49 protein-coding genes, 2 tRNA genes and 1 pseudogene (1 of these 52 cut by a window edge) are annotated in these 57,671 nt (G+C 69.4%); 22 read left to right on the plus strand and 30 right to left on the minus strand.

Annotation, left to right across the window (positions count from 1 at the left end; translation table 11 throughout):
* On the minus strand, positions 1 to 1,156 hold a 1,156-nt coding region (locus SSOG_RS22140), incomplete at its 3' end, for a response regulator (RefSeq protein ID WP_063631586.1).
* 312 nt (positions 1,157 to 1,468) lie between these two features.
* A tRNA-Ala gene (locus tag SSOG_RS22145) sits at positions 1,469 to 1,541 on the minus strand.
* Positions 1,542 to 1,659: 118 nt separating this feature from the next.
* On the opposite strand from SSOG_RS22145, the gene SSOG_RS22150 reads away from it, so the two are divergent.
* Both SSOG_RS22150 and SSOG_RS22155 read left to right on the plus strand, forming a co-directional pair.
* The gene (locus SSOG_RS22150) at positions 1,660 to 2,205 is read left to right on the plus strand and encodes a helix-turn-helix domain-containing protein (protein ID WP_009716470.1); all 546 of its coding nucleotides are present in this window, start codon (positions 1,660 to 1,662) and stop codon (positions 2,203 to 2,205) included.
* A gap of 48 nt (positions 2,206 to 2,253) precedes the next feature.
* Positions 2,254 to 3,858, plus strand: a complete 1,605-nt coding sequence (locus tag SSOG_RS22155) for a serine/threonine-protein kinase (protein WP_009716471.1) — start codon at positions 2,254 to 2,256, stop codon at positions 3,856 to 3,858.
* A gap of 86 nt (positions 3,859 to 3,944) precedes the next feature.
* Here the strand turns inward: SSOG_RS22155 and SSOG_RS22160 are convergent, their stop codons facing one another.
* The 12 genes from SSOG_RS22160 to dnaA all read right to left on the minus strand — a co-directional run bounded on the left by SSOG_RS22160 (position 3,945) and on the right by dnaA (position 18,590).
* Positions 3,945 to 5,363 (minus strand): hypothetical protein, encoded by a 1,419-nt coding sequence (locus SSOG_RS22160; protein WP_039938337.1) that lies wholly within the window; start codon positions 5,361 to 5,363, stop codon positions 3,945 to 3,947.
* Between the two features lie 142 nt (positions 5,364 to 5,505).
* Positions 5,506 to 5,640, minus strand: a complete 135-nt coding sequence (locus SSOG_RS54875; RefSeq protein WP_003958712.1) for a DLW-39 family protein — start codon at positions 5,638 to 5,640, stop codon at positions 5,506 to 5,508.
* 179 nt (positions 5,641 to 5,819) lie between these two features.
* A tRNA-Ile gene (locus tag SSOG_RS22165) sits at positions 5,820 to 5,893 on the minus strand.
* Positions 5,894 to 5,964: 71 nt separating this feature from the next.
* The gene (locus tag SSOG_RS22170) at positions 5,965 to 6,786 is read right to left on the minus strand and encodes a DUF3566 domain-containing protein (RefSeq protein WP_078510365.1); all 822 of its coding nucleotides are present in this window, start codon (positions 6,784 to 6,786) and stop codon (positions 5,965 to 5,967) included.
* Positions 6,787 to 6,789: 3 nt separating this feature from the next.
* On the minus strand, positions 6,790 to 9,402 hold the full coding sequence (gene gyrA, locus SSOG_RS22175; RefSeq protein ID WP_009716475.1) for a DNA gyrase subunit A: 2,613 nt from the start codon (positions 9,400 to 9,402) through the stop codon (positions 6,790 to 6,792).
* Positions 9,403 to 9,446: 44 nt separating this feature from the next.
* Positions 9,447 to 11,477, minus strand: a complete 2,031-nt coding sequence (gene gyrB / locus SSOG_RS22180) for a DNA topoisomerase (ATP-hydrolyzing) subunit B (RefSeq protein ID WP_009716476.1) — start codon at positions 11,475 to 11,477, stop codon at positions 9,447 to 9,449.
* Positions 11,478 to 11,845: 368 nt separating this feature from the next.
* A complete protein-coding gene (locus SSOG_RS22185; RefSeq protein WP_009716477.1) occupies positions 11,846 to 12,370 on the minus strand; it encodes a DciA family protein in 525 nt (174 codons plus the stop codon).
* Positions 12,367 to 13,518, minus strand: a complete 1,152-nt coding sequence (gene recF, locus SSOG_RS22190; RefSeq protein ID WP_009716478.1) for a DNA replication/repair protein RecF — start codon at positions 13,516 to 13,518, stop codon at positions 12,367 to 12,369. Before recF ends, SSOG_RS22185 begins: the two co-directional genes overlap by 4 nt.
* 50 nt (positions 13,519 to 13,568) lie before the next feature.
* Positions 13,569 to 14,447: a phosphogluconate dehydrogenase (NAD(+)-dependent, decarboxylating) gene (gene gnd / locus SSOG_RS22195; protein WP_009716479.1), complete on the minus strand. Its 879-nt coding sequence runs from the start codon at positions 14,445 to 14,447 to the stop codon at positions 13,569 to 13,571.
* Between the two features lie 112 nt (positions 14,448 to 14,559).
* Positions 14,560 to 15,690, minus strand: coding sequence for a DNA polymerase III subunit beta (gene dnaN, locus SSOG_RS22200; RefSeq protein ID WP_009716480.1), 1,131 nt, complete (start codon positions 15,688 to 15,690; stop codon positions 14,560 to 14,562).
* A gap of 932 nt (positions 15,691 to 16,622) precedes the next feature.
* Entirely contained in the window at positions 16,623 to 16,910 is a 288-nt protein-coding gene (locus tag SSOG_RS57515) for a helix-turn-helix domain-containing protein (protein ID WP_281048202.1), read from the minus strand.
* Between the two features lie 84 nt (positions 16,911 to 16,994).
* Positions 16,995 to 18,590 carry a chromosomal replication initiator protein DnaA gene (gene dnaA / locus SSOG_RS22205; protein ID WP_009716482.1) on the minus strand — a complete coding sequence of 532 codons (1,596 nt, stop codon included), beginning with the start codon at positions 18,588 to 18,590 and terminating at the stop codon, positions 16,995 to 16,997.
* Between the two features lie 434 nt (positions 18,591 to 19,024).
* On the opposite strand from dnaA, the gene rpmH reads away from it, so the two are divergent.
* From rpmH to SSOG_RS22245, 9 genes are all read left to right on the plus strand, one after another.
* Complete coding sequence (rpmH, locus tag SSOG_RS22210) at positions 19,025 to 19,162, plus strand: 50S ribosomal protein L34 (RefSeq protein WP_009716483.1); 138 nt, start codon at positions 19,025 to 19,027, stop codon at positions 19,160 to 19,162.
* A 24-nt stretch (positions 19,163 to 19,186) separates the two neighbouring features.
* Positions 19,187 to 19,570, plus strand: coding sequence for a ribonuclease P protein component (gene rnpA / locus SSOG_RS48735; RefSeq protein WP_009716484.1), 384 nt, complete (start codon positions 19,187 to 19,189; stop codon positions 19,568 to 19,570).
* On the plus strand, positions 19,567 to 19,884 hold the full coding sequence (yidD, locus tag SSOG_RS22215; protein WP_009716485.1) for a membrane protein insertion efficiency factor YidD: 318 nt from the start codon (positions 19,567 to 19,569) through the stop codon (positions 19,882 to 19,884). The genes rnpA and yidD overlap by 4 nt, the downstream gene beginning before the upstream one ends.
* 3 nt (positions 19,885 to 19,887) lie before the next feature.
* Positions 19,888 to 21,024, plus strand: a complete 1,137-nt coding sequence (gene yidC, locus SSOG_RS22220; RefSeq protein WP_009716486.1) for a membrane protein insertase YidC — start codon at positions 19,888 to 19,890, stop codon at positions 21,022 to 21,024.
* Positions 21,025 to 21,039: 15 nt separating this feature from the next.
* Positions 21,040 to 21,549 (plus strand): Jag family protein, encoded by a 510-nt coding sequence (locus SSOG_RS22225; protein WP_009716487.1) that lies wholly within the window; start codon positions 21,040 to 21,042, stop codon positions 21,547 to 21,549.
* A 117-nt stretch (positions 21,550 to 21,666) separates the two neighbouring features.
* The gene (gene rsmG, locus SSOG_RS22230) at positions 21,667 to 22,380 is read left to right on the plus strand and encodes a 16S rRNA (guanine(527)-N(7))-methyltransferase RsmG (protein ID WP_009716488.1); all 714 of its coding nucleotides are present in this window, start codon (positions 21,667 to 21,669) and stop codon (positions 22,378 to 22,380) included.
* Between the two features lie 248 nt (positions 22,381 to 22,628).
* Positions 22,629 to 23,720, plus strand: a complete 1,092-nt coding sequence (locus tag SSOG_RS22235) for a ParA family protein (protein ID WP_009716489.1) — start codon at positions 22,629 to 22,631, stop codon at positions 23,718 to 23,720.
* Positions 23,717 to 24,859 (plus strand): ParB/RepB/Spo0J family partition protein, encoded by a 1,143-nt coding sequence (locus SSOG_RS22240; RefSeq protein ID WP_078510366.1) that lies wholly within the window; start codon positions 23,717 to 23,719, stop codon positions 24,857 to 24,859. The genes SSOG_RS22235 and SSOG_RS22240 overlap by 4 nt, the downstream gene beginning before the upstream one ends.
* Positions 24,860 to 25,196: 337 nt before the next feature.
* Positions 25,197 to 25,814, plus strand: a complete 618-nt coding sequence (locus SSOG_RS22245; protein ID WP_009716491.1) for a GNAT family N-acetyltransferase — start codon at positions 25,197 to 25,199, stop codon at positions 25,812 to 25,814.
* Positions 25,815 to 25,877: 63 nt separating this feature from the next.
* Here SSOG_RS22245 and trxA read toward each other — a convergent pair whose 3' ends face one another.
* The 7 genes from trxA to SSOG_RS22280 all read right to left on the minus strand — a co-directional run bounded on the left by trxA (position 25,878) and on the right by SSOG_RS22280 (position 35,648).
* A complete protein-coding gene (gene trxA, locus SSOG_RS22250; protein WP_009716492.1) occupies positions 25,878 to 26,207 on the minus strand; it encodes a thioredoxin in 330 nt (109 codons plus the stop codon).
* Positions 26,208 to 26,248: 41 nt separating this feature from the next.
* Positions 26,249 to 27,202, minus strand: coding sequence for a thioredoxin-disulfide reductase (trxB, locus tag SSOG_RS22255; RefSeq protein WP_009716493.1), 954 nt, complete (start codon positions 27,200 to 27,202; stop codon positions 26,249 to 26,251).
* Between the two features lie 155 nt (positions 27,203 to 27,357).
* Positions 27,358 to 28,326, minus strand: a complete 969-nt coding sequence (locus tag SSOG_RS22260; protein ID WP_009716494.1) for a hypothetical protein — start codon at positions 28,324 to 28,326, stop codon at positions 27,358 to 27,360.
* Positions 28,323 to 29,012 carry an RNA polymerase sigma factor SigM gene (gene sigM, locus SSOG_RS22265; RefSeq protein WP_009716495.1) on the minus strand — a complete coding sequence of 230 codons (690 nt, stop codon included), beginning with the start codon at positions 29,010 to 29,012 and terminating at the stop codon, positions 28,323 to 28,325. The genes SSOG_RS22260 and sigM overlap by 4 nt, the downstream gene beginning before the upstream one ends.
* A gap of 37 nt (positions 29,013 to 29,049) precedes the next feature.
* Complete coding sequence (locus tag SSOG_RS22270) at positions 29,050 to 30,786, minus strand: protein kinase family protein (RefSeq protein WP_009716496.1); 1,737 nt, start codon at positions 30,784 to 30,786, stop codon at positions 29,050 to 29,052.
* A gap of 110 nt (positions 30,787 to 30,896) precedes the next feature.
* Positions 30,897 to 33,263 carry a murein biosynthesis integral membrane protein MurJ gene (gene murJ, locus SSOG_RS22275; RefSeq protein ID WP_009716497.1) on the minus strand — a complete coding sequence of 789 codons (2,367 nt, stop codon included), beginning with the start codon at positions 33,261 to 33,263 and terminating at the stop codon, positions 30,897 to 30,899.
* A 48-nt stretch (positions 33,264 to 33,311) separates the two neighbouring features.
* Positions 33,312 to 35,648: a DUF6049 family protein gene (locus SSOG_RS22280; RefSeq protein WP_009716498.1), complete on the minus strand. Its 2,337-nt coding sequence runs from the start codon at positions 35,646 to 35,648 to the stop codon at positions 33,312 to 33,314.
* 179 nt (positions 35,649 to 35,827) lie between these two features.
* Between SSOG_RS22280 and SSOG_RS22285 the strand changes: the two genes are divergently transcribed.
* On the plus strand, positions 35,828 to 37,318 hold the full coding sequence (locus SSOG_RS22285) for a CCA tRNA nucleotidyltransferase (RefSeq protein ID WP_039938345.1): 1,491 nt from the start codon (positions 35,828 to 35,830) through the stop codon (positions 37,316 to 37,318).
* A gap of 18 nt (positions 37,319 to 37,336) precedes the next feature.
* On the opposite strand, the gene SSOG_RS22290 is transcribed toward SSOG_RS22285, so the two are convergent.
* From SSOG_RS22290 to SSOG_RS22300, 3 genes are all read right to left on the minus strand, one after another.
* Positions 37,337 to 38,674: an MFS transporter gene (locus SSOG_RS22290; protein ID WP_009716500.1), complete on the minus strand. Its 1,338-nt coding sequence runs from the start codon at positions 38,672 to 38,674 to the stop codon at positions 37,337 to 37,339.
* 123 nt (positions 38,675 to 38,797) lie between these two features.
* On the minus strand, positions 38,798 to 39,880 hold the full coding sequence (locus tag SSOG_RS22295; protein ID WP_009716501.1) for an inositol-3-phosphate synthase: 1,083 nt from the start codon (positions 39,878 to 39,880) through the stop codon (positions 38,798 to 38,800).
* Between the two features lie 50 nt (positions 39,881 to 39,930).
* Positions 39,931 to 40,641, minus strand: coding sequence for a PadR family transcriptional regulator (locus SSOG_RS22300; RefSeq protein WP_009716502.1), 711 nt, complete (start codon positions 40,639 to 40,641; stop codon positions 39,931 to 39,933).
* 356 nt (positions 40,642 to 40,997) lie between these two features.
* On the opposite strand from SSOG_RS22300, the gene SSOG_RS22305 reads away from it, so the two are divergent.
* Entirely contained in the window at positions 40,998 to 43,673 is a 2,676-nt protein-coding gene (locus SSOG_RS22305) for a transglycosylase domain-containing protein (RefSeq protein WP_009716503.1), read from the plus strand.
* 205 nt (positions 43,674 to 43,878) lie between these two features.
* On the plus strand, positions 43,879 to 45,366 hold the full coding sequence (locus SSOG_RS22310; RefSeq protein ID WP_009716504.1) for a glycosyltransferase family 87 protein: 1,488 nt from the start codon (positions 43,879 to 43,881) through the stop codon (positions 45,364 to 45,366).
* Between the two features lie 34 nt (positions 45,367 to 45,400).
* On the opposite strand, the gene SSOG_RS22315 is transcribed toward SSOG_RS22310, so the two are convergent.
* The 3 genes and pseudogenes from SSOG_RS22315 to SSOG_RS22325 all read right to left on the minus strand — a co-directional run bounded on the left by SSOG_RS22315 (position 45,401) and on the right by SSOG_RS22325 (position 48,078).
* On the minus strand, positions 45,401 to 46,432 hold the full coding sequence (locus SSOG_RS22315) for an alanine racemase (protein WP_009716505.1): 1,032 nt from the start codon (positions 46,430 to 46,432) through the stop codon (positions 45,401 to 45,403).
* 78 nt (positions 46,433 to 46,510) lie between these two features.
* Positions 46,511 to 47,643 (minus strand): annotated as a pseudogene (locus SSOG_RS22320) (lipid II:glycine glycyltransferase FemX).
* A 117-nt stretch (positions 47,644 to 47,760) separates the two neighbouring features.
* Positions 47,761 to 48,078 (minus strand): hypothetical protein, encoded by a 318-nt coding sequence (locus SSOG_RS22325; protein WP_009716507.1) that lies wholly within the window; start codon positions 48,076 to 48,078, stop codon positions 47,761 to 47,763.
* Positions 48,079 to 48,307: 229 nt separating this feature from the next.
* On the opposite strand from SSOG_RS22325, the gene rpsF reads away from it, so the two are divergent.
* From rpsF to rplI, 4 genes are all read left to right on the plus strand, one after another.
* Positions 48,308 to 48,598 (plus strand): 30S ribosomal protein S6, encoded by a 291-nt coding sequence (gene rpsF / locus SSOG_RS22330; RefSeq protein ID WP_009716508.1) that lies wholly within the window; start codon positions 48,308 to 48,310, stop codon positions 48,596 to 48,598.
* An 81-nt stretch (positions 48,599 to 48,679) separates the two neighbouring features.
* Positions 48,680 to 49,270 (plus strand): single-stranded DNA-binding protein, encoded by a 591-nt coding sequence (locus SSOG_RS22335; RefSeq protein ID WP_009716509.1) that lies wholly within the window; start codon positions 48,680 to 48,682, stop codon positions 49,268 to 49,270.
* A 96-nt stretch (positions 49,271 to 49,366) separates the two neighbouring features.
* Entirely contained in the window at positions 49,367 to 49,603 is a 237-nt protein-coding gene (rpsR, locus tag SSOG_RS22340) for a 30S ribosomal protein S18 (protein ID WP_003978893.1), read from the plus strand.
* 18 nt (positions 49,604 to 49,621) lie between these two features.
* The gene (gene rplI / locus SSOG_RS22345) at positions 49,622 to 50,068 is read left to right on the plus strand and encodes a 50S ribosomal protein L9 (protein ID WP_009716510.1); all 447 of its coding nucleotides are present in this window, start codon (positions 49,622 to 49,624) and stop codon (positions 50,066 to 50,068) included.
* Positions 50,069 to 50,220: 152 nt separating this feature from the next.
* On the opposite strand, the gene SSOG_RS22350 is transcribed toward rplI, so the two are convergent.
* Positions 50,221 to 51,561, minus strand: coding sequence for an MATE family efflux transporter (locus tag SSOG_RS22350; protein ID WP_009716511.1), 1,341 nt, complete (start codon positions 51,559 to 51,561; stop codon positions 50,221 to 50,223).
* 475 nt (positions 51,562 to 52,036) lie between these two features.
* Here SSOG_RS22350 and dnaB point away from each other — a divergent pair, with 475 nt between their 5' ends.
* A complete protein-coding gene (dnaB, locus tag SSOG_RS22355; protein WP_039938350.1) occupies positions 52,037 to 53,530 on the plus strand; it encodes a replicative DNA helicase in 1,494 nt (497 codons plus the stop codon).
* Positions 53,531 to 53,746: 216 nt separating this feature from the next.
* Here dnaB and SSOG_RS22360 read toward each other — a convergent pair whose 3' ends face one another.
* On the minus strand, positions 53,747 to 54,805 hold the full coding sequence (locus tag SSOG_RS22360) for an MDR family NADP-dependent oxidoreductase (protein ID WP_050799924.1): 1,059 nt from the start codon (positions 54,803 to 54,805) through the stop codon (positions 53,747 to 53,749).
* Positions 54,806 to 54,920: 115 nt separating this feature from the next.
* On the opposite strand from SSOG_RS22360, the gene SSOG_RS22365 reads away from it, so the two are divergent.
* The gene (locus SSOG_RS22365; protein WP_039938353.1) at positions 54,921 to 55,811 is read left to right on the plus strand and encodes a LysR family transcriptional regulator; all 891 of its coding nucleotides are present in this window, start codon (positions 54,921 to 54,923) and stop codon (positions 55,809 to 55,811) included.
* 52 nt (positions 55,812 to 55,863) lie between these two features.
* Here SSOG_RS22365 and def read toward each other — a convergent pair whose 3' ends face one another.
* Positions 55,864 to 56,448, minus strand: coding sequence for a peptide deformylase (def, locus tag SSOG_RS22370; protein ID WP_078510367.1), 585 nt, complete (start codon positions 56,446 to 56,448; stop codon positions 55,864 to 55,866).
* Between the two features lie 62 nt (positions 56,449 to 56,510).
* On the opposite strand from def, the gene SSOG_RS22375 reads away from it, so the two are divergent.
* Positions 56,511 to 57,056 carry a winged helix-turn-helix domain-containing protein gene (locus SSOG_RS22375; protein ID WP_039938356.1) on the plus strand — a complete coding sequence of 182 codons (546 nt, stop codon included), beginning with the start codon at positions 56,511 to 56,513 and terminating at the stop codon, positions 57,054 to 57,056.
* A gap of 129 nt (positions 57,057 to 57,185) precedes the next feature.
* Positions 57,186 to 57,671 carry the 5' portion of a class I SAM-dependent methyltransferase gene (locus tag SSOG_RS22380; RefSeq protein ID WP_039938359.1) on the plus strand. Its footprint extends 117 nt past the window's final position, so only the first 486 of its 603 coding nucleotides appear in the window; the start codon lies at positions 57,186 to 57,188; its stop codon lies off the right edge, out of view.

Genomic DNA, 57,671 nt, shown 5'->3' on the forward strand with positions numbered 1-57,671 from the left:
CTCCTCGGCTTCGCTCCTTGGCTTCCCGCTCGCTGTAGCGGCGCCGCTCCAGGAAGTATTCGGTGAAGACGGAGACCTTGGCCCGCAGCGCCCAGGGGTCGATCGGCTTGGCCATGTAGTCCACCGCCCCCGCCGCGTAGCCGCGCGAGGTGTGCTCAGGATCGGCGCCCATCGCGGTGAGGAAGATGATCGGCACATCCCGGTTGCGCGGGCGCCGCTTGATGTGGGCGGCCGTCTCGTAGCCGTCCATCTCGGGCATCTGCACGTCCAGCAGGATCACCGCGAAGTCGTCGTGGTCCAGCAGCGCCTTCAGCGCCTCCTGCCCGGAGGTCGCGGTCACCAGCTCCTGGTCGAGGGTGGCCAGCACCGCCTCCATGGCCAGCAGGTTGTTCTGCTGGTCGTCGACCACCAGGATCTTGGGCCGCGGCCCGGCGCACGGCTCGGGCACGGCCGGGCCCGCGGCCACGACGGGCTCCTCGTCCTGCCGCGGGACCGCAGCCATCCGCTGGGACTCCACCATGGCCAGCTGCCGCTCCAGCATCTGGCAGCGGTCCTCCGCCAGCCGCCCCAGCTGCCGCACCTCCTCCAGCTCCTCGGTGAGCCGGTGCACCTCCTGCCGCAGCCGGTCCCGCTCCTTGACCAGCTCCTGGTGATCCGGGAAGTTCCGCTCCAGTGCGTCCGCACGGGCCCGCTCCGCCGCCCACGCCGCTTCGGTCTGGCTCAGCCGCACCTCGAGGTCGGCGATCCGGTGCCGGCGGTCGAGCAGCGCCTCGCCCAGCGCGTCCTCGTGCACGCTGGAACGCCGCGCCTCCCGGTCCGCGTCGGCCAGCTGGATCTGAAGGATCTCCAGGGCGTGCCCCGGGGATCCGCTGGTGCGCACCGCGGCCCGGTGCAGCTCGCGCACCACCTCGATGGCGGCCGGGGTGGCCGCGGAGCCCCGGCACTCCGCGAGATCCGCCAGCAGATCGACCACGAACTCCCATGGCGGGACTCTCGTACCGCTCAGATAGCGCGAGATCGTGCTGGGGTCCCGGAACCTGCGTGCGGCGTACCGGCGCACCGAGACCCCCAGCCCGTCGAAGAGCTTCCGCAGCTCCACGGCGAACGCCCGGCACTCCTCGGGCAGGTTCTCCCCCAGTGGATGCAGTTCACCCATTACGTCCCCTTGTACGGCGACTCGCGCCGATCAGACGATTCCCGGGCGGCTTGCCCGAGTTGTGAGACAGGGTGAGGCATCGGGGAGGTGTTGCGCGGGCCAATGCCAGGAGCGGCAACACCACTTCTTTTGCAGATCGCTCCTTCTCTTACAGAACGCTCGATCCGCTGTTCGCCGGCGCACGCGAGACGCCCGCCGCCCCGCTCCGGGCCGCCGGGGGTTCCAGCCGTTCCCTCACCCCGGCGCTGACGGCGCCCATGCAAAAAGGTCTCCTGACCTGCATTTTTGCAGGTCAGGAGACCTCTCATAGAGTGGAGCCTAGGAGAGTCGAACTCCTGACATCCGCCATGCAAAGACGGCGCTCTACCAACTGAGCTAAGGCCCCTTCGCCGATCAGGATACCCGCTACCGGCGGCCTTTCCCGACCGGGTATCGCTCGCGGGTACCGCTCTCCGTAGGATGCCACGCAAGATTCGCGGCAGCGAAGCGAAGGGGAGAGCGAGATGGACGCAACACAGCAGGATGCCACCGCGCGCGCACGAGAGCTTCAGCGCAGTTGGTACGGGGAACCGCTGGGGGCGCTCTTTCGCCGTCTCATCGACGATCTCGGCCTCAACCAGGCGCGCCTGGCCGCCGTCCTCGGGCTCTCCGCGCCCATGCTGTCCCAGCTCATGAGCGGCCAGCGCGCAAAGATCGGCAATCCTGCGGTGGTCCAGCGAGTGCAGGCGCTCCAGGAACTCTCCAGTCAGGCGGCGGACGGCCGGGTGAGCGCCGCCGAGGCCGCGGAGCGCATGGAGGAAATCAAGAAGACCGCCGGCGGATCGGTCCTCAACTCCACCCAGACCGCCGCCAGCACAGGGGCCCCGACCGTGCGGCGCGTGGTCCGCGAAATCCAGTCGCTGCTGCGGTCCGTGGCCGCCGCCGGTGACATCATCGATGCGGCCGATTCCCTCGCCCCCACCCATCCCGAGCTGGCAGAGTTCCTCCGTGTGTACGGCGCGGGGCGGACCGCCGAGGCGGTCGCGCATTACGAGGCGCACCAGAGCTGACGGGCTGATGGACTGCTGACGAGTCGATGACGGGGCGGGCACGGCGCGATGGGTGAGATCTTCGCGGGCCGGTACGAACTTGTGGACCCGATCGGGCGCGGAGGCGTGGGCGCCGTGTGGCGGGTCTGGGACCATCGCCGCCGCCGCTATGTCGCGGCGAAGGTGCTCCAGCAACGCGACGCGCATACGCTCCTGCGCTTCGTACGGGAGCAGGCCCTGCGGATCGACCACCCCCATGTGCTGGCACCGGCGAGCTGGGCGGCGGACGACGACAAGGTGCTGTTCACCATGGACCTGGTGGCCGGCGGCTCGTTCGCACACCTCATCGGCGACTACGGTCCCCTGCCACCCCGCTATGTGTGCACCCTGCTGGACCAGTTGCTCTCCGGGCTGGCCGCGGTCCACGAGGAGCGCGTGGTCCACCGGGACATCAAGCCCGCGAACATCCTGCTGGAGGCCACCGGAACGGGTCGGCCCCATGTCCGGCTGGGTGACTTCGGCATCGCGCTCACCAAAGGCGAGCCCCGCCTCACCGAGGCCAACTACGTGATGGGCACGCCCGGTTACTTCGCACCCGAACAGATGATGGGCGAGGAGCCGGACTTCCCCGCCGACCTGTTCGCGGTCGGCCTGGTGACGCTCTATCTCCTCCGCGGGCACAAGCCCGACGGGGAAGCGATCGTGAAGCTGTTCGGCGAGCACGGCGTGCCGCACGCTCCCGAAGGCGTGCCCGAGCCGCTGTGGCAGGTGATAGCCGGGCTGCTTCAGCCGGACCCGGATGACCGGTTCCGCTCCGCCACGGGGGCGCGCAAGGCGCTCGTGGCGGCGGTCGAGATGCTGCCCGAGGGCGACCTCGACGACGAGGTGATCGAGGTATTCGACCATCTCGGACCGCTGCCGACCGGTTTCGGCCCGCACGGTCCGGCCCGGCCGGGCCGCCGTCATGCGAAGGCCGACCCTCCCGGGGACAACGGAACGGTGCCGCGCCCCTCGCCGCCCGCCACCAAGCCGACGGAACCCGCCGGGCCCACCGCCGGACCCGCTGCCGATCCCGGCTCCGGGCCGGCCGCCGAACCCGACTCCCGGCCGCCCGCAGCCGAGCAGCCCGCCCAGCCCTCGATGTCGGACACCGGCAGCTTCACCCTCCCGCCGCCGCAACCGCGGACGCCACACCCGCAGACAGCGCACCCCCGGACGCCGCAGCCGCGAACGCCCCCCGCGCAGATATCGCCTCCCCCGGCGCCTCCCGGGACGCCGCCTCCGCACACACCGCCGCCCCAGCATCCGCCGACACCGCTCCCGCAGCCCCCGCTGCATCCGCCGACCCCGTCGACCGGGGCGCCGCTCCCGCAGTCGCCCCAGCCGCCCGTACACCAGCCACAGGGCCAACAGCAGCCCGGGCAGCCGGGCCCACCGCCCCAGCCCGCGCACCTTCATACGCCCGCCCCCACTCCCACGCCCGCGGCGGCCGCCGCGCCCCTGCCGGCGCCGCGTGACTACCCCCTCACCCGTGCATACACCGCTCAGCGGCCCCGGGTTCCCACTCCCGCCGCGCGGAGGCGGGGTCCGTCCCGGAAGACGACGGTCTTGATCCTGATCGTCGCGGTGCTGTGCTTCGCCGTGGGGGCGTGGGCACTGGTCGCCGCAGGCTGAACCAGCAGGCCGACCAGCGGACTCGATCAAGCCGGCCAGCGGACTCAGTCAACAGGCCGGCCAGCGCGCCGAACCAGCGAGCCGAACTACCAGGCGGGCGGCGGCCCGTACCGGTGCTGTCCGGTCGTCGGATCCGCCGATTCCGCCCCGTCCGCCATCCCGTCCCCCGGACCGTCCGCCGCGGCGCGGCGCCGGGCGGTCAGAATCCATACGCCCAGCCCGATCAGCAGCAGCGAGCCCGTCCCGAAGCTCGTGTAGGCCACCGTCTGGAGCGTGGCGCGGTGCTCGCCCACCGGGCGGCCCATGGGGTCGGTCTGGATCGGCGAGGAGGCCGCCTTGCGGGCCTCCTGCTTCTCGGCGTCCGTGAGACCGAAGCCCGCCTTGACCGCGTTCCCGGCGTAGGAAGGTCCGTCATGCGTCGTGCCCGCGATCCGCAGCCGCAGCGTCACCGGAACCGTGCCGTCCAAGTGGGGTTCCACATTCGGGGGATTGAGCGTGACTGCCAGGTAGTACCCGCCGGTGAGGCTCATGGCGCGCACCGAGTAGTCGGCCTTCGCGTACCGGTTCCCGTACGCCGCCGGAGCGGTGCTGACCTCGGTCTGCGGCCGCTCGCCCTCCTGGGCCAGGGCGGTGCCCCGCTTCGCCAGCCCCCGCGCCGGGTTGTAGGCGCGCATGGCGATCGCCTGGTGGAGCAGAGAGGTGCTCTTGTCCGCCCCGTCGGCGGGCAGTTCGGCGATGGCGGATATCTGCTGTCCCCAGGCGACCGGCACCCGGTAGAAGTGCGTCTCCCCCGGCTCGAAGTCGTCCTTCCACACCCCGGTGGACACCAGCGGCGCGTCGGTGAAGCCCCGGCCGCCCTCCCGCGGCCTGGCGCTGCCGGACGGAGGCTGGGGCGGCTCGGCGTGCCAACTGCCCTCCGGAGCCTGTTCCGTGGAACCGCCCTTCACCGGCGGCTCCACCATCAGTCGCAGCTCCAGCGGCCAGCTCTCGGGGTCCGCGGAGCCGGCCTGACGCTCCACGGTGACCAGATACCGGCCCGCCGCGCGGCAGGACGCCACCGAGCCCGAGCCGGTCTGGCGGGTGACGTAGTCGGCGAGGGGATAGGCGACCCCCTTCGTCTCGATCCGCCGGGGGACGGTGTCGCAGACCCCGCCCGCGGAGTTCTTCAGCGTCACCGTGACACCGTCGCGGTACGAGACGACGCCCGCGCCCGGCCGGGGCGCGGCGACCGCCGAGACGTAGGCGGCGGACTTCGCGTCGAGGTCGACGCCGTAGAACCGCTTCTCGCCGGGTCCCAGCCGGTCCGCGTACGTCCGGCCGGGTCTCAGGGACGGGGCGTCCGCGCCGCTCCCGGCGCCCTGCACCGGGGTGCCCCGGACCTTGTACTCCCGGGCTCCCGTGGGGCTGTCGGCGGCCGCGACCGGGATCTGCACCGCCATCGTCGCCACGGCGCACAGCGCCGCCACCGCGGGGAGACCGGCCCTGTCCCTGCTGCGGTGTTTCATCGCGTCCCCCCTCGTCGTCCCGGTCGGCATACCGGTCGACCAGCACGTCACATTTGCCTATGCAAGCGATTCATTTGCGAGAGTAAAGACGAGGGCCCCGACCGCTGCAGCGATCGGGGCCCTCGTAACGGGACTGTGGGGGTCACACACCCGAACCTGCGGGCACGGAGTCGGTCGCCTCCGTCCACAGATCCTGCTCGGCGCGATCCGCCTGGATCTGGCGGTACACGAGGAGCCCGCCGATGGCGGCCAGTGCGACCAGGAGAAGCTTCTTCACCGCGCTACCTCGTCTCTTTCTTGACGTAGGGGACCTCTGGCGCCCGATGATACACACCGACCGATACCGTTCGGTGACCTATGCTCGGCATCGCTCGGGCGGTATCCGGTCATCAACTCGCCGGGCACCCAAATGAATCAGCCTGGACGGAGATCCTCCGTCCAGGCTGATCGCGCCGGTGGGGCTAACAGGACTTGAACCTGTGGCCTCTTCCTTATCAGGGAAGCGCTCTAACCGTCTGAGCTATAGCCCCGCGCTGCACCGAAAGATTAGCGCACCACCTGCCCAGTCCCAAAATCGGTAACGGCGGCCGTCCCCGCTCGGCTATTCGTCCTCGGCGAGCGTCAGCTCCACGCCGCCCACGAAGCCCGCCGACAGGTTGTAGATGAACGCGCCGAGCGTGGCGAGCGCGGTCGCCAGCACCACGTTGATCACGGCGATCACCGAGGTGAACGTCATGACATGGGGAAGCGACAGGAACGACTCCAGATCGAAGCCGCCGCCCTGCTGCCCCTCCGTGGCCTCGCTGATGGTCCCGCCCACCGCGCTGAAGACGCCCATGGCGTCCATGACCATCCACAGCACCGAAGCCGCGACCACCGTGCAGATCCCGAGCGCGATCGCGAGCAGGAAGCTGACCTTCATGACCGACCACGGGTCGACCTTGGCGACCCGCAGCCGCGCCTTGCGCGTACGCGGCGCCGGACGCGCGGCCGGCGCACCGCCGCCCGTGCCGGGGCCCGGACGGCGCGCCGCCGCCCCGGGGGGCTGCTGCCCGGGCACGGCGGGCTGCGCGGAGGTGCTGCGGCCGGACGCGGCCGCGCCGCCGCCGGGCGGCGGCGCGTAGGCCTGCGGCGGGTGGTACGGCCGCTCGGGCTGCGGCTGGGCGGCTCGCTCACTGGGCAGCGGGCTCGACGCGTGCCGCTCGGACTGCTGCTCGGGCTGAGGGTCCGAGGCGGGCACGGGACGCAGCTTCCGGGTGTCCGTCACCGTGCCCCCATGGGGGTCGGCTCCGCCCTGGGAGTCGGCGGCGGGGCCACGGGCGTCTTTCGCGGCGGACGCACCGCCCGCGGAGGGCGGGGTCTTCGATCCCGGACGCCCTTCGGCTCCCGCGCCGCCACCCGCTCCGCCCGTGGCTCCACTCACGACTTACTCCTCGGTGGTCTCGTCGGCCGGGGGCTGCGTGCCACCGGCCGCCTCGGACGCGGCCTCCTCGGCTGCCTCGATCGCGGTCTCGATGACGTCCTCGACCTCTTCAGCCTCACGACCGGCCTCGGCGTTCCGGGCGATGCCGACGACGGCATCGCGCTTGCCCAGGTTGATCAGTTGGACGCCCATGGTGTCACGGCCCGTCTCCCTGACCTCGCTGACCCGTGTACGAATCACACCGCCTCCGAGCGTGATGGCGAGGATCTCGTCGCTCTCCTCGACCACCAGCGCTCCGACCAGCGAACCCCGGTCCTCCACGATCTTGGCGGCCTTGATTCCGAGGCCGCCGCGACCCTGGACGCGGTACTCGTCGACGTTCGAACGCTTCGCGTACCCACCGTCGGTGGCGGTGAACACGAACGTACCGGGCCGGACGACATTCATCGAGAGCAGCTCGTCGTCCTCGCGGAAGCTCATGCCCTTCACGCCCGAGGTCGCGCGCCCCATCGGCCGCAGCGACTCGTCGGTCGCCGTGAACCGGATCGACTGCGCCTTCTTGCTGATCAGCAGCAGATCGTCGTCGGCGGAGACCAGCTCGGCGCCGATCAGTTCGTCCTCGCGGCCGTCTTCCATCTCCCGGAGGTTGATGGCGATCACACCGCCGGAGCGCGGCGAGTCGTAGTCCTTCAGCGGCGTCTTCTTCACCAGGCCCGACTTGGTGGCCAGCACCAGATACGGCACCGCGTCGTAGTCCCGGATCGCCAGGATCCGGGCGATCTGCTCGTCCGGCTGGAACGCCAGCAGATTCGCGACGTGCTGGCCGCGCGCCTCCCGGCCCGCGTCCGGGAGTTCGTACGCCTTGGCCCGGTAGACGCGGCCCTTGTTGGTGAAGAACAGCAGCCAGTGGTGGGTGGTCGAGACGAAGAAGTGGTCGACGATGTCGTCCTGCTTCAGCTTCGTCCCGCGCACGCCCTTGCCGCCGCGCTTCTGCGAGCGGTAGTCCTCGGTCTTGGTGCGCTTCAGATAGCCGCCGCGGGTGATCGTGACGACGATGTCCTCCTCGGCGATCAGGTCCTCGATGGACATGTCGCCGTCGAAGGGGACCAGCTTGGAGCGCCGGTCGTCGCCGAACTTCTCGACGAGCGCGGTCAGCTCCTCGCTGATGATCTGCCGCTGCCGCTCGGGCGAGGCGAGGATCGCGTTGTACTCGTTGATCTTCGCCTGAAGCTCGTCGTGCTCCTGGGTGATCTTCTGACGCTCCAGGGCGGCCAGCCGCCGCAGCTGCATCTCCAGGATCGCGTTGGCCTGGATCTCGTCGATCTCCAGCAGCTCCATCAGGCCGCCGCGCGCGGTGTCGACCGTGTCGCTGCGCCGGATCAGCGCGATGACCTCGTCGATCGCGTCCAGCGCCTTGAGCAGGCCGCGCAGGATGTGCGCCCGCTCCTCGGCCTTGCGCAGCCGGAAGCGCGTCCGGCGGACGATGACCTCGATCTGGTGGGTGACCCAGTTGCGGATGAACGCGTCCAGCGACAAGGTCCGCGGCACGCCGTCGACCAGCGCCAGCATGTTGGCGCCGAAGTTCGTCTGGAGATCGGTGTGCTTGTACAGGTTGTTGAGGACGACCTTGGCGACCGCGTCCCGTTTGAGCACGATGACCAGGCGCTGGCCGGTGCGCGACGAGGTCTCGTCGCGGACGTCCGCGATGCCGCCGATCCTGGCGTCCTTCACCAGGTCGGCGATCTTCTGCGCCAGGTTGTCCGGATTGACCTGGTACGGCAACTCGGTGACCACCAGGCACTGCCGGCCCTGGATCTCCTCGACCTCGACGACCGCACGCATCGTGATCGAGCCACGGCCGGTGCGGTACGCCTCCTCGATGCCCTTGCGGCCCACGACCAGCGCGCCGGTCGGGAAGTCCGGGCCCTTGATCCGGTCGACCAGGGCGTCGAGCAGCTCTTCCTGGGTCGCCTCCGGGTTCGCCAGGAACCACTGGGCGCCCTCGGCGACCTCGCGCAGATTGTGCGGCGGGATGTTGGTGGCCATGCCCACCGCGATCCCCGCAGAGCCGTTGACCAGCAGGTTGGGGAAGCGGGCCGGCAGGACCGTCGGCTCCTGGTTACGGCCGTCGTAGTTGTCCTGGAAGTCGACGGTCTCCTCGTCGATGTCCCGGAGCATCTCCATGGCCAGCGGGGCCATCTTGCACTCGGTGTACCGCATGGCCGCCGCGGGGTCGTTGCCCGGGGAGCCGAAGTTGCCGTTGGAGTCGACCAGCGGCATGCGCATGGACCACGACTGGGCCAGCCGCACGAGGGCGTCGTAGATGGACGAGTCACCGTGCGGGTGGTACGTGCCCATCACGTCGCCGACGACGCGGGCGCACTTGTAGAAGCCCTTCTCGGGGCGGTATCCGCCGTCGTACATCGCGTACAGCACGCGCCGGTGCACCGGCTTGAGGCCGTCCCGGACGTCGGGCAGCGCACGGCTCACGATGACGCTCATCGCGTAGTCGAGGTACGAGCGCTGCATCTCGGTCTCGAGGCCGACCGCCTCGATGCGCATCGCGGCGCCCTCGGCGAGTTCGTCGGGCGTGGTGGGGTTGTTCTCGTCGGCCATTGCTGGTCAAGTCCTTCTGTCGTCTGCGGCTGCGGGTGGCCGACTCAGATGTCGAGGAAGCGGACATCCTTGGCATTGCGCTGGATGAACGAGCGCCGTGCCTCGACGTCCTCGCCCATCAGGACTGAGAACAGGTCATCGGCCTGCGCCGCGTCGTCCAGCGTGACCTGGCCGAGGACCCGGCTGTCGAGGTCCATGGTGGTCACGCGCAGCTCCTCGGCGTTCATCTCGCCCAGACCCTTGAAGCGCTGCACCGAGTCGTCCTTGATGCGCTTGCCCTGCTCACGGCCGGCCTGGATCAGGGCGTCCCGCTCCCGGTCCGAGTACGCGTACTCGAAGTCGTCCCGGCCCCACTTGATCTTGTAGAGCGGCGGGCGGGAGAGGAAGACGTGCCCGGCCTCGACGAGCGGACGCATGAAGCGGAAGAGGAACGTCAGCAGCAGGGTGTTGATGTGCTGACCGTCGACATCGGCGTCCGCCATCAGGATGATCTTGTGATAGCGGAGCTTGGCGATGTCGAAGTCCTCGTGCACACCGGTGCCGAAGGCCGAGATCAGCGCCTGGACCTCGTTGTTCTGGAGGATCTTGTCGACCCGGGCCTTCTCGACGTTGAGGATCTTGCCTCGGATCGGAAGGATCGCCTGGTACTGCGGATCACGGCCGGACTTGGCCGAGCCGCCGGCGGAGTCACCCTCGACGATGAAGATCTCGCACTTCGACGGGTCGTTGGACTGGCAGTCGCTCAGCTTGCCCGGCAGCGACGCGGTCTCCAGCAGCCCCTTGCGGCGGGTCAGGTCGCGGGCCTTGCGGGCCGCCACCCGGGCCGTCGCCGCCTGGATCCCCTTGCGGATGATGTCCGCCGCCTCGTTGGGGTTCCGGTCCAGCCAGTCGGCCAGGTGCTCGTTGACGATCTTCTGGACGAAGGTCTTCGCCTCGGTGTTGCCCAGCTTCGTCTTCGTCTGGCCCTCGAACTGCGGCTCGCCCAGCTTGACCGAGATGATCGCGGTCAGGCCCTCGCGGATGTCCTCACCGGTGAGGTTGTCGTCCTTCTCGCGGAGCAGCTTCCTGTCGCGCGCGTACTTGTTGATCAGGTACGTCAACGCGGCCCGGAAGCCCTCCTCGTGCGTACCGCCCTCATGGGTGTGGATGGTGTTCGCGAAGCTGTAGACACCCTCGGAGTACTGGGTGTTCCACTGCATCGCGATCTCGAGGGAGAGCAGCCGCTCCTTGTCCTCGGCCTCGAAGCCGATCACCGTGGGGTGAACCAGCTCGCCCTTGCGGGAGTTGAGGTACGTGACGAAGTCGACGATGCCGCCCTCGTAGTGGTACTTCACGGAGAGCGGTTTGCCCTCCTCGTCCACATGGGCCTCGCGCTCGTCCGTCAGCGAGATCGACAGTCCCTTGTTGAGGAACGCCATCTCCTGGAAGCGCCGGGACAGCGTCTCGAACGAGTACTCGGTGGTCTCGAAGATGTCCCCGTCGGCCCAGAAGGTGACCGTCGTACCGGTCTCCTCCGTGGCCTCGTTCTTGGCCAGGGGCGCGGTCGGCACGCCGGTCTTGTAGTCCTGGGTCCAGCGGTATCCGTCCGTCTTGACCTCGACCGAGACCTTCGACGACAGGGCGTTGACGACGGAGACGCCGACGCCGTGCAGACCACCGGAGACGGCGTAACCGCCGCCGCCGAACTTGCCGCCCGCGTGCAGGACGGTCAGCACGACCTCCACGGCCGGCTTCCCCTCCGAGGGGACGATACCCACCGGGATCCCGCGGCCGTTGTCGACGACGCGGACGCCGCCGTCGGGCAGGATCGTGACGTCGATGGTGTCCGCGTGGCCGGCCATGGCCTCGTCGACGGAGTTGTCGACGACTTCCTGGACGAGGTGGTGCAGGCCGCGCTCACCGGTGGAACCGATGTACATACCGGGTCGCTTGCGGACCGCGTCCAGCCCCTCCAGGACGGTGATCGCACTGGCGTCGTACGACGGCGGAGCCAGGGCCTCGCCGTCGGGGATGGACGTGATGTTTTCGATGGGGTTGCCGGAATCGGCCACGAAGCGCCCTTTCTGGCACAGCACATGCCGTCTCCGGGCAGGCAGGAGCGGCTGCGTCGTTCAACATGTGTCCGCAAGCGCTCGGTGCGCCGGCGGCGACGGTGTACTCGCCCAGTCTACCGGTAGCGCCGACAAGAATGGGGGCTTGCTGGCGCCTGAGTCCGCATGTGCCGCCCTGAACCGGTCGGCGGCGACTCCCCATATGCGGGGACGGGCTCCAAGAGGCTCACACCGCCACTCAGCGCTTCGAGCTGTCAACCACCGGCTACCGTGACCGGGGTCTCAACCGTCACCCTGTGCTCAGGCGTCCATACGGGCCCAACGGCGGGCCCGGAGCGACCCCCGCAGCGATTCCCGGGGCGGGTCCGTACGGGCCCTGCGAGCGCGCACCGTCAGCCGTAGGTGTCACCGGGGCCGGTGCTGCCGGGGGAGCGCAGCGGACCGTAGCGCCGGGGCGGTCCGCCCGGGCCCAGCACCTTGATCAGCCGCACCGTGCCCTGCCCTAGATCGGCGTTGAGCCGGGCCACCAGCTGCGGGGCGAGCAGCCGCAGCTGGGTCGCCCACGCCGTGGAGTCACAGCGCACGGTCAGCACCCGGGCATCCTCGTCGTACCGCTGCGGCTCACAGTGCTGGGCGACCTCCGGGCCCACCATCTGGGGCCAGCGGCCCATCACCCCGCCGACCGCCGCCGGTGCCTCCCAGCCGCGCTCGGTGATCAGCCGGTTGATCGCCGCCCCGAGCGGGAGCGGATCGCGCCCATCGGCGCGCGCGCCGGAGCGCAAGCCCCCTCGACGCGCCTGCTTCTTCTGCTGGGCGGCCGCGCCGCGGGCCCGCGCCTGCTCCTTGGCGGCGCGCAGCGCGACGCGCGCCAGGTCGACGCCCGAGGGCTCGGGGTTCTTCGGGGGCTGATCCGTCATACCCGGCGCACCTCGCCCTCGGCCACCGCGTACCGCACGCCCTCCAGCACCTCCGGGACGTCCTCCTCCACCGCCGCCGTGACCAGCACCTGCTCACCGGGGGCGACCAGCTCGGCCAGCCGCTCCCGGCGCCGGGAGTCCAGCTCGGCGAAGACGTCGTCCAGCACCAGCACGGGTTCGGCGCCCTCCGCGCGCAGCAGGTCGTACGAGGCCAGACGCAGCGCGAGGGCGTACGACCAGGATTCGCCGTGGCTCGCGTAGCCCTTGGCCGGAAGCCGCCCGAGCTTGAGGACGAGGTCGTCCCGGTGCGGTCCCACCAGCGTGACGCCGCGCTCGATCTCCTGTTTCCGCGCGTCCGCCAGGGCCGCCATCAGCCGCTCGTACAGCTCCTCGCGGCTGCCCGCCGCGGCCAGGTCCTCACCGGCCGAGCCGCGGTACTCCAGCAGGACCGGGCCGCCGCCCGGGGCCAATTGCTCGTACGCCTTGTCGGCGAGCGGCTGGAGCACGGAGATCAGGTCGAAGCGCTGGGCAAGCAACTCGGCGCCGGTGCGGGCCAGATGCTGGTCCCAGACGTCGAGGGTGGCCAGCGCCGCGTCGCCACTGCCGCCGCTTCCGCTCCGTGAGCCGTGCCGCCGGGCCATCGCCGCGGTCTTCAGCAGGCTGTTGCGCTGCTTGAGCACCCGGTCGTAGTCCGAGCGGATCCCGGCCATGCGCGGCGCACGGGCGGTGATCAGATCGTCGAGGAAGCGACGGCGCTCACCGGGGTCGCCCTTGACCAGGGCCAGATCCTCGGGCGCGAACAGCACCGTGCGCAGGATGCCGAGCGCATCCCTCGGCCTGACCTGCGAGGACCGGTTGATGCGGGCGCGGTTGGCCTTACCGGGGTTCAGCTCCAGCTCGACCAGCTGCTGCCGGTCCCCCTGGACCACCGCGGCCCGGACGACCGCCCGCTCGGCGCCCATCCGCACCAGCGGGGCGTCCGAGGAGACGCGGTGGCTGCCGAGCGTGGCGAGATAGCCGACGGCCTCGACCAGATTGGTCTTGCCCTGGCCATTGGGCCCGACGAAGGCGGTGACGCCCGGGCCCAGGGCGACCTCGGCCCGGGCGTACGAGCGGAAGTCGGCGAGCGACAGATGCGTGACGTGCATGGTGGGCTGCGCCGACCTCCCCCGGCAGTACTACACCCTTGAGGTGCTGCTTACTTGGTGTTCTCGACCGCGTGACCGCCGAACTGATTGCGCAGCGCGGCGATCATCTTCATCTGCGGGGAGTCGTCCTGACGCGAGGCGAAGCGGGCGAACAGGGACGCCGTGATCGCGGGCAGCGGCACCGCGTTGTCGATCGCGGCTTCCACGGTCCAGCGGCCCTCGCCCGAGTCCTCGGCGTATCCGCGCAAGCGGGACAGGTGCTCGTCGTCGTCCAAGGCGCGGACGGCCAGGTCCAGCAGCCAGGAACGGATGACGGTGCCCTCCTGCCAGGAGCGGAATACCTCGCGCACGTCGGTGACCGAGTGCACGGCTTCCAGCAGCTCCCAGCCCTCGGCGTACGCCTGCATCATCGCGTACTCGATGCCGTTGTGGACCATCTTGGCGAAGTGGCCCGCGCCGACCTTGCCCGCGTGGACCGCGCCGGCGCCGCCCTCGGGCTTGAGCGCGTCGAAGATCGGCTGGACCTGGGCGACGTGCTCGGCGGTACCGCCGTACATCAGCGCATAGCCGTTCTCCAGGCCCCAGACGCCGCCGGAGACACCGCAGTCGACGAAGCCGATGCCCTTGGCACCCAGCTCCTCGGCGTGCTTCTCGTCGTCCGTCCAGCGGGAGTTGCCGCCGTCCACGACGACGTCGCCGGGCGACAGCAGCTCGGCCAGCTCGTCGATGGTGCTCTGGGTCGCGACACCGGCCGGAACCATGATCCACACCACACGCGGACCCTTGAGGCTGCCCACCAGCTCACCGAGGCTGTGAACATCGGCGACGTCCGGGTTGCGGTCGTATCCGATGACGGTGTGGCCTGCGCGGCGAATGCGCTCGCGCATGTTGCCGCCCATCTTGCCGAGGCCGACGAGACCGAGGTCCATCAATGATCCTTATGCCGTAGTCAGTGCGGTTCGTACCCGAGACCGAGCCTACGCCCGCGAGTGTCCGCACAGATGTTGGCTACACCCGCTCATTCGCTCGATCCTCGGCCACTCAGCCGCTCAGTCGCACCGGCATGATCAGGTACTTGTACGCCTCGTCCGCCTCGGCGTCCACGGCGGGCTTGCCGCTGAGCAGCGCGGGCTTCGTCGATGTGGTGAACGACAGCTGGGCCACCGGCGAGTCGATCGCGCTGAGCCCGTCGAGCAGGAACGTCGGGTTGAAGGCGATGGAGATGTCGTCGCCGTCGAGCTGGGCGTCGACGCGCTCCACAGCCTGTGCATCGTCGCTGGAACCGGCCTCCAGGATCAGCACGCCCTGCTCGAAGCTGAGCCGCACCGGCGTGTTCCGCTCGGCCACCAGCGCCACACGCTTGACGGCCTCGACGAAGGGCGCGGTCTCGATCACCGCGACGGAGTTGAACTCGGTCGGAAAGAGCGTGCGGTACTTCGGCAGGTCGCCTTCGAGCAGCCGGGTGGTCGTACGGCGCCCGGCGCCCTCGAAGCCGATCAGCCCCTCGCCCGCACCCGAACCGGACAGCGCCAGGGCGACCGTGTCACCGCTGGTCAGCGACTTGGCGGTGTCCAGCAGCGTCTTGGCGGGGACCAGCGCGACGGCGGAGATGTCCGGCGTCTCCGGCTTCCACAGGAACTCGCGGACCGCGAACCGGTAGCGGTCGGTGGAGGCCAGCGTGACGGTGTCGCCCTCGATCTCGATCCGCACACCGGTGAGCACCGGCAGGGTGTCGTCCCGGCCGGCCGCGATGGCGACCTGGGCGGCAGCGGCGGCGAAGACCTCACCGGGGACGGTGCCGGTCGCGGTCGGCATCTGCGGCAGCGCCGGGTACTCCTCCACAGGCAGTGTGTGGAGGGTGAAGCGCGACGAACCGCAGACGACGGTCACGCGCACGCCGTCGCTGGAGATCTCCACAGGGCGATTGGGGAGAGCGCGGCAGATGTCGGCGAGGAGGCGGCCGGAGACCAGGACCGTGCCGTCGTCCTCCACGTCGGCTTCGACGGAGACGCGGGCCGAGACCTCGTAGTCGAAGCCGGAGAGGCTGAGAGCGCCTTCCTCCGCCTTCAGCAGGATGCCCGCGAGGACGGGCACCGGCGGACGGGCCGGGAGGCTGCGGGCTGTCCAGGCCACTGCCTCCGCGAGTACATCGCGCTCCACCCGGATCTTCACCGGAAACCGCCTCCTGCTGTTGCTGGCTCGCCCTGCTGGCCTTCGTCGTCGGCTGATGTGCCGGAGACCAGTCTGACGCACGCCGCTGACAGTCGGCGCTGCTCGGGGTCAAGTCGGTGCGAGACGTGTCGGGCGGCCCGGCCCGAAGTTGTGCACAGGCCCCACTTCGAAGCGATTTTCCGGCTCTAACTCTGTGGTCGTAGTAGTAGGGCCTGTGGAAACCGTGGAAAACTGACTTTGCGCAGGTCAGGGCCGCTTTTTTGTCCACCGGTCCTGTGGGCGGCGCCCGTGGACAACTCAGTGGTTCTGTGGACGCCGGAAAGTTCTGCACACCCGATGCACAGGAGACGCCCGGTTCTCCCCAGCGGCGTCCCCAGTTTTACCCACCTTCCCCACAGCCCAACCCGGCTCCTTGGTGTGACGCCTTTCACTCGGTCCGGTGAGAGTGACCGTTTCGTTGCCGAACAGTGGACAGGCGTGTGGAGAAGCTGTGGGCAACCCGCCTGTGGCTGTGGGCGGGCGGTGGACAACTCGAAGCACGTCCTGTGGGCAATCCGTTCGTCCACAGTCTGTGGACTCTCGTTGACCACAATTCCACACCCGGCTGACCTCGACTGATCCCATCCTGCACCCCAAGCCTGTGGACGGATTCGGGACAACGCAGAAGTCCCCAAGGTGTGGACGGTCCATTCGCTGTGGATCTGTGGAGAACTGGCCTGTCGGAGCATGGAATCGAACAGCCGGGGAGACCGAACGACGAAGGGCGCCCCGGGAGTTGTCCGTCCCGGAGCGCCCTCGTCCGTGTCTGCGGTGCCTCTGCGCGCGTCTCTGCGGTGGTTTTAGCGCGCGTCTGCGGTGGTCCAGCGCGCGCCTCAGCGCGTGTCTGCGCGCGTGTCTGTACGGGGCGCCGTTGTGGCGCCTCCGCGGCCCGCTCAGCCGTTCTTGATGCGGTTGGTCAGCTCGGTGACCTGGTTGTAGATGGAGCGCCGCTCGGCCATCAGCGCCCGGATCTTGCGGTCCGCGTGCATCACCGTCGTATGGTCCCGGCCGCCGAACTGCGCGCCGATCTTGGGCAGGGAGAGGTCGGTCAGCTCACGGCACAGATACATCGCGATCTGCCGCGCCGTGACCAGGACCCGGCTGCGGGAGGCGCCGCACAGGTCGTCCACCGTGTGGCCGAAGTAGCGGCGGTCCCCCCCATGATCGCGGGGGGCGGGGATCTCCGGGGGCGCGTCCTCGCCGCCCGGGGATCAGATCCTTGGAGGACCGATCTCAGTGAGGCCGAGGGTCCACCGGCTGCCGGTTCAGGCTCGCGAAGGCCGTGGACCCGGATCAGCGCGGCCCTCCAGCTCCCGGATGTTGCGGGTGGATTCCGGGAGGCGATGAACTCGAGCACCTCCCGGCGGCGCGTTCAGCTGTTCCTGCACCGCCTTCTTGCGGAGGATCGCGATGCGCGTCTCCAGCTCCGGCGGCTGCACATCGGTGATCAGGCCCCACTCGAACCGGTTGCGGAGCCGGTCCTCCAGGGTGACCAGCTGCTTGGGCGGCCGGTCGGAGGAGAGCACGATCTGCTTGTTGGCGTTGTGGAGCGTATTGAAGGTGTGGAAGAACTCCTCCTGCGTCGACTCCTTGCTCGCCAGGAACTGGATGTCGTCGACCAGCAGGATGTCCATGTCGCGGTAGCGCTTGCGGAACGCGTCCGCCTTGCCGTCGCGGATGGAGTTGATGAACTCGTTGGTGAACTCCTCGGAGCTCACGTAGCGCACCCGGGTACCCGGGTAGAGGCTGCGGGCGTAGTGCCCGATGGCGTGCAGCAGATGGGTCTTGCCGAGCCCCGACTCCCCGTAGATGAAGAGCGGGTTGTACGCCTTGGCCGGCGCCTCGGCGACCGCGACCGCCGCGGCGTGCGCGAAGCGGTTGGAGGCGCCGATGACAAAGGTGTCGAAGAGGTACTTGGGGTTCAGCCGGGCGGTCGGCTCACCGGGGCCGGACGCGGGCGCGGGCTGCGCGGCGAGCGGGCCGGGGGCGCCGGTCTGCGAGGGCAGGACGGGCGGGCCGCCGCGGGCGCGCTCCAGCGGGTCGGGGAGATCGTGGCGCTGCTGCTCGTACGGGGGACGCTCGGGTACGCCGCCGGGGCCACCGTGCCCTCCGTGGCCGCCGTGGTTTCCCGGGCCGCCGTGGTTTCCCGGACCGTTCGGACCGCCCGGACCGCCTGATCCCGGGCCTCCGCCGGGTGCGCCCGGACCGGGGCGCTCCGAGCCGGGGCCGCGGTAGTCGCCGCGCTGCTGCGGGTCGTACGGCTGCTGGTCGTAGCCGGACGAGGAGTGCTGGGACGCGTACGGATCGGCCTCGGGGAAGCCGCCGAGCCGGGGCTGCTGCCAGCCGTAGTCGTCATGGGGCCGCTGCCAGGCGGCGGGCTCGGGGCGCGGCTGCTGATAGCCGGGGTACGCGGGGCGGGCGGTCGGCAGCTCGTCGGGCGCCTGGCGGCCGTAGCCGTCGCGGCTGTCGTAACTCTCGTAGCCGTCGCGACCGTCTCGGCTCTCGTAACCGTCGCGGCGATTCTCATAGCCGTCCCGGCTGTCGCGCTGCGGCTGCTGCGGGACGATCGGCTCGCCGGCCGACTCGTCGACGGTGATCGCGATGCGGATCGGGCGGCCGCACTCCCGGCTCAGCGTTTCGCTGACGATCGGGGCCAGCCTGCCCTCCAGTACGCCCTTGGCGAATTCATTGGGGACGGCCAGCAGGGCGGTGTCGGCGACGAGTGCGAGGGGCTGGCACCGTTTGATCCAGTGCTCGTCCTTGGCCTCGACGCCCTGTCCTCCCTGACCCGTGCCTTCTCCCAGAAGCCGTTCGAGCACGCGTGGCCACACTGCGGCAAGATCGGCAGGTACGTCAGCCACAGGGCACGCTCTCTCACTCGCTGGGTGGGGGACGCCGACATGTCCCACGAAAGGTGGTTCTCGGGACGGGTGGGAAGGAATCGGAGCCTGGCCACGGTAGTCAGGCCGGGGTTCAGGGTTCAAGTCGTTGTCCACAGGGTGTGTACAAATGTGCCATGTGATGTCGCCGGTCGTTCCCTTGCCCCCGCGGGTGGTACGGATGGGGTGTCGTCCGGGTCGTCTGTCGGTTTGACCGGATGGCGTAACCGCGCGTACCGTAACCAGGTCGAGTTGTCGATGGCTGCTGCCGCCTGCCTCCGATGGGCAAGGGTCACGGACTTCATGATCCGTGATCGTGAAGCGGTGCACTCGGGCGTATTGCGAGCTACTCGTGGGCGCACGGTGACAGCCAGGCGATGTACCGCCACTACCCGATTCATTTCTGGAGCCCCCGAGTGAGCAAGCGCACCTTCCAGCCGAACAACCGCCGCCGCGCGAAGACCCACGGCTTCCGGCTGCGTATGCGCACCCGTGCCGGCCGCGCGATTCTCGCGTCCCGCCGTAGCAAGGGTCGCGGCCGACTGTCGGCCTGAGCAGCCTGACCCAAGGTCCATGACGTGCTGCCTACCGAGCATCGGCTGAGGCGGCGCCAGGACTTCGCGGCCGCGGTACGCCGAGGACGCAGGGCGGGTCGCCCGCTTCTCGTCGTGCATTTTCGTAGCGGCCTCACCAGCAAAAACACGGACCCGCACGCACCTGGGGAGAGTGCTCCCCCGGCGCGTGCGGGTTTCGTCGTCAGCAAGGCGGTCGGCGGTGCCGTCGTCCGCAATCTGGTGAAGCGCAGACTGCGCCATCTCATGCGGGACCGTCTCGATCATTTTCCCGCAGGTAGCCTTGTGGTCGTACGGGCGCTGCCCGGTGCGGGTGAGGCGGGTCACGACCAGCTGGCCCGCGACCTCGACACCGCAGTGCAGCGGCTACTGGGAGGGGTGCCGCGATGAAGTACCCGCTGCTGTGGTTGATCAAGCTGTACCAGTGGACCATCAGCCCCATGTTGGGACCGGTCTGCAAGTACTACCCGTCGTGCTCGCACTATGGCTACACGGCCATTGACCGGCACGGCGCGGTAAAAGGAACGGCGCTGACGGCGTGGCGCATCCTGCGCTGCAACCCATGGTCGCTCGGTGGCGTCGACCACGTGCCGCCCCGGAAGCATCCGGTGTGGCACCAGCGGCTGCGGAACCGCTTCGGCGGGCACTCCGCTGTGGAACCCGCCGCACAGCCCGAGACCCAGCCCAACGCCCAAGGAGCCTGATTCGTGGACACGATCCTCGGTCCTCTTTATGACGTAGTTTCCTGGATCATCGTCCAGTTCCACTCGTTCTACAGCCTCATTTTTGACCGGAACAGTGGCTGGGCGTGGGGTCTGTCCATCGTTTCGCTGGTGGTACTGATCCGTATCTGCCTGATCCCGCTCTTCGTGAAGCAGATCAAGGCGACGCGGAACATGCAGGCGCTCCAGCCGAAGATGAAGGCGATCCAGGAGCGCTATAAGAGCGACAAGCAGCGCCAGTCCGAAGAGATGATGAAGCTCTACAAGGAGACGGGCACCAACCCGCTCTCGAGCTGTCTCCCGATTCTGGCGCAGTCGCCGTTCTTCATCGCGCTCTACCAGGTCCTCAACCACATCGCGAACAACAAGACGGTCGGCGTCATCGACCAGTCGCTGCTGGACAGCGCCCGTAACGCGCACATCTTCGGTGCTCCCCTGTCCGTGAAGTTCATGGACTCCGCCTCGAAGGTCGAGTCCCTCGGCGCCTCGCTGACGGACGTCCGGGTCGTGACGATCACCATGATCGTGCTGATGTCGGCGTCGCAGTTCTTCACCCAGCGCCAGCTGATGACCAAGAACGTCGACCTCTCGGTGAAGACGCCGTTCATGCAGCAGCAGAAGATGCTGATGTACGTCTTCCCGATCATGTTCGCCGTCTTCGGCATCAACTTCCCCGTCGGTGTCCTCGTCTACTGGCTGACCACCAACGTCTGGACCCTCGGCCAGCAGATGTTCGTCATCCGCCGTAACCCGACCCCGGGCAGCGTCGCCTTCCAGGCGCGCCAGGAGCGGCTGCGGGCCAAGGGCAAGCTGAAGGAGGAGCCGGCCGAGGTCGCCGCCAAGGAGGCTGCCGAGACCGCCCGGGCCAACCGCCAGCAGCCCAAGCGGCAGACGAAGTCGCAGCGCACCACCGCGGGCGGCCACGGCCACAGCAAGGCGTCGGCGCAGTCCGACTCCACGGCGAAGGTGACCAAGACCGACCAGCAGACGCAGCAGAGCGCGGCGGAGAAGAAGGGCTCGCAGGGCGGCAAGCCGGCCGGCGGCTCGGCCTCCGGCTCCCGGAACACGAAGTCCGGGCAGCGCAAGGGCCAGCAGCGTCCCAAGCACCCGTCCAAGAAGTAACGAAGGAGTCCATCCGTGACGGAAGGCACCACCCCCGCCGCCGAGGGTGTCGACACCCTGACCCGCCTCGAACAGGAAGGGGAGATCGCGGCCGACTACCTCGAAGGTCTGCTGGACATCGCGGACCTCGACGGTGACATCGACATGGACGTCGAGGCCGACCGCGCAGCGGTGTCGATCATCAGCGAATCGACCAGCCGTGACCTCCAGAAGCTGGTCGGCCGCGACGGCGAGGTGCTGGAGGCCCTTCAGGAGCTGACCCGGCTCGCGGTGCACCGGGAGACCGGCGACCGGAGCCGGCTGATGCTCGACATCGCCGGATACCGGGCCCGTAAGCGTGCCGAGCTGACCGAGCTGGGCGCCAAGGCCGCGGAAGAGGCGAAGGGCACCGGCGAGCCGGTGAAGCTCAAGGCGATGACGCCCTTCGAGCGCAAGGTGGTGCACGACGCGGTGGCCGCCGCCGGGCTCCACAGCGAGTCCGAGGGCGAGGAGCCCCAGCGCTGTGTGGTCGTACTCCCGGCCTGACCAGGCGCTGCCTCATGGTCTACCCGGCCCCGTCTGTGCGCAGGCGGGGCCGAATCTTGTCAGCCTTACATCAGCATCAGCGTTCAACACAGTGGTCGGTACGGAAGGACGGTTCCCGTGACGGAAGCAGCGGAGCTCCCCCCGGCGCCCGAGGAGGCTCGGGATGTATTCGGTGAGTGCTTCCCGGAGGCCGTTCGGTACGGCGAGCTGCTGGCCGATGTGGGCGTGACCCGCGGGCTGATCGGCCCGCGCGAGGTGCCGCGGCTGTGGGAGCGGCATCTGCTGAACTGTGCCGTGCTCTCCGAGGTGGTGCCCGAGGGCGTCACCGTCTGCGATGTGGGCTCGGGCGCCGGTCTCCCCGGCATTCCGCTTGCGCTGACCCGCCCGGATCTGCGGATCACCCTGCTGGAGCCGCTGCTGCGCCGTACGAACTTCCTGCGGGAAGTGGTGGAGCTGCTGGGCCTGGAGCATGTCACGGTCGTGCGCGGCCGCGCCGAGGAGGTCCTGGGGAAGCTTCCGCCGGTGCATGTGGTCACGGCTCGGGCGGTGGCCCCGCTGGACCGGCTGGCGGGCTGGGGAGTTCCGCTACTGCGGCCGTACGGAGAGATGCTCCTGCTGAAGGGCGACACGGCCGAGGAGGAGCTGAAGCACGCCAGGGCGGCGCTGAGCAAGCTCGGTGTGGTGGACACCTCGGTGCTGCATGTCGGCGAGGGCATCGTGGATCCGCTGTCCACCGTGGTGCGGGTCGAGGTCGGAGAGAGCCCCGGAGGTGTGCGTTTCGCCGCGAAGCGCGCCAAGGCGGCACGTAAGGCGCCACGGCGTCGCCCCTGAGCCCTCCGGCGTAGGCCGACCGGCCCGACGGGGTGCTCCATACAAGCTGCCTAAACTACGCATACCGGAGTGTCGCGACAGATTGACGGGTCTCTCCGTGCATCGTGTTTCACGTGAAACGTCGCTCCCTGCTGCATGGAATCATCAGTCGCGGTCGTGCGGCGGCTCTGCCCCGCGACCGCCGCCCCCGTAAAGACGTGGATTCATCCACAGGAGGACGGGCCTCGCTGGTTCACAACCCCCAAAGCATGGCAGGCTCTGTGCATTGCGAGCCTGATGTCGAGGAGAGTGAATCCTTGCGGTCCGACGCCAACATCGCGGGGCCGATGACCGACCCGGTCCCCGGCCCCCGTACCGAATCGGCGGGGGAGGACGTTTCACGTGAAACTCCGCCCCCGATGGACGACACCCCTATTGGCCGTGCCGCTCAACTGGCGGTGGAAGCGCTTGGCCGGGCTGGTGAGGGACTGCCCAGGCCGGAGCAGACCCGGGTGATGGTGGTCGCCAACCAGAAGGGCGGGGTCGGGAAGACCACGACCACGGTCAATCTGGCGGCGTCTCTCGCCCTGCATGGCGGACGTGTCCTCGTGATCGACCTCGACCCGCAGGGCAATGCCTCGACGGCGTTGGGGATCGACCACCACGCTGAAGTTCCCTCGATCTACGACGTTCTGGTCGACAGCAAGCCGCTGTCCGATGTGGTGCAGCCGGTGCCGGACGTGGAGGGGCTGTTCTGTGCCCCGGCCACGATCGACCTCGCCGGTGCCGAGATCGAGTTGGTCTCCCTGGTGGCGAGGGAGAGTCGGCTGGAGCGAGCCATCCAGGCCTATGAGCAGCCACTGGACTACATCCTCATCGACTGTCCGCCCTCGCTCGGGCTGCTGACGGTCAATGCGCTGGTTGCCGGGGCGGAAGTGCTGATCCCGATCCAGTGCGAGTACTACGCCCTGGAGGGGCTCGGGCAACTCCTGCGCAACGTCGATCTGGTGCGGGGGCATCTCAACCCCAAGCTCCATGTCTCGACTATTCTCCTCACGATGTATGACGGCCGGACCCGGCTGGCTTCCCAGGTGGCGGACGAAGTCCGTAGCCACTTCGGCGGCGAGGTGCTCCGGACGAGCATCCCGAGATCGGTGCGCATCTCCGAGGCTCCCAGCTATGGGCAGACGGTCCTGACCTATGACCCGGCATCGAGTGGTGCGCTGTCCTATCTTGAGGCGGCCCGGGAGATCGCGCTTCGCGGGGTCAACGTGCAGTACGACGGTCAGCACGCTCATGCCCTGCCGATGCCCGAGATCAGCCAGCACGACCAGCACAGCATGCAGGAGGGGATTCAGTGAGTGAGCGACGCAGAGGACTGGGCCGTGGGCTCGGTGCTTTGATCCCTCCCGCGCCGAAGGGGGCCGACAACGCCGGACCCGCGACGGGCGGGGGGACGGCCACCAGTTCAGGGGCATCGACCTCACCGAGCGCGGTCCCGGTGCTCACCCAGGAGCGCGGGGTGGCGGCGGCCAAGGTGGCAGCTCTGTCCACGCAGAGCGTTCCACGTGAAACCGAGCCGCCCGCCCCGCCGGAGGCGGAGCCCGAGGCCGCACCGGCGCCACCGGTGGACGAGGTGGCCGGGGCGCACTTCGCCGAGCTGCCGCTCGACTTCATCACGCCCAACCCCCGTCAGCCGCGCGAGGTGTTCGACGAGGACGCCCTGGCCGAGCTGGTCACCTCGATCCAGGAGGTCGGCCTTCTCCAGCCGGTCGTGGTGCGGCAGCTGGCACCGGAGCGCTATGAGCTCATCATGGGTGAGCGGCGCTGGCGGGCCTGCCGTGAGGCGGGGCTGGAGAAGATCCCCGCCATCGTCCGGGCCACCGACGACGAGAAGCTTCTGCTCGACGCGCTGCTGGAGAACCTCCACCGGGCACAGCTCAATCCGCTCGAAGAGGCCGCGGCGTACGACCAGTTGCTGAAGGACTTCAACTGCACGCATGACGAGCTGGCGGACCGCATCGGGCGTTCGCGTCCCCAGGTCTCCAATACGCTGCGGCTGTTGAAGCTCTCTCCCTCCGTCCAGCGCAGGGTCGCGGCGGGCGTGCTCTCCGCGGGCCATGCCCGGGCCCTGCTCTCCGTGGAGGACGGGGAGGAACAGGACCGGCTGGCGCACCGCATCGTGGCCGAGGGGCTGTCGGTGCGCGCGGTCGAGGAGATCGTCACCCTGATGGGGTCGCGGTCGGGCGGTGCTCCTAAGGCGAAGGGGCCGCGGGCCGGCGCCCGGGTATCCCCCGCGCTCACGGATCTGGCGTCCCGGCTGTCGGACCGGTTCGAGACCCGGGTGAAGGTCGACCTCGGTCAGAAGAAGGGAAAGATCGTCGTCGAGTTCGCCTCGATAGACGATCTGGAGCGGATTCTCGGCACCCTGGCCCCGGGGGAAGGACCGGTGCTGGAGCAGCCGCTGTCCGCCGAGGACGAAGCGGACGAGGACGAATGAGGCGCTGACCGTACGGCTCGGCCACATTCCGAAGCCGTGGGAAAGCGCGTAGGGGGGCGGGTCGTGTTCCGATGACATCGGAACACGACCCGCTCTTTGCTCAAGGGCGGTATCGGTGCAATGTCCGCACGGATACGATGCGATCAGGTAGGGCGGATCCATGGGAGGCACCTCATGCGGAGGGCAGGGCCATGCGATCGGTGAGCCGCACCGGACTGGTGGCCACAGGGTTGGGCCTGGGCGCTGTCGGCGGTTTCGTCGGTAGTCTGATCAGGGAGCGTAGTGCGCTGTCAGCCGCTCGTGCCGCGGCTGGCCACGGAAGTGAGGGACTGGCTTCATGGGGCGTCGGCTTGTACCGCTCACGCTGGACAACCTCCCGGACATCCCCAAGCGCTGTCGCGCGTGTGTCTTCTGGGAGCTCGACCCGGTCAGCGGCGAGGCTGCGGTAAGGGCCGGACGTCCGGAGCTGGAGAAGGAAGCCTGGATCTCGGCCGTTCTGCTGGAGTGGGGATCCTGCGGCCGGGTGGTCTACGTCGATGAGGTGCCGGTGGGCTTCGTGCTCTACGCACCGCCCGCGTATGTGCCGCGCTCCACGGCTTTTCCCACGAGCCCGGTCGCGGCGGATGCCGTGCAGCTGATGACCGCCTGGCTCATGCCGGGATACCAGGGCCAGGGGCTGGGCCGGGTGATGGTGCAGACCGTCGCGAAGGATCTGATCCGCCGGGGCTTCAAGGCGATCGAGGCCTTCGGGGACGCCACCTGGAAGGAACCGGCATGTGTGCTGCCCGCTGATCACCTTCTGGCGGTGGGCTTCAAGACCGTGCGGCCGCATCCGCGGTATCCCCGGCTGCGGCTCGAGCTGAGGACGACGATCTCCTGGAAGGAGGACGTCGAGCTGGCACTGGACCGGCTGCTCGGTGCGGTCCAGAAGGAGCCGGCGCTTCGGCCGCTCTGAGAGTTCCACGTGAAACGCGAAGGGGCTGCCCTCTCGGGCAGCCCCTTCGTCGGTGCGGGTGGCTCAGCCGATGAAGTCGGCCAGATCGCGCTCGATCGCGGCCTTCGGCTTGGCGCCGACGATGGTCTTGGCGACCTCGCCGCCCTGGTAGACGTTGAGCGTCGGAATGGACATCACGCCGTACTTGGCGGCCGTGGCCGGGTTCTCGTCAATGTTGAGCTTCGCGATGACGATCTTGTCGGCGTGCTCGGCGGCGATGGCCTCCAGCGAGGGGGCGATCTGACGGCACGGACCGCACCACGCGGCCCAGAAGTCGACGAGTACCGGCTTGTCGCTCTTGAGGACGGTCTCCTCGAAGTCGGCGTCTGTCACGGTGACCGTGGCACCGGCCATGGCTTTTCTCCTTAATCGTTGGTGCAGGGAAGGAAGCGGATTCAGACGGTGGCGTCCTCGCCGTCGCCCAGGGAGGCGAGGAAGCGCTCGGCGTCCAGGGCGGCCGCACAGCCGGTACCGGCGGCGGTGATCGCCTGACGGTAGGTGTGGTCCACGACATCACCCGCGGCGAAGACCCCCGGGATGTTCGTACGGGTGGAGGGCGACTCGACCTTCAGGTAGCCCTCGTCGTCCAGGTGCAGCTGGCCCTTGAACAGCTCGGTCCGCGGGTCATGGCCGATCGCGATGAACAGACCGGTGACCGGCAGCTCGGAGGTCTCGTCCTTCTTGACGTCGCGCAGCGTGAGCCCGGAGAGCTTGCCGTCGCCGTGGATCTCGGTGACCTCGCTGTCCCAGATGAACGAGATCTTCGGGTCGGCGAAGGCACGCTCCTGCATCGCCTTGCTGGCCCGCAGCGTGTCCCGGCGGTGGACCACGGTGACCGACTTGGCGAACCGCGACAGGAAGGTCGCTTCCTCCATCGCGGTGTCACCGCCGCCGATGACGGCGATGTCCTGGTCCTTGAAGAAGAACCCGTCACAGGTGGCACACCAGGAGACGCCACGGCCCGAAAGTTCGTCCTCACGGGCCAGCCCCAGCTTGCGGTGCTGGGAGCCAGTGCTGACGATGACGGTCTTCGCGCGGTGCACCGTACCCGCGGAGTCGGTGACGGTCTTGATGTCCTCGCTGAGGTCGACCGCGGCCACATCGTCCGGGACCAGCTCGGCACCGAAGCGCTCGGCCTGTCCCCGCATGTTGTCCATGAGGTCAGGGCCCATGATGCCCTCGCGGAAGCCGGGGAAGTTCTCCACTTCGGTGGTGTTCATCAGGGCACCACCGGCGGTCACGGATCCTTCGAAGACCAGCGGCTTCAAGGAAGCGCGGGCGGTGTAGAGCGCGGCCGTATAGCCCGCGGGCCCGGAACCGATGATGATCACGTTGCGGACGTCGCTCACGGATGTCTTCCTTGTCTCTGCCGACTGCCGACTGCCTGACTGGACGGCGGCGCACTCCCCGGGTTTCCGGAGAACCGCTGCCATCCCACCCAACGGATCCTACGGGTCCCGCATTCCCGCGCGCTGCCAGGCGGGCCGTGGTTGTGGGCTGTGCCTCAGCCTCGCGGATACGTGCGGGTCACCAGAAGCTTCCCGGGAGAGCCGTGGGAGGCGGAGACGCATGAGGCGTCGACCACGAAGGCGTCGACGAGCGCACTGTCGGAGCGGTGCGGCATCACGACGACGTAGGCGGTCTTGCCGTCGTAGGTGTCCTGCTGGGCGGCGAGAACGGGCTCGGACCGGCCGGTCCCGCGCTGGACACAGGACGGAACCACCGGGTCGTCCGCGCGCAGCGGCATATCCGGAGTGTTCTGGGTGGTGACACCGCGCGACGGGGTGGCCTTCTGGTCGGCGAGCATTTCCTGCACCCGGCCCTTGAGGGTTCCCTCGGAGAGGGTGGACTTCGCCGTGGAGCTGGGGTCCGCGTGGGCCGTGGTGCCGGGGCCACCGTTGTCGTGGTCGGAGCCGCTCGGGAAGAAGAGGGAGCCGATGCCGATCACGGCAGCGGCGCATGCGCTGCCGAGCAGCACCGTGGGCCAGCGCCGGGAGCGGCCTCCACGGGCTCCTGTGCCGTTGCGGGGGGTGGCCTTGCGTCCCGGCCCGGTGGCGGCACGTGGACGCCCTGCGGGCCGGTCCACGGCCGGGGAGGGCTTGCCCTCCGCCGCAGGGGCCGAGGGGGTGGCCGCGGGCTCGGTTTCACGTGAAACATGCCCTGCGGGGTCAGCGGCCTCGGTTTCACGTGAAACCGAGGCGCGGTCGCCAGGAGCCGTCGCGTCGAGGAGGGCTTCTGCGGCGAGCGCGGCATCGATCCGGCCCGCGATGTCGTCGGGCATCCGCACCGGCCCCGGGAGGGTGCCCAGCGTCGAGCGGATCTCGTCCAGGGACGTCTGTACATCGGCACACAGCCCGCAGGTGGCGAGGTGCGTGCGCACATCGACGGTGCGGGACGGAGAGAGCAGACCTTCGGTGAGTGCGGAGATCTCCGCGACTTCAGGGTGCTCGTCCGTGTCCGTCGAGGATGTCACGCTCGCCCACCTCCGCCCTTCACGGCATCTGTGTCAGTCGGTCCTGCCGCTGGTGGGACGGATGTCCCCTGCGACCGGTTCCTTCCCCCGCCGGAAGGGACGCTACCCCGCCCGTTCGGATGGAGATGCGAGAGCAGTGGCAGCAGCCGGGCGCGTCCCCGCGCACAGCGGCTTTTCACGGTGCCGGTGGGAACGTCCAGGACCTTGGCGGCCTCCGCCACGGGATAGCCCTGCATGTCGACCAGCACCAGGGCCGCGCGCTGCTCGGGCGGAAGGGTGCGCAGCGCCCCCAGCAGCTCGCGATGGAGATCGCCGCGCTCGGCGGGCGCGGCGGCCGATTCATGGGGCTCCAGAAGCTGCTCGAGCCGCTCGGTGTCGTCGACGGGGGAGGTGCGACGGGAGGCGGCCTTGCGCGCCCGGTCCAGACACGCGTTGACCGTGATGCGGTGGAGCCAGGTCGTCACGGCGGACTGGCCCCGGAAGGTGTGCGCGGCGCGGTAGGCGGAGACGAGCGCGTCCTGGACCGCGTCGGCGGCCTCCTCCCGGTCGCCGAGAGTGCGCAGCGCCACCGCCCAGAGTCTGTCGCGGTGGCGTCGCACGATTTCACCGAAGGCATGCGGATCGCCGGCCACGTGCTGGGCAAGGAGCTCGCCGTCGCTTGCTCCGCCGATGGTGGCGTCGTCCAACGTTGAGCCCCCTCCCCGGTCGGCCGGCTGCCCTGGGTCAGCCGGTGAACTTCACTTCAGTGATGGCCTGCTTGAAGGGGCGCGTGGAGTACTCCTCCGGGGGAGAGTACGGCAGAGCGGTGAGCCAGACGAGGACGTAACGGGTCTTGGCCGAGCTCTTGACCTTCAGATCGGCGGTCTTACTCGTGACGCGGCCCGACGACGCGAGCTTCTTGAACGAGCTGACGTAATCGGATCCCGAGGCCGACGGGGTGAGAGAGTCCGTGGCGTACAGCGAGGCCTCGGTGTAGGAGCCGCCGTAGTGCAGCCCGATGGAGGCGCCCTTCAACGTCTGCTCCGAGCCGAGGTCATAGACGATCCCGACGCCCTTCTTGTACGGAGCGAGCTGAGGGCCATCGATGAAGCTCTTGGTATGCCAGGCAGTCGACGTCTCCCCGTCGTGGGTGAGGGCGGCCTCGTCGGAGTGCTGCGGGCTGCCGTCCGGGGCGAACTCGGCGGCGTCCTGGATCGAGATCGGCTTGCTGGCAACCTGACCGGGCTTGTCGTCGTCCTTCTGACTGGTGGAACTACCGGGGTCCGGCTTGTTCTCCTCCTTCAGAAGGGTGTCCGCGAGTTGCCAGCTGCCGAGGCCCAGGGCGGCGATCAGCAGGGCCGAGACGGTCCACTTGAGGGCCTTGCCGGTACGGCTCTGAAGGGGGGCCGGTGGCGGCATGGGGGCCGCGGCGGGGCCGATCGTGCGTGACGAGCCGCCATGGGCGGGCGGCTGGCCGTAGCCCTGCTGGTAATTCGTGCGCTGGTACGCCGGGGAGGGCGTGAAAGCGGGCTCGGGCGGCCGGATGCGCGGCATGGCCGCGACCGCCTTGGACAGCTCCTCCGGGGTGGTGCAGGGCTGGTCCTGACGGGAGGCGGTGGCGCCGTCGTTGACCAGCGCGCGCATCGCCAGCTCGGACAGTCCCCGGTGGACTCCCGCGCGGACCTGGTCAGGGGCGATCAGGCCGACGCCCTTGGGCAGCCCGGAGAGGCCGTGGGCGTCCTGGTCGTACGGCCAGCGCTGGGTGAGCGCGGCGTACAGCAGCGCGCCGATGGACTCGGTGTCGGTGCGCTGCGGGTGTTCGGAGCTGATGCCGCGCAGGGCGGCCAGGACGGCGAGGCCACGGATGCGGTACTGGCCCGATTCCGTGCGCAGCACGGAGCCCGGGTTCAGCCGCAGATGGGCCAGGCCTTCGCGGTGGGCGGCGGCCATGGCCTGGGAGACCTGGCTGACCAGTTGATAGGCGTCGTGTGGCTCGAGCGGCCCCGAGGCGAGCACGGTGGTCAGCTCGGTGGCGTCGGGAAGCCATTCATGGACGACGTAGACGAGGTCGTTCTCCTCGACGGCGTCGAGTACCTGGACGAAGCGAGGGTCACCCAGCAGCGCCGCCGAGCGGGCGGCGGCCAGCACCGGACGGGCCCGCGCATGGTCGGCGGGCAGGACGTGGACGCCGACGGCCCGGCGCAATTTCTCGTCCACCGCACGCCAACTGCTGAATCCGTCCAGTCGGGTGACGCACTCCTCCAAACGGTAGCGTCTGGCCAACTTGTGGCCGCTATGCAGCTCGGGGGGATTTACGTCGGCCGCGGCACCTTTGTCCCGGTTGCCCGCGGCCTCTGTTTCCTTACCGGCCTTCTGTTGCGTCCCCGCCCCGTCGGCCGTGGCCTTTCCCGCCTCGGCGGTCAGCGACTCCTCGCCGTCGCTATCGGCCACGTCGACGGCAGCCGTGCTCCGTTCCGCCACCGTCGTTCCTGCCTCCCCATCCGTTGCGCCTACTCCGAGCCAAGACAATTGTGCCCACAGTCCGCCGCTATGCACGACACGCGATGGCGGACGATGGTTGTGCTCAATGATCAGCGTCCGAGTCGTCCGCGCACCATACCGACCATGGCCGTCAGCTCTTCAATGCGCATCCGTTTCGCAGCAATGTAGAAGACCGCGATAAGAACGAGACCTCCGCCCGCCAATGCGGCTAGGGAACCGGACATGCCGGAACCCAGTGCCTGAGTGATGGCATAAGCCGCCGCGCCGCTCAGCAGAGTGGCGGGAATGCTGGCGCCCACCAGGCGGGTGTAGGTGCGCACGACACGACGGCCGTCGAGGTCGCCGCCCAGCCGGTTGCCCAGTCGCTTCCAGGCCACGCCCACGCCGGCGGCGTACGCCAGGCCGTAGGAGGCGGCCATGCCCGCCACGATCCATCGTGTCGGGAGAACGAAATAGCAGAGCGCGGAGGCGGCCGCGTTGACGGCGGCGACGATCACCGTGTTGTAGAAGGGGGTGCGGGTGTCCTCGTAGGCGTAGAAACCGCGCAGGACGACGTATTGCACCGAGAACGGGATGAGCCCGAGGCCGAACGCCATCAGGATGTAGCCCATGTTCTGGGCCGTCGCGGTGCCCGAGGTGCCGAAGAGCAGGGTGCACAGGGGGACGCCGAGCGCCACGAAGCCGAAGGCGAGCGGGACGATGGCGACGGCGGAGGTGCGCAGGCCCTGGGAGATGTCGTCGCGGACCGCCCCGGGGTCGCCGTCGTGGGCCGACCGGGAGAGCCGGGGCAGCAGGGCGGCCATGACCGAGACGGTGATGATGGCCTGCGGCATGTTCCAGATGAGCTGCGCGCTGGTGTAGCCGACGTAGCTGGCTCCGGGGGCGTTCATGTCATCGGCGTCGGATCCGGCCGCGGTGGCGAGCTGGGTGACCACGATGTTGCCCGCCTGGTTGGCGAGCACGAACAGCACGGTCCACTTGGCGAGCTTGGCGGCCTTGCCGAGGCCATGGCCCCGCCAGTCGAAGCGGGGACGGAAGCGGAAGCCGGAGGCCCGGAGGTAGGGGAACATGGCCAGGGCCTGGACGGTGAGGCCGAGCAGGGTCCCGATGCCGAGCAGCCGGACGCCCTCGTCCGTGATGGTGGTGACACCCATCCGGGAGCTGCTGGAGGTGCCGAACACCCAGATGAAGAGGCCGAAGGTGGCGATGACGACGATGTTGTTGAGGACCGGGGTCCACATCATCGCGCCGAACTTGCCGCGCGCGTTGAGGATTTGGCCGACCACGACGTGCACACCCATGAAGAAGATGGTGGGCAGGCAGTAGCGGGCGAAGGCGACCGCGACCTCATTGGCGGGCGGATCGTCCGCAATGGACGGCGAGAGCATCCGGATCAGTGCCGGGGCCGCGAACATGGACAGGGCGACCAGGCTGCCGAGGGCGACCATCGCGAGGGTGAGCAGACGGTTGGCGTAGGCGACGCCGCCGTCCTTGTCCTCCTTCATCGCGCGCACGAGCTGCGGGACGAAGACGGAGTTCAGACCACCACCGACGGTGAGGAAGTAGATCATCGCGGGCAGCTGATACGCGACCGCGTAGGTCTGACCCAGGGAGGCGGCGCCGAGGGCCGCGACGATCGCCATCTGCCGGAGGAAGCCGGTCAGCCGGGATACCAGGGTGCCGGCGGCCATGAGGGCGCTGGACTGGAGCAGGCTCGCCGCACGGCCGCTGGAGCGCTTCGGCGGGGCCTCGGCCTCCTCGTCGCTCTCGGGGGCGCCGGGAGCGTTCACCACCGGCGCGGCCATCGTGGGAGCGCCGGCCGACGGAGGCGCGGACTCGTACTGCGCGGGCCCGGGCACCGGCGGCTGGCCCGGCGGGGGCACCGGCGGATAGCCCTGGGCGGCGCCCTGCGGCTGCCCCTGGGAGCGCCGCGGGTCGTAGGGCTGCTGCTGGTCGCGGTAGAGGTGCGCGAAGGCGTCCTGCTGCGGCTGCTCCCCTGCCCCGTAGCCGCCCTGGTCGCCGCCGTAGCCGGTGGCGGTCGGTTCGGTCGCGTACTGCTGCTGCACCGGCTCCTGGGAGCCGGGCGCCACCGGCCACGCCCGCGGGTCGGCGCCCTGCGGTGCGGCGGGCTGCTGCTGGTACGGCGTCTGCTGCTGATAGCCGCCCTGCTGGGGCCCGGACCGGTCGTACAGCGGATCCGTCAGCGGGTCATGGCCGTACCTGTCCTGCGTCGGATAGGGGTACGGGGTGAAGCTGCCGGTCGCGTACGGGTCGTCCCCGTACGGGTCCTGCTGCACGTAGTACTGCCCGTAGTCCTGGCGCGGGTCGCTCGCGGGAGCCTGGGAGCCGTCGCCCAGGTACGGATCGTTCTGGTGCGGTTCCTGTCCGTACGGTTCCTGGGGCGCGTGGGGGGAAGGCGGTGGAATCCGCCTTTCACCGTCATACGGCGCGTTCATCGCTACCCCACCTCATCGTCCGCTGCGGCCGACCGGCCCCGGAATTGCTCAATGGTCCACTTTCTCACCCGCGCCGGATGCCCCGGCGCTTTGCGAACCGGTGTCCGGCGCCGGGTCACTCGGCTGCTCGGGCACGAGGGCGGTGGCGGGGTCGCTTCCGTCGCTCTCCGCGTCCGTGGCCTCATCTGCGCCGTTCTCCTGCGGGTCCTCGTCGCCGCCGTTCGCGGTGGCGGTCCGCTTGCGCTGGAGGTAGATCCGGATTCCGGCGAGGACGAGCAGCAGCACACCGCCCGCGATCACGAGGATGACGGTCGATGTGATCTCGGTGACATTCACCTCGAAGGACCTCTTGAGCCCATAGGGCTGCCCGTCCGGGGTGACGAGTTGCGCCGAAACCCACACCGGACCGTTGGCGTTGGCCGTCGTTCCGAACTTCACGGACTGGCTGTGCCCGCCCTCGACGTTGACCACCTGGGGTTCGCTGACCGCCAGGCGGTTGCCCTGCTGGGACTCGAGGACCAGCCGCAGCCGGACGCCCTGCACCAGGTTGTTCTGCACGGTCACCGGGATGGTCGCGCTCCGCCCGGACAGCGTCATGTCCGTCTTCGGGATGATGCGCACCTTCTTGGTCAGCCCGTTCAGATATCCCTTTACGCCGTCGCGGAAGTGGGTCGCGCCCCGCGCGTCGCCCCGCCACGAGGTGGACATCTCACGCCGGATCGCGTTGCCGAAGGGGGTGACCACCCGGTACTTGGCGGTGAGGATCTTCTCGAACCTGTTGAGCGTGGACTGGGTCGTGTCGACGTCCTTGAACGCCTGGGTCGGCAGCTCCTGGCGGCGGAGCGACCCGGGGTACGCGCGGGTGCTGGGCACGCGCTGGGTGGCGTTCGGGTCGGGCTTGGCCTTCGCTGCCTCCCCCAGGTTCATCAGCTGGCTCCACTCCCCGGACAGACCTTCCAGGGCGGCCGCCATCGCCTGCGCCTGGCTGGTGGTGGGGATGCGCTGCGGAGCCACCACGATGCTGCGCTGCCTGTCCGGGGACTGGAGGTTGATCATCTGGCTCTGGGCGAGGAACCGCTGGATGGCGAGCGTGGAGTTGTCCGCCTTGGACATGTCGCCGTTGAAGGCGGTGGACAGCCGGGCATCCGCGACCACCGCCGTATTGCCGCCGCCGATCTGCCGGGCCGCGGTGGGGGTGTACGAGAGGTTGCCGGTCTCCCGGAGGCTGTCGCTCCGGGCGATGACGTTGTGGGCGCCCGCGGAGGTGGCGACGTCGACGATCGAGGAGTCGACCGCGCCGTCGGCCGGCCAGGCGAAGTCGGTGCGCGGCTTCACCCCGAGGACCGTCTGCACGGTCGTCGAGGCCAGCTCGGTGGCGTCCCGGAGGTGGCTCAGGGCGCCGGGGACGTTCTTGCCGTGGTGGGCGAGCGACGCGATGTCGGGGTCGGAGAACGGCAGGGCGACCACCTGGTGGCCCTCCACGGCCTTCTGGAGGTCGTTCAGCCACCGCTTGGCGACTGCCTGGCCGCGACCGGTTGTCGTCCCGTCCCCGTGCCGGTTCTGGACCTCGTACTCCCGCGTCATCGCGTCGACCGTGGCGAGCAGATCGGGGTCGATCACCCAGGTGATGGGGAGGTTCTTCCCCAGGCTGACCATCTGCTGGAGCCGGCCGCCGGGGGCCAGCTCCGCCTTGAGGCGGTCGTCCCGGAAGATCGGTGTCCGGTCCTCGTCCGCATCGGTGCGCGATGTCACATGAGGTGTGGAGATCAGCGGCCACAGATAGGTGAGCTGGGTCTTCTTGGCCGGCGAGCTCGACTGCCAGGGCAGGAAGGTGCGCTCGATGCCCAGCACCTGCTGCCAGGGGCGGCTCCGGGACTGACCGGTGAGGGAGACACCGAGCTGATAGACGCCGTTCTCCCCGAGGTGCAGCTCGTTCACCGGTATGGAGAGCGTGAAGTCCCGGCTGACCCCCGCCCCCAGCTTGCCGATCTTCTCGGTGTACTTGCCGCCGATCTCGGTGCCGTCGGCGCCCTGCTGGTAGCCGGTCCGCCGGGCGGCGCTGTCGATGGCGTTGCGGCCCTCCATGGTGGGGCCGACGCGGAGGCCGACATGAGCACCGGAGACCGTCGAACCGCTGTCGTTGGTGACGGTGCCGCTGACGGTGAGCGTGTCGCTCTTGGCCGGTGCGGTGGGCGTCAGCGAGGTGATGTCGACGTCCACCGAGCGTGAGCCGGTGGGTTTGGCCGCCGCATGGACAGCGGGAGCCGCCGGGACCTGTAGTACGCCCGCGAGCACCGGCGCCGCTGCGAGCAGCGTCCCGGTCCGCCGTAGCCATCGACGGGCGCGAGAGGACGTCGTCTCCCGGAGGTCTGCCGCATCGGCCACGCGCTCGCCCGTCCCTTGTCGTCTGTGATCGTCAGTGGTCGTCGCAATGTGCGTCCACGCATGGTAACGATGCCCGCTGTGGCGAAGTGCTGTGGAGGGCTCCACAAGATCGTCACCGTGATGGAACCGACGATCAACGTGGAGGCCCCGGGGCGCGCGGCCACGTACCCTGTTCTGTTGTGCCGAACGCCAACAATGACAGCCGATCCCCGCAGTCGACCAATGAGCTCAACCAGGTGCAGCGCCGCGCCGTGGCCGAACTTTTGCGGGTCTCTCCCGTCGCCGACGACCTTGCCCGACGCTTTCAGCAGGCGGGGTTCAGCCTTGCCCTGGTCGGCGGCTCGGTCCGGGACGCGCTGCTCGGCCGCCTCGGTAACGATCTGGACTTCACGACGGACGCCCGCCCCGACGAGGTGCTGAAGATCGTCCGGCCCTGGGCGGACGCCGTGTGGGAGGTGGGTATCGCCTTCGGTACGGTCGGCTGCCAGAAGGAAGGACCGGGCGACAACGGGACACATCAGAGTTTCCAGATCGAAATCACGACGTATCGGTCAGAAGCCTATGACCGGACATCCCGGAAGCCCGAGGTGTCCTACGGCGCATCCATCGAGGAAGATCTGGTCCGCCGGGACTTCACGGTCAACGCCATGGCGGTGGCGCTCCCGCAGAAGGAGTTCATCGACCCGCACAACGGGCTCGAAGATCTCGCCGCGCGGGTGCTGCGCACCCCCGGGACCCCGCAGGAGTCCTTCTCCGACGATCCGCTGCGGATGATGCGCGCGGCGCGGTTCGCCTCCCAGCTCGACTTCGAGGTGGCGCCCGAGGTGGTCGCCGCGATGAAGGCGATGGCCGGACGGATCGACATCGTCTCGGCGGAGCGGGTGCGTGACGAGCTGAACAAGCTGGTCCTGGGCGCATACCCCCGGAAGGGGCTGCGGCTGCTGGTCGAGACCGGGCTCGCCGACTGCGTACTGCCGGAGATCCCCGCGCTGCGGCTGGAGCGTGATGAGCACCACCGGCACAAGGATGTGTACGAGCACTCGCTGACCGTGCTGGACCAGGCCATGGATCTGGAGGAGAACGGGCCGGATCTGGTGCTGCGGTTGGCCGCGCTGCTGCATGACATCGGGAAGCCGAAGACGCGCCGCTTCGAGAAGGACGGCCGTGTCTCCTTCCACCACCACGAGGTGGTGGGCGCCAAGATGACCAAGTCGCGGATGACGAAGCTCAAGTACTCCAATGAGCTGGTCAAGGAGGTCTCCCGGCTGGTCGAGCTGCATCTGCGCTTCCACGGTTACGGCACGGGCGAATGGACCGACTCGGCCGTGCGGCGCTATGTGCGTGACGCGGGTCCGCTGCTGGACCGGCTGCACAAGCTGACCCGCTCGGACTGCACGACGCGCAACAAGCGGAAGGCCATGGCGCTGTCGCGGGCGTACGACGGTCTGGAGGAGCGGATCGCGAGGCTCCAGGAGCAGGAGGAGCTGGAGGCGATCCGTCCGGACCTGGACGGCAACGAGATCATGAAGGTGCTCGGCATCGCTCCGGGCCCTGAGGTCGGCAAGGCGTACAAGCATCTGCTGGAGCTGAGGCTGGAGCACGGCCCCATGGGCCGGGATGCCGCCGTCGCGGCGCTCAGGGAGTGGTGGGCGGCTCAGTCTCAGGACTGACGCCGCGCCTCCGGCGCGTCACGTTTCACGTGAAACATCGATCCCCGTGGGTTTCCCGGGGCGGTGTTTCACGTGAAACATGAGCAGGACGGCGGTGGCCGCGTAGAGCAGCGCCACTCCGGTCACCAGGGCGGCCGATGTCCCGTCCGGTGGCAGCATCAGGGCTGCCACCCCCGCGGCTCCCACGAAGGCGACGTTGAAGAGCACGTCATAGAGGGAGAAGATCCGCCCGCGGAAGTCGTCCTCGATCGCGGACTGGACGACGGTGTCGGTGGCGATCTTCGCGCCCTGGGTGATGAGGCCGAGCACGAAGGCGGCCACCAGTATCGGGGCGGGTTCGAAAGGGAGCCCCAGGCCCGGTTCCAGGACGGCCGCGATCGCCGCGCACACCATCACCCAATGGAGCTGGCCGTCCGGCCGGGAGGCGTCGAGCGAGGAAAGCCGGCCGATCGCCCATGGGGTGATCACCGCCGCGGCGAAGAAGCCCGCGCCCGAGACGCCGACCGCGATGCCGAGGAGCGCCAGCCCGCCCGACTCGGTGTCGGCCCATGCGTACCGGCAGAGCATCAGCACCGTGACGGTGAGGGCGCCGTAGCAGAAGCGCATCAGCGTCATCGCGGTCAGGGCCAGGGTGGGATCCCTGCGGTGCAGGAGGTGGCGTAATCCGGCGACGAGTCCGCGGACGGTGCTCACCAGCGCGGCGCCGAGGTGCGGTTGCAGGGCCGCCGGATCGGGCCCCAGGAGGCCGGAGGGCATGCGGAGCGCCGAGAGTCCGGCGAGGAGGTAGAGCGCGGCGCCCAGCAGGACGACCAGCGCGTCCGAAGAGGAGCCGCCCGGGCCCGAGAGCCGGACCACGAACGCCAAGCCGCCGCCCGCGGTGGCGGCGAGCGTGCCCGCGGTCGGTGAGAGGGAGTTGGCCATGACCAGACGTTCCTGGCTGTCCACCACCCGCGGCAGCGAGGCCGACAGACCGGCCAGCACGAAGCGGTTGACCGCCGTCACCGACAGGGCGGAGACATAGAAGAGCCACTCCGGTACCTGGGCGAGGACCAGCACCGCGGTTCCGGCGGCCAGCCCGGAGCGCAGCAGATTGCCGTGGAGCAGGACCTGGCGGCGGCGCCAGCGGTCGAGCAGCACACCGGCGAAGGGGCCGAGGAGGGAGTAGGGGAGCAGCAGGACGGCCATGGCGGAGGCGATGGCCGCGGCGGAGGTCTCCTTCTCCGGGGAGAAGACCACGTAGGTGGCCAGCGCGACCTGGTAGACGCCGTCGGCGGACTGGGACAGCAGACGGACGGCCAGCAGATGGCGGAAGTCGCGCAGTTGCAGCAGCACGCGGAGATCACGCACAACGGGCATGACGCCACCTTCACACACCGCACGGGCCTCCGGGGGGATTCCCGGAGGCCCGTGATCAAGCGGCGGAGATCAGCGCCTCACAGCGCACCGTCGTGGCGCACCGTCGCGGCGCGGCGCCATGGTTCAGCGCTCGACCTCACCCTTGATGAACTTCTCCACGTTCTCCCGGGCCTCGTTGTCGAAGTACTGCACCGGCGGCGACTTCATGAAGTACGAGGAGGCGGAGAGGATCGGGCCGCCGATGCCACGGTCCTTGGCGATCTTCGCGGCGCGCAGCGCGTCGATGATGACGCCCGCGGAGTTCGGGGAGTCCCACACCTCGAGCTTGTACTCCAGGTTCAGCGGGACGTCGCCGAACGCGCGACCCTCGAGGCGGACGTACGCCCACTTGCGGTCGTCCAGCCAGGCCACGTAGTCCGAGGGGCCGATGTGGACGTTGTCGGCGCCCAGCTCACGGTCCGGGATCTGCGAGGTGACGGCCTGCGTCTTGGAGATCTTCTTGGACTCCAGGCGCTCGCGCTCGAGCATGTTCTTGAAGTCCATGTTGCCGCCGACGTTCAGCTGCATGGTGCGGTCCAGGATGACGCCCCGGTCCTCGAACAGCTTCGCCAGCACCCGGTGCGTGATCGTGGCGCCGACCTGCGACTTGATGTCGTCACCGACGATCGGCACGCCCGCCTCGGTGAACTTGTCCGCCCACTCCTTGGTGCCGGCGATGAAGACCGGCAGCGCGTTGACGAAGGCGACCTTGGCGTCGATCGCGCACTGGGCGTAGTACTTGGCGGCGTCCTCCGAGCCCACGGGCAGGTAGCAGACCAGAACGTCGACCTGCTTGTCCTTGAGGATCTGGACCACATCGACCGGGGCCTCGTCGGACTCGTCGATGGTCTCGCGGTAGTACTTGCCGAGACCGTCGTGCGTGTGGCCGCGCTGGACCGAGACACCGGTCGACGGCACATCGCAGATCTTGACGGTGTTGTTCTCGCTGGCGCCGATGGCGTCCGCGAGGTCCAGCCCGACCTTCTTCGCGTCCACGTCGAAGGCGGCGACGAACTCCACGTCACGGACGTGGTAGTCGCCGAACTGCACATGCATCAGACCCGGCACGCGGGTGTCCGGGTCGGCGTCCTTGTAGTACTCGACGCCCTGCACCAGCGACGCGGCACAGTTGCCCACACCGACGATGGCTACACGAACCGAACCCATTCCGGTTGCTCCCTGTGTGTACTCGACGAAGCCCTGCGGGGTGCGGGGCCTCACTTGGCGGTGTCATCGGACGGGTCCGGCCGGGAACCACCCCGGTGCCGGGGCAGGCCGTCCGCATCTCCTGACCGGTCCTGCTCCGGCGACCGGTCCGGCCCCTGCTCAGGCATCCGGTCCTGCCCGGCGGGCTCGTCGCGCTGGTCGCGCCCGGCCCGCTCGCTCTCGATCAGCTCATTCAGCCAGCGGACCTCGCGCTCCACCGACTCCATACCGTGCCGCTGGAGCTCGAGGGTGTAGTCGTCCAGCCGCTCTCGGGTGCGGGCCAGGGAGGCCCGCATCTTTGCCAGGCGCTCCTCCAGGCGGCTGCGCCGCCCTTCGAGCACGCGCATCCGTACGTCCCGCGACGTCTGTCCGAAGAAGGCGAAACGGACGCCGAAGTGTTCGTCCTCCCAAGCGTCCGGGCCGGTGTGGGAGAGCAGCTCCTCGAACCGCTCCTTCCCCTCCGCCGTCAGCCGGTAGACGATCTTCGCCCGGCGGCCCGCGAGGGTGGCCGCGACGGCCTCCTCGGAGGCGTTTCCGGGCTCCTCGATCAACCAGCCGTTGGCGACCAGCGTCTTGAGACAGGGATAGAGGCTGCCGTAACTGAACGCACGGAACACCCCGAGCGAGGTGTTGAGGCGCTTTCGCAGCTCATATCCGTGCATCGGGGACTCACGGAGCAGGCCGAGGACGGCGAACTCGAGGATGCCGGAGCGTCTGCTCATCGCCTGCCTCTCCCGTCTCCTGGGGCACTATGCCGAGCTGATGTATCGACTCGATACATCAAGACGATAGGGCGGTGCTCCCGGTGGGACAAGAGCGACCACGGTGAACGGCGTCACATCACCTGTTCGTGGGACGCAACCGGAGCGTTATGGAGTGAAGGCGCCGAGGAGACAAGATTTGGCCGTGCGTACTCTGTTCGCCATGCAGACCAAAGGGAACCGTGTGACGCTGTCCTGCGTCCTCGTCCTGGAGGCAGTGCGTCCGGTTACCAGGTGTGGCCGGATTGCACATCGGGGGGACCGGAAGCCACCTGCCGCTTTCAGGCGATAGCGCCTGCCCGAGGAGTAGTCGTTCCATGAGCGAGCACCGTCGCAAGTCGCCGCAGCCCCAGGGCGGCGGCCGAGCAGCGGCCCGGCGTGCCGGACAGCAGTCGTCCGGCCGTCGCGCAGCACCATCGCACAACGCCGCCGCCGAGTCGGGCTCGGCTTCCTATGGGGAAGAGGTTTCCCACGGCGGCAGGGCCGAGGCCCGCCGCGCCGCGCAACGCGGCGCCGGAGGGCGGAGAAGAGGAGCACCCGACCCGGCCGCCGGTGGTGCGGGCCGCGGTGGCCGCGGTGGTGGTCGGCGGGCCACCGGCGGTGGCCGTGGGCGGGGCGCGGGCGGCGACGGTCCGCCCGGTAAGAAGCGGTTCATCGACTACCCGCGCGCGGGTAAGACGGGCTTCCGCCGCTGGGTGCCCTCCTGGCGGCTCGTCACGGGAACCTTCATCTTCTTCTTCGCGGTGCTCGTCAGCGCCGTGGGCATCGGGTGGATGATCGTCGACGTTCCCACCGAGCAGGCCGCGTCGCAGACCCAGAAGAACGTCTACTACTGGGGCGACGGCAAGCAGATGGTGGTCTCGGGCGGCGGTGATCTCAACCGTCAGATCGTGCCGCTCAACAAGATCCCCAAGTCGATGCAGAACGCGGTGATCTCCGCGGAGAACGCCAGCTTCTACCAGGACTCGGGCGTCGACCCGATGGGTATCGCGCGCGCCGTCGTCAACATGGCGCGCGGCGGTGCGACCCAGAGTGGCTCGACCATCACCCAGCAGTTCGTGAAGAACACGTACCTCGACCAGTCGCAGACGGTGACGCGCAAGGCCAAGGAACTGCTCATCTCCGTCAAGGTCGGCTCGACCAAGAGCAAGGACTACATCCTCCGGGGGTACCTGAACACCGCGTACTACGGCCGCGGTGCCTATGGCTGCCAGGCGGCGGCCCGCGCGTACTTCGACAGGGACTGCGAGAAGCTGAACGCGAGCCAGAGCGCCTTCCTCGCCGCGACGCTCAACGGGCCCAACCTGTACGACCCGAACGGCGGCTACGGACCGTCCGCGAGCGCGGAGGCGAACACCAAGCGGGCCACGGCGCGCTGGGCGTGGATCCTCAAGCGGGAGGTCCAGGTGGGCCGGCTGTCCAAGGAGAGGGCCCAGTACTGGCTCGACAAGCGCTTCCCGCAGACGAAGAGCCCGAAGGTGGCGACGAACAAGCAGGGCCAGATCGGCTATCTGACCGACCTCGCCGACAACTACGTCGTCGCCAACACCAACATCTCCAAGACGGAGCTGGACAAGGGCGGCTATCAGATCCACACCACCTTCGACCGCAAGAAGATGGGTCTGCTGGAGAACGCGGTCCACAAGGTGTCCAAGGAGAACATCAAGCCGAAACAGCGCGATGTGGACAAGTTCGTGCAGTTCGGCGGTGCCTCGGTGGAGCCCAAGTCGGGCAAGATCAAGGCCATCTACGGCGGCAGCGACGCGCTGGAGCACTATCGCAACAACGCGGACTACACCGGTGTCCAGGTGGGCTCGACCTTCAAGCCCTTCGTGCTGGCCGCGGCGATGAGGGACGGTGTCCGGGACCGCAACGGTCCGCGTGACCAACCGGATTCGGAACGCACCAGGGTCAATCCGGCGAGTGTCTACGACGGTGACAACAAGCTGACCCTGCGCGACTACGACGGATCCGTCTGGAAGGACAAGAACAACCAGGAGTGGCACCAGAAGAACGACGGTGACGAGGACAAGGGCAAGATCAGCCTGCGCACCGCGATGCAGTACTCGGTGAACACGCCCTTCATCCAGCTGGGCATGGACGTCGGCACCGACAAGGTGCGGGACGCGGCCCTGGACGCGGGCCTCAGCAAGGAGCAGCTGGCCACGATCACCCCGACGTTCTCCCTCGGCACCTCCGCGCCGAGTGCGATCCGGCTCGCCGGGGCGTACGCGACCTTCGCGGCCAGCGGTCAGCAGGCCGATCCGTACTCGGTCGAGCGGGTCGAGGACAAGGACGGCGAGGTCTACAACCACAAGGACCAGGCCAAGATCAAGCAGGCCTTTGACGGGGACGTGGCGAACAACGTCACCGACGTGCTGAAGAACGTCATAGCGCGCGGCACCGGCACCTCGGCGAAGATCGGCCGCCCGGCGGCGGGCAAGACCGGAACCACCGACCAGAACAAGTCGGCCTGGTTCGCCGGTTACACCCCGCAGCTGTCCACGTCGATCGGCATGTGGCGGGTGGACGACCGGGCCAAGCGGCAGATCTTCCGGTCGATGCGCGGTGTGGGCGGCCAGGAGACCATCCACGGTGCGTCGTACCCCGCGGAGATCTGGGCCGACTACATGCGCAAGGCGATGGCGGGCCAGCCGGCCAAGGACTTCCCGGCGGCCACCCCGATCGGTGACAAGGTCTACGGCGAGAACGCGAGCCCCACGCCGACGACCCAGAAGCCGACGCAGACGCCGTCCCAGACCCCGTCGCAGACGCCGTCCGAGACGCCGTCCCAGACGCCCTCCGGCACCCCGAGTCCCACGCAGACGTGTGATCCGCTGGACTTCAAGTGCAACGACAACGGGGGTGGCGGCAACCAGGGCGGCGAGAACGCAGGCCCCAGCGGCGGCCCGGGTGAACCCACTCCCTCGCCCACCACGGAGCCACCGGGCGGGATCTTCGGGGGCCCGTCCGGCACCCGCAAGGACGAGTAGTCCCGACCTCCCGTACAGCGATCGGCGGCCGCGCCGGAGCATCCCGCTCCGGCGCGGCCGCCGCCGTTCGAGGGCCTCTGCGGCTCTCTGCGCGCTTCACGGACGGGCGCGCGCCCCCGGGTGGCTCTGGACGTCCCGAGGCGCTCAGCGGGCCGCTGAGGCGGTCCTCACTCCTCCCGCCCGGCTCGTACGGCAGGATGGGCCCATGAGCGTGCGCGAGGACCCACAGGCCCAGCCCGTACGGCCGACCACGGAGGATTCGGTCGCCGCGGCCGGCAGCGAGCTGATCGGCGGCCCCATCGGGCGCCGGGCGCTGCTGGGCACGAGCTGGTGGACCCCGGTGCGGATCATCGCGCTCGTCGCCATCGGAATGTTCGCCTTGGGCATGGTGCAGAAGCTGCCCTGCTACAACGGCGGCTGGTTCTACGGCGCCACCGCCCAGTACACCCACGCCTGCTACTCCGACATACCGCACCTCTACAACGGCCGCGGCTTCGCCAACGACCTCGTCCCGTACTTCAACCGGATACCGGACAGCGTCTCCGGCGGAATGGAGTACCTGGAGTACCCGGTCCTCACCGGTCTCCTGATGGAGGTCGCCTCCTGGCTCACCCCGCACGGCGGCGACCTCCAGACCCGCGAACAGGTCTACTGGCTGGCCAACACGGCCCTGCTCATGGCCTGCACCGCGGTCATCGCGGTCTGCGTAACCCGTACGCACCGCCGCCGCCCCTGGGACGCGCTGCTGGTCGCCCTGGCCCCCGCCTTCGCGCTCACCGCCACGATCAACTGGGACCTCCTCGCGGTCGCCCTCACCGCCGCCGCCATGCTCATGTGGGCCCGCAGCCGCCCGCTGGCAGCCGGTGTGTTGCTCGGCCTCGCGACGGCCGCGAAGCTCTACCCGGTGCTGCTGCTCGGCCCGCTGCTGGTGCTGTGCCTGCGCGCGGGCCGGTGGCGCGCCTTCTGGGCGGCGACGGGCGGCGCGGCGGCCTCGTGGCTGGGGGTGAACGTGCCCGTGATGATCACTACGCAGGGCGGTGGGCTGCACATCCGCGAGGGGTGGAAGCAGTTCTACACGTTCAGTGAGGAACGCCCGGTCGACTTCGGGTCGCTCTGGCTGATCATCTCGCAGCGCACCGGCAATCCCATGGACGACGTCAACACCTACGCCATGATCCTCATGGTGCTGGCCTGCGCCGGAGTGGCGGCCCTCGCCCTGTGCGCCCCGCGCCGGCCGCGCTTCGCCCAGCTCGCCTTCCTGGTCATCGCGGCCTTCGTGCTCACCAACAAGGTCTACTCACCGCAGTACGTGCTGTGGCTGATTCCGCTCGCCGCCTTGGCGCGGCCGCGCTGGCGGGACTTCCTGGTGTGGCAGGCGTGCGAGGTGATGTATTTCCTCGGGGTCTGGATGTACCTCGCGTACACCAACAGCGGTGATCAGCACCGGGGGCTGCCGCCCGAGGGCTACCAGCTCGCGACCGCGCTGCACTTCGCGGGAACGCTCTTCCTGTGCGCGATGGTGGTGCGGGACGCGCTGGTGCCGGACCGGGATCCGGTGCGCCGGGACGGCTCGGACGACCCGTCGGGCGGCGTACTCGACCGGGCGCCGGACGCGTTCGTGCTGGGAGAGGCGCGGCGCACGGCGCAGTACGAGGGCGCGGCGCGCACGGACTGGGGTGCCGACCGGAGGTGAGCTCCCCGCGGGAGCCCACCTGCGGCGACGGGGCTCAGCGGTCGAAGAGGCGGTCGAACTGCGTCGTGGTGTGGCGCAGATGGGCCACCAGCTCATCCCCCACCTGCGGTGCCGTGACATCGCCCGGCACGAACAGGATGGACACCTGCATATGCGGCGGTTCGGCGAACCACCGCTGCTTGCCCGCCCAGACGAAGGGCGAGAGGTTGCGGTTGACGGTCGCGAGACCGGCGCGGGCGACCCCCTTGGCCCGGGGCATCACCCCGTGCAGCGCCTTGGGCGCCTCCAGGCCGACGCCGTGGGAGGTGCCGCCCGCGACGACCACCAGGAAGCCGTCGGAGGCGGCCTTCTGCTGGCGGTAGCCGAAGCGTTCGCCCTTGGCGACCCGGGTGACGTCGAGCACCGCGCCCCGGTACTCCGTCGACTCGTGGTCGCCCAGCCACAGCCGGGTGCCGATGCGGGCGCGGAACCGGGTCTGCGGGAACTGCTGCTGTAGCCGCGCCAGTTCGTCCGCCTTGAGGTGGCTGACGAACATGGTGTGCAGCGGCAGCCGCGCCGCGCGCAGCCGGTCCATCCACCCGATGACCTCCTCGACCGCGTCGATGCCGTCGGTCCGGTCGAGCGGGAGGTGGATGGCGAACCCCTCCAGCCGCACATTCTCTATAGCGGCGTGCAGCTTGGGCAGGTCCTCCTCGGTGACGCCGTGCCGCTTCATGCTGCTCATGACCTCGATCACGACCCGCGCGTTGACCAGGCCGTAGACGCCGTCGACGGACGAGACCGACCGGATCACCCGGTCCGGCAGCGGCACCGGCTCCTCCCCGCGGCGGAAGGGGGTGAGGACGAGCAGGTCGCCGCTGAAGTAGTCCTTCATCCGGGCGGCCTCGTACGTGGTGCCCACGGCGAGGACATCGGCGCCGATGCGGGCGGCTTCCTCGGCCAGCCGTTCATGGCCGAAGCCGTAGCCGTTGCCCTTGCAGACCGGGACTATCCCCGGAAACTGCTGGATGACCATCTGCTGGTGAGCCCGCCAGCGCGCGGTGTCGACGTAGAGGGTGAGCGCCATTGGCCGGTCCCGGAACCTTTCTCGTTGCCGCGGTGTATTCGAGGTATGCAGCTTTTGCGGGGGATCAGGAAATCAGGGTCAGCGGCGGGACATGTAGATGTCGAGCGCCTTGTGGAGCAGCTTGTTGAGGGGGAAGTCCCACTCGCCGAGGTATTCGGCAGCCTGCCCACCGGTGCCGACCTTGAACTGGATCAGGCCGAAGAGATGGTCGGTCTCGTCGAGCGAGTCGGAGATGCCGCGCAGGTCGTAGACGGTCGCGCCGAGCGCGTACGAGTCGCGGAGCATCCGCCACTGCATCGCGTTCGAGGGCCGGACCTCGCGCTTGTGGTTGGCGGAGGCGCCGTAGGAGTACCAGACGTGGCCGCCGACGACCAGCATCGTGGCGGCGGCCACCGCCTCGCCCTCGTGCATGGCGAAGTACAGCCGCATCCGGTTGGGGTCCTCGGTGTTGAGGGCCGTCCACATGCGCTGGAAGTAGCTGAGCGGGCGGGGCCGGAAGTGGTCGCGCTCCGCGGTGATCTCGTAGAGCCGCTGCCACTCGCCCAGGTGCTCGTAGCCGCCCTGGACGACCTCGACGCCCGCCTTGTCGGCCTTCTTGATGTTGCGGCGCCACAGCTGGTTGAAGCTCTTGTGGACGTCCTCCAGGGAGCGGTTCTCCAGGGGCACCTGGAAGACGTACCGCGGCTGGACGTCGCCGAAGCCCGCACCGCCGTCCTCGCCCTGCTGCCAGCCCATCCGCCGCAGCCGGTCGGAGACCTCGAAGGCCCGTGGCTCGATGTGGGTGGCCTCGACGTCGCGCAGCCGCTTTCACATCCCGGGTTTCTGGATGCCCGGACTTTGATCGCGGGCGGAGTCCCCAGCGGCGGATGATGACCCGGCGGGCCCATCTTTCACGGGAGAAGGCGCCCTGCTTGCTTGAGATGCGCGAGCATCGGGGCGCAGCCACTCCCTCCAGGTTTGGGCGCGTACCAGTTGATGACCGGGGCCTCGGGGAGGTAGGCGAGATACCGCTTGATCTTGGGCAGTTGGCGGTAGAGGACGAGGCCGACGCCGACCAACTGGCCGGTGGCGTCGAACCAGCCGAGATTCTCCGAGCGCCACTCCGACTTGACGTCAGCCCATGCCGGGACCTGCATGTGGCTTGCCGACGGCAGGCTCTGGATGTACGCCAGATGCTGCTCTCGGCTGATCGTCCTCAGGGTCAGGCTCATTGCGGGGCGCTCCTCGGCAGGTGTGTCCCCAGGGTCGGGGCTCCGGCTCTCGCGCCGAAGCCTACTGCGACCGGGGCGTGCCCCGTTTGGGCCTGGGGTCAACCTGCCCTCGGGGAGTCAGCCCAGCAGCCCGCCGAAGAGCCCGCCGTGCGCCATCCCGAGGTAGAAGCCGACGCCCGACGCACCGAGCCCGATGATCAGCAGGAACCGCTCTCCGGTGGTCGCGGAGATCAGCTGGCCCCATGCCCCGCAGAGCATGCCGATCAGCCCGGTCCACGAGCTGACCAGGTGGAGGCCGGGGAAGTAAGCCGTGACGAAGGAGATCAAACCGATCAGCAGCGTCGACACGGCGATGGCGTTCTCGACGGGATGAGACTTGCCATCGGTGTCCAGGAAGGAGAGCAGTCCGTGCTGCGGTCGTGCTGCCTGTGCCATGGGGCACCTCCAGGTAGGCCCATAAAGGCAGGGCGGCGAACTGTAACGCCGCTCACACCCGATGTGTACAGATTGCGGGCCAAGGAGCCCGGATTTCAAGCGGGAGGTCAGAGGCGGGTACTGTGTACGGTCTGCGGTGGTGTCTGTACAGACGCCACGGCACAACGCATCACGACCCTCCTGCCACGGAACGACCGTGGCCGCTGAGTCCAAAGGAGGTGGGTTCCACATGCGTCACTACGAGGTGATGGTCATCCTCGACCCCGATCTCGAGGAGCGTGCTGTCTCCCCGCTGATCGAGAACTTCCTTTCCGTTATCCGCGAGGGCAACGGCAAGGTCGAGAAGGTCGACACCTGGGGGCGTCGTCGTCTCTCGTACGAGATCAACAAGAAGCCCGAGGGCATCTACTCGGTCATCGACCTTCAGGCCGAGCCCGCGGTCGTCAAGGAGCTCGACCGCCAGCTGAACCTGAACGAGTCGGTCCTCCGGACCAAGGTCCTCCGTCCCGAGACCCACTGAGCGCGTAAGCGTTCAGCGGTCACCGGGCCGTATCGCAACGAGTAGCAAGCAGCCCAGCAGTACCCGCCGAGAGGTTCCCCAATGGCAGGCGAGACCGTCATCACGGTCGTCGGCAATCTCGTCGACGACCCCGAGCTGCGCTTCACCCCCTCCGGTGCGGCGGTCGCGAAGTTCCGTGTCGCGTCCACTCCTCGTACGTTCGACCGTCAGACCAACGAGTGGAAGGACGGCGAGAGCCTCTTCCTCACGTGCTCGGTGTGGCGGCAGGCCGCGGAGAACGTGGCCGAGTCGCTTCAGCGCGGTATGCGCGTCATCGTGCAGGGCCGGCTGAAGCAGCGGTCGTATGAGGACCGTGAGGGGATCAAGCGCACGGTCTACGAGCTGGATGTCGACGAGGTCGGTGCCAGCCTGCGCAACGCCACGGCCAAGGTCACCAAGACCACCGGGCGCGGTGGCCAGGGTGGCTACGGCGGCGGTGGCGGCCAGGGCGGCGGCGGTGGCGGCGGCTGGGGCGGTGGCCCCGGCGGCGGTCAGCAGCAGGGCGGCGGCGCTCCGGCCGACGACCCGTGGGCGACCGGCGCACCGGCCGGTGGCGGCCAGGGCGGCGGTGGCGGCGGCTGGGGCGGTGGCTCCGGCAGCGGCGGCGGCTACTCGGACGAGCCGCCCTTCTAGGTCACGGCGCGATGTTTCACGCGGTTTCACGTGAAACATCGCCCTGCCTGGTCTGGGCGACCAGCACAAACTTCTTGATCACACTGGAGAGAGACAATGGCGAAGCCGCCTGCTCGCAAGCCTAAGAAGAAGGTTTGCGTGTTCTGCAAGGAGAAGATCTCCTACGTCGACTACAAGGACACGAACCTGCTGCGGAAGTTCATTTCCGACCGCGGCAAGATCCGTGCCCGCCGGGTCACCGGCAACTGCACTCAGCACCAGCGCGATGTCGCCACGGCCGTGAAGAACAGCCGTGAGATGGCGCTGCTGCCCTACACGTCCACCGCGCGATAAGGGAAGGGTGACCGAGTCATGAAGATCATCCTCACCCACGAGGTCTCCGGCCTCGGCGCTGCCGGTGACGTCGTGGACGTCCGCGACGGGTACGCCCGTAACTACCTGGTTCCCCGTGGTCTCGCGATCCGCTGGACCAAGGGTGGCGAGAAGGACGTCGAGCAGATCCGCCGCGGTCGTCGCATCCGCGAGATCGCCACGATCGAGCAGGCCAACGAGGTCAAGGCGCGGCTCGAGGGCGTCAAGGTCCAGCTGAAGACCCGTGCCGGCGACGCCGGCCGGCTGTTCGGCTCCGTCACCCCGGCCGACATCGCCTCGGCGATCAAGGACGCGGGTGGCCCGGACGTCGACAAGCGCCGTATCGAGGTGCCGCAGCCGATCAAGACCCTGGGCGCGCACCAGGTGTCGGTCCGGCTGCACGCCGAGGTTGCCGCGAAGGTCGGCGTCGAGGTCGTCGCCGCCTGACGCAGTGCTCGGCTGAGCCTGTGCATATGAGAGGGCCGCACTCCACGGGGGTGCGGCCCTTCTCGCTGTCCGGCCTCGCCGTGCGGCCTCGCTCCATGGCGTGCCCCCGCGTGCGGCTCAAGCCCGCCGTGCGGCTCGCCCCGCCGTGCGGCTCAGGCCCGGGTCGCGCCGGTGACGATCCACCGCCCGGAGCGGGCGCGCAGCCAGAGGGTCGCCAGCCGGAGCGCCATCATCAGCGCCATGGTCCACCACACGGCGGTCAGTCCCCCGCCCCACACGGGGACGAGGAGCGCGACCGGGGCGAAGACCGCGAGGGTGACGATCATGGCCCCCGCGAGATACGGACCGTCGCCCGCGCCCATCAGCACCCCGTCGAGGACGTAGACCACACCCGAGACGGCCTGGAAGAGGGCTGTCACCAGCATCACCGGCAACAGGGCGTCCTTGCCCGCGGTGTCCGTGGTGAAGAGAGGGATGAACAGCGGGCGGGAGGCGATCACCAGCAGGCCGAGCACGAAGCCCGCGACGATGCCCCACTGGACCATGCGGCGGCAGGCGGCGCGAGCCCCAGCGGCGTCCTCCGCTCCCAGATAGCGCCCGATGATGGCCTGACCCGCGATGGCGATGGCGTCCAGCGCGAACGCCAGCAGGGTCCACAGGGTCAGCACGATCTGGTGGGCGGCGACCTCGGTGTCCCCGAGGCGGGCCGCCACCGCCGTCGCGATGAGCATCACGGCGCGCAGCGAGAGCGTACGGACCAGCAGCGGCGCCCCGGCGTGGGCGCAGGCCCGGATCCCGGCGGCGTCGGGACGCAGCGACGTACCGTGGCGCCGGGCTCCCCGGACGACCACCGCGAGGTAGACGGCGGCCATGGCCCACTGGGCGATCGCCGTTCCCCAGGCGGAGCCCGCTATGCCGAGCCCGGCGCCGTAGACGAGGCCCGCGTTGAGCGCGGCGTTGGCCGTGAAGCCGCCGATGGCCACGTACAGCGGGGTACGGGTGTCCTGGAGGCCGCGCAGCACCCCGGTGGCGGCGAGCACCACGAGCATCGCGGGGATGCCGAGGGCGCTGATGCGCAGATAGGTGACCGCGTAGGGGGCGGCGGTGTCGGAGGCGCCGAAGAGGTCCACGAGGCCGGGTGCGGTGGGGAGGGCGGTGGCGATGACGGCGGCGCCGAGCAGCAGGGCGAGCCAGATGCCGTCCATGCCCTGCCGGATCGCGCCGGGGAGATCGCCCGCGCCGACCCGGCGGGCCACGGCGGCGGTGGTGGCGTAGGCGAGGAAGACGAAGATGTTCACCGCGGTGGTCAGCAGGGCGGCAGCGACGCCCAGACCGGCGAGCTGTGGGGTGCCGAGATGGCCGACGATGGCGCTGTCGACCATGACGAAGAGGGGTTCCGCCACGAGGGCGCCGAAGGCGGGAACGGCGAGGGCGATGATCTCGCGGTCATGCCGACGGACGGTGCTCCGGGCGCTCGCGGGGGCCTGTGTCATGGAGGCAATCTAATCTTCCACAGGTAAGAGACACAAGACAGATGCAGTCCTTACATGACGGCGCTCGCGACGCTTGCCTCTGCGCCGTTTGTCGTGATCTTGCATCGGGTGTGGAAGTTTTTCTTCTGCACAGCCACTGGATAGAGAAATTGCAGGTCAGCGCGGTGTCTCTGGGGTGATTGTGTGTTTGTCCACAGCGCTGTCCCCCGGCCCGTGCACAGGTTCACGCGACTTCTCCACAGGATGGATCGCATCATCCACATGCCCTGTGGATAACCGAGTTGGCCGGTAGCCCCGACGGGCCTACCGTTGTCCGGCGCCCGCCATCTGTTCCGGCCTCGAATCCACCAGAACTCGACGCGTCGTGAGCGGAAGCCGGGCGCCCTGTTTGTCATAGCCCTGATTGTCAGAGCCGTGCCGTAAGACTGAGGACGTCGCGGCGGGATCCGCACCGCGGACGGGAGGAGGTGGCGGGGTGAGCGTGCCCGAGCCCATGGACGACCCATGGGCGGACTCCGGCCCGGCCGAGTTCCCGTCCCCCCGCTTCCGCCGTGGCGAAGGCGGCGGCCGCGGTGAGGGCGGCGGCCGGGGGCGTGACGATCAGCATGACCGCGGCCGCGACGGCGGCGCCTGGGAAGGCTCCGGCTTCGAGCGGGTCCCGCCGCAGGACCTCGACGCCGAGCAGTCCGTGCTCGGCGGCATGCTGCTCTCCAAGGACGCCATCGCCGATGTGGTCGAGGTCCTCCAGGGCAACGACTTCTACCGCCCCGCCCACGAGACCGTCTACCAGGCGATCCTGGACCTCTACGCGAAGGGCGAGCCGGCCGACCCGATCACGGTCGCGGCCGAGCTGACCAAGCGCGGCGAGATCGCCAAGGTCGGCGGTGCCTCGTATCTCCACACCCTGGTCCAGTCGGTCCCCACCGCGGCCAACGCCGAGTACTACGCGGAGATCGTCCACGAGCGCGCCGTGCTGCGCCGCCTGGTCGAGGCGGGCACCCGCATCACCCAGATGGGATACGCGGCGGACGGGGACGTCGACGAGATCGTCAACAACGCCCAGGCGGAGATCTACGCCGTCACCGAGCAGCGGACCAGCGAGGACTATCTGCCGCTCGGCGACATCATGGAGGGCGCGCTCGACGAGATCGAGGCGATCGGTTCGCGCAGCGGCCAGATGTCCGGCGTGCCCACCGGCTTCACCGACCTGGACTCGCTGACCAACGGCCTCCACCCCGGCCAGATGATCGTCATCGCGGCCCGGCCCGCCATGGGTAAGTCGACCCTCGCCCTCGACTTCGCCCGCGCCTGCTCGATCAAGAACAACCTGCCGAGCGTCATCTTCTCCCTGGAGATGGGGCGCAACGAGATCGCGATGCGTCTGCTGTCCGCCGAGGCCCGGGTGGCGCTGCACCACATGCGCTCCGGCAGCATGACCGACGAGGACTGGACCCGGCTCGCCCGGCGCATGCCGGACGTGTCCCAGGCCCCGTTGTTCATCGACGACTCCCCGAACCTGTCGATGATGGAGATCCGCGCCAAGTGCCGCCGCCTCAAGCAGCGCAGCGATCTCCAGCTGGTCGTCATCGACTACCTCCAGCTGATGCAGTCCGGCGGCGCCCGGCGCCCCGAGAGCCGTCAGCAGGAGGTCTCGGACATGTCGCGAAACCTCAAGCTGCTGGCCAAGGAGCTGGAGGTGCCGGTGATCGCGCTCTCCCAGCTGAACCGTGGTCCCGAGCAGCGCACCGACAAGAAGCCGATGGTCTCGGACCTCCGCGAATCCGGTTCCATCGAGCAGGACGCCGACATGGTCATCCTGCTGCACCGCGAGGACGCGTACGAGAAGGAGTCCCCGCGCGCGGGTGAGGCCGACCTGATCGTGGCCAAGCACCGTAACGGTCCGACGGCCACCATCACCGTCGCCTTCCAGGGCCACTACTCGCGCTTCGTGGACATGGCCCAGACCTGACCCCGGCGGCTGTAGGTTCTCAAATTTCGTGTCGGATTCTCAGGCAGTCCGACCTGGGGGTGGGTATGGAGGCGGAGGTCTGCTTCCGGCGGCAGGGTGGGAACGTTGAAGCCCGGCCCTGGAAATCTGTTTGTAGGGTGCCGCGCTCTCATTGAGCGGTCCAATCCCGCTCGCTGGGAAGCAGTTGCTTCTGGCGCCTCCGAAGCAGCCGAGTCCTCATAGCTCCACCAGGACCGCTCCCACGTGGTGGCCTTCGATCAGTTCGCGCAGGGCCCTGGGGGCGTTGTCGAGGCCGTGCAGCCGGGAGTGCGGGAAGGTCAGCGTGCCGTCGCGCAGCCCGGCGCCGAACTGGTGGTGCCACTCGGGGATCAGGTCGAGGTGGTCTGCGTGGAGGACGGTGCCGCGCAGCGTGATGCCCCGGGTCAGCAGGGAGAAGGTGTCGATGGCCGTCGCCGGGGTGCCGGCCTCCGTGAGCTGGGCGCCCAGCGCGCCGACGAGGCCGATACGGGCACCCCGGTTGGCCACGGCGATCGATGCCTGGAGCTGCTCGCCGCCGACGGTGTCGATCACCGCGTCGACGCCCTCCGGAGCCGCGGCGCGCAGCTGCTCCTCGATCGGTCCCGCGCCGCGGAGCACGACGGCGTCGTAGCCGAGTTCCTCGCGCAGGATGTCCGCCTTCCGCTGCGAGCCGACACTGCCGATGACGCGCCGGGCCCCGCGCAGTCGGGCGGCCTGCCCGGCGAGGGAGCCCACACCGCCTGCCGCGCCGGTGACGAAGACCGTGTCCCCGGGGCTTACCTCGGCTCCCCGGGTGACGCCCATCCAGGCCGTGGGCCCTTGCGACAGGTAGGCGGCAGGGTCGGGCAGCAGGTCGGGGTCGACGCGCTGGGCGTCGGAGGGGCCCAGCAGGGCGAACTCGCGCCAGCCGAGATCGTGCTGGACGAGGTCGCCGGGCGCGAAACCGGTGCCGGGAGCGGCTACGACTTCGCCGATCGCGGGGCCGTACAGCGGCTCACCGAGCGCGAAGGGGCGCATCGGCACGTCAGTCGTCTCGTCCATGAGCGTCCGCATCACGGCGGCCACGCTCATCACCTTGGTGCGGACGAGGAGCCGGCCGGGCTCGGGGGAGGGCGTCGGGACCTCGGCGATCTCGAAGAGATCGTCCGTGAGCGGTGTACCCGGCGAGGGACGGGCGGCCAACCGGACCTCGCGGTGGGTGCGCAGGCCGTGGTGGGCGCGGGGGGCGTGGCGGCTGTCGGAGGGTGCAGTGGTCATGGCGGTCGTCTCCCGGAGGGGTTCGCTTCGTGCGCCCTCCACGTTCTGCCCCCTGGCCGATCATGTCCAACGAACAGTTTTGCTCGCAGCCATCACCTGGGGAGATGGTTGGGGGATGGAGTTGCGGCAGTTGGAGTGCTTTGTTGCGGTGGCAGAGGAGTCGAGCTTCACCCGCGCTGCGGCCCGGTTGCACGTCGTGCAGTCGGCTGTGTCGGCGACGATTGCCGCCCTGGAGCGGGAGTTGGACGCCAGATTGCTGGAGCGCACCTCCAGACGGGTCGAGCTCTCGGATGCGGGGCGCGTGCTGCTACCGAAGGCCCGAGCGGCCCTCGACGCCGCGCAGGACGCGCGTGACGCAGTCGACGACGTCAACGGTGGCGTCCGAGGAACGCTGCGCATAGGAACGATGAGTTCACTCGGGCTGATCGATTTGCCCTCGCTGCTGGGCCGCTTCCACCGCGAGCACCCCCCTGTCTCCGTGCGCCTGGCCACCGCGGCGTCGTGCGGCGGCTCACCCGGGCTCGTCGAGGCGCTCACAGAGGGGAGGCTCGACCTCGCGTTCGTCTCGATGCCCGGCCCTCCGCCGGTCGGCGCGCAGTGGAAAGACGTCACCACGACGCCGTTGGATCTCGTCGTTCCCGCGGGCCACCGGCTTGCTGACCGCAGCCGGGTGGCGCTCGGAGAACTGGCCGGTGAAGCGTTCGTCGACTTTCCAGCCGGTTACGGCAACCGCGCTGTGACGGATCGCGCATTCACCGCGGCCGGGCTTACGCGCCACGTCACCATCGAGATCACCGCCATCGGGGACGGCGCCGACTTCGTCCGCCACGGCCTGGGCGTCGCTCTGCTGCCCCGGGGCAGTGCCGAGCCCGGCGACGACCTCGTCTCGCTGCCTGTTACCGGAGCGGACCTCGACTGGCCCATATCCCTGGCCACGTCCAGCGACCGAACGCCGAGCGCGGCGGCCCGTGCCTTCCAGCGCCTGGTCGACGAGCATCTGCGGTGACTCGGCGGGGCGCGTACGGTGCCGCGCGGGGCCGCGCCAACCGCTGCCCGCTTCAGGCCTGATCCCGGTCGGGCTTCAGGGCGGCGGCCTTGAGTGCGCGGCGCGCGAAGACGTCCTCGCGGCGCTCTTCCATCTGCCGCAGGGCGTCCTTGCGGTCCCGCTGGGAGAGCCGGTCGAGGTAGAGGTGGCCCATGAGGTGGTCCGTCTCGTGCTGGAGACACCGGGCGAAGTAGCCCTGCCCCTCGATGACCAGCGGGTTGCCGTCCTTGTCGAACCCGCGGACCACGGCGCGATCGGTGCGGGGGACCGCCATGGCGGCGCCGGGCACGGACAGACAGCCCTCGATGTCGTCGACCAGGCGGCGGTCACCCGGATCGGGCAGGTCCAGAACCGGGTTGAGGATGTGGCCGACATGCCGGGCCCCGGTTTCGTCCGGGCAGTCGTACACGAACAGCCGCAGGTCGACGCCGACCTGATTGGCGGCCAGGCCCGCGCCGTCGGCCACGTACATGGTCAGGAACATGTCGTCGATCAGCGCCGCCAGCTCCGGCGTTCCGAACGTGGTCACCTCCTGGCACGGACGGCTCAGCACCTCCTCGCCCACCACCGTGATCCTGCGAACCGAGCCCCGTTCCATGGCTGTCTCCCCATTTCGCGCCCTGCTTGCCAAGTGCTTTGCAAAGTAGCAGGCTTTGCAAAGTGACTGAAGACGACGTCAACCTGCGCGACCATCACGTCCGCGCCGACCTGCTCGACCTGCTCGCCGAAGTCGGCACCGTCACGGCGACCGAGGCCGCCTCCCGGCTGGGCTACAGCTCCGGGCTCTGCTCGTTTCATCTGCGGCAGCTCGCACGCCACGGATACATCGAAGAGGCCCCTCACAACGGGGGCCGGGCGCGCCCCTGGCGACTGAAGCAGCACAGCCCCGCGGGCAATCTCGGGAGCGCGGAGGAGCAGTTCGGCGATCTGGCCCGGGGGCTGGAGGACGAGAGCTGGCAGCGATGGCTGACCCAGCGGGACCAGGCGCCGTCCGCATGGCGCCGTGACGAAGCCTTCAGCGCCGTCGCCTATCTGACGCCCGAGGAGATGAGCCGGGTCGCGGACGTCATCCGACGCGCGCTCGCGCCCTACCAGGACCGCGAACAACGCCCCCTGGCCCGGCCCGAGGGCGCCCGGCCGGTGGCCCTCATCACCCGGCTCTTCCCTCTGCTTCCCCACACCCCGGACGGCGCGGACGAGGGCTGAGGGGGACGGTGGGCACCGCGGCTTGCCGTTTCCGCGAAAAACTTTGTCATAAGGGCACGGGTGCGGAGACGGTGTGCGCACCAGGCCGTGGGCGACCGGCGCCACGGCCCCCTACCGAAGGCGGAGCCGATGGACGCGCAGTTCTGGGACGACATGTATCGCGGCGCCGACCAGCTCATGAGCGGCAACCCCAACGGCGTGCTCGTCACCGAAATCACCGACCTGGCGCCGGGACGGGCGCTCGACATCGGATGCGGTGAGGGCGCCGACGCCATCTGGCTGGCCCGGCGCGGCTGGCAGGTCACCGCGCTCGACATCTCCCGGACGGCACTGGACCGTGCAGCCGCCGCGGCCCCGGACCTCTCCGACCGGGTGGTGTGGACCCGGACCGACCTGGCCGTCACGCCACCTCCGGCCGCCGCGTTCGACCTGGTGTCCGCCCAGTACTTCCCGCTCCTGCGCCGGCCGGGGCACACCGCGCTGCGCGGACTGCTGGACGCCGTCGCGCCCGGCGGCACCCTGCTCTTCGTCGGCCACGACCTCGCCGACGTACCCGCGCGCATGGAGAACGGCGTCGTCCCCGGCGACTACTACCAGCCCGGCGAGGTCGCCGGG

The sequence above is a fragment of the Streptomyces himastatinicus ATCC 53653 genome (assembly GCF_000158915.1).
GTDB classification, from domain to species: domain Bacteria; phylum Actinomycetota; class Actinomycetes; order Streptomycetales; family Streptomycetaceae; genus Streptomyces; species Streptomyces himastatinicus.

Coding starts and splice junctions, on each gene's coding strand:
- SSOG_RS22315 (WP_009716505.1), bottom strand. CDS start 46,432: ATGGCGCTCACCCTCTACGTCGACACCGCGCGCTGGCGGGCTCACCAG.
- rpsF (WP_009716508.1), top strand. CDS start 48,308: ATGCGTCACTACGAGGTGATGGTCATCCTCGACCCCGATCTCGAGGAG.
- SSOG_RS22160 (WP_039938337.1), bottom strand. CDS start 5,363: ATGAAACACCGCAGCAGGGACAGGGCCGGTCTCCCCGCGGTGGCGGCG.
- murJ (WP_009716497.1), bottom strand. CDS start 33,263: ATGAACGCGCCGTATGACGGTGAAAGGCGGATTCCACCGCCTTCCCCC.
- SSOG_RS22300 (WP_009716502.1), bottom strand. CDS start 40,641: ATGAGCAGACGCTCCGGCATCCTCGAGTTCGCCGTCCTCGGCCTGCTC.
- trxA (WP_009716492.1), bottom strand. CDS start 26,207: ATGGCCGGTGCCACGGTCACCGTGACAGACGCCGACTTCGAGGAGACC.
- SSOG_RS22335 (WP_009716509.1), top strand. CDS start 48,680: ATGGCAGGCGAGACCGTCATCACGGTCGTCGGCAATCTCGTCGACGAC.
- rpsR (WP_003978893.1), top strand. CDS start 49,367: ATGGCGAAGCCGCCTGCTCGCAAGCCTAAGAAGAAGGTTTGCGTGTTC.
- gnd (WP_009716479.1), bottom strand. CDS start 14,447: ATGGACCTCGGTCTCGTCGGCCTCGGCAAGATGGGCGGCAACATGCGC.
- SSOG_RS22185 (WP_009716477.1), bottom strand. CDS start 12,370: ATGACGGATCAGCCCCCGAAGAACCCCGAGCCCTCGGGCGTCGACCTG.
- SSOG_RS22360 (WP_050799924.1), bottom strand. CDS start 54,805: ATGACCACTGCACCCTCCGACAGCCGCCACGCCCCCCGCGCCCACCAC.
- SSOG_RS22295 (WP_009716501.1), bottom strand. CDS start 39,880: ATGGGTTCGGTTCGTGTAGCCATCGTCGGTGTGGGCAACTGTGCCGCG.
- rplI (WP_009716510.1), top strand. CDS start 49,622: ATGAAGATCATCCTCACCCACGAGGTCTCCGGCCTCGGCGCTGCCGGT.
- SSOG_RS22245 (WP_009716491.1), top strand. CDS start 25,197: ATGGGGCGTCGGCTTGTACCGCTCACGCTGGACAACCTCCCGGACATC.
- yidD (WP_009716485.1), top strand. CDS start 19,567: ATGAAGTACCCGCTGCTGTGGTTGATCAAGCTGTACCAGTGGACCATC.
- SSOG_RS22150 (WP_009716470.1), top strand. CDS start 1,660: ATGGACGCAACACAGCAGGATGCCACCGCGCGCGCACGAGAGCTTCAG.
- recF (WP_009716478.1), bottom strand. CDS start 13,518: ATGCACGTCACGCATCTGTCGCTCGCCGACTTCCGCTCGTACGCCCGG.
- SSOG_RS22155 (WP_009716471.1), top strand. CDS start 2,254: ATGGGTGAGATCTTCGCGGGCCGGTACGAACTTGTGGACCCGATCGGG.
- SSOG_RS22290 (WP_009716500.1), bottom strand. CDS start 38,674: ATGCCCGTTGTGCGTGATCTCCGCGTGCTGCTGCAACTGCGCGACTTC.
- SSOG_RS22310 (WP_009716504.1), top strand. CDS start 43,879: ATGAGCGTGCGCGAGGACCCACAGGCCCAGCCCGTACGGCCGACCACG.
- gyrA (WP_009716475.1), bottom strand. CDS start 9,402: ATGGCCGACGAGAACAACCCCACCACGCCCGACGAACTCGCCGAGGGC.
- SSOG_RS22350 (WP_009716511.1), bottom strand. CDS start 51,561: ATGACACAGGCCCCCGCGAGCGCCCGGAGCACCGTCCGTCGGCATGAC.
- SSOG_RS22365 (WP_039938353.1), top strand. CDS start 54,921: ATGGAGTTGCGGCAGTTGGAGTGCTTTGTTGCGGTGGCAGAGGAGTCG.
- SSOG_RS22235 (WP_009716489.1), top strand. CDS start 22,629: ATGGCAGGCTCTGTGCATTGCGAGCCTGATGTCGAGGAGAGTGAATCC.
- SSOG_RS22325 (WP_009716507.1), bottom strand. CDS start 48,078: ATGGCACAGGCAGCACGACCGCAGCACGGACTGCTCTCCTTCCTGGAC.
- def (WP_078510367.1), bottom strand. CDS start 56,448: ATGGAACGGGGCTCGGTTCGCAGGATCACGGTGGTGGGCGAGGAGGTG.
- SSOG_RS22305 (WP_009716503.1), top strand. CDS start 40,998: ATGAGCGAGCACCGTCGCAAGTCGCCGCAGCCCCAGGGCGGCGGCCGA.